We start from the raw sequence: 57671 nt of genomic DNA, 5'->3' as shown, positions 1-57671 counted from the left end.
ACGGCTCCGGCCCGCTGGACCGTGACGGCAACAGCCCGAAGCTCCCGATGAACCTGGGGCGGCCGGTGGCCGATGCCCTCGCCGCGCAGGGGATCGCCACCCTGCGCTACGACCGTCGCGGCAGCGGCGCCAACCCCGGCGACTGGCGGGCCGCCGGCTTCACCGACAACCGCGAGGACGCCGCCGCGGCCGTGCGCGCTTTGGCGGACAGGGCCGATATCCGCGCGGACGCGATCGGCGTGATCGGCCACAGCGAGGGCTCGCTGCATGCCATCGCCCTGGCTGCGCGCACGGACGTGCGTGCCGTGGTGCTGCTGGCCGGCTTCGCCAACCTGGGCGAGGAGGCCTTCCGCTGGCAGGGCCGCTCGATCGTCGCGAGCATGCCCGCTCCCGTCCGGCTGCTGCGCCGACCGCTGGCGGGACTGGGCAGCCGGGCCCTCGCCCGGGTGAAGAAGACCCGGACGGACGTGGCGCGCGTGGCAGGGGCCAAGGTCAACGCCCGCTGGATGCGCGAGATGCTCGTCCATGACACCCGGGACGACCTCGCCGTCAGCGGTGCCGCGGTCCTCGCCATCACCGGCGACAAGGATCTGCAAGTCAACCCGGACGACCTGAAGGAGATCGCCCAACTGGTGCCCGGCGGCGCGGAGACCCACCGCGTCGACGACCTCACCCACATCCTGCGGCGTGACTCCGGACGCCCCACCCTGAACTCCTACCGCCGCCTGCTGCGCGAGCCGGTCGACCCCGGCCTGCTCGACCTCGTCGCCCAGTGGCTCGCCCGCCACCTGGCCGCGGCCACTGGTGAGAGGTCCACCGGTGAGACGTCCACCGAGGGACAGTCCGCCGCTTCCTGACCTTCCGGTCCCCCGGCGGTCCGGGCGCACACCCCGCCCGGACCGTACGAATTCGAGACGGTGTTCGCCGCGCCGACGCGCCGCTTCGGGCTCGGCAGACATACGAGGGGATGGCTCTCCGGCGTGGAGACGGCTGCGCGGCTCCGGACAGTCCGGCGGACGATGGCGTCGTGCCACAACCCGGCACGCCACCGTGCCGAGCGACCCGAGTGATGAGTTATCGCGCCCGTACCCGTCACACCTATGACAGGACACCACCAGACGGAAGGACGACGTGATGAGTGCCAACACGCGGCCGGGGGAGCAAGGCGTGAGCGGGCTGGGCGAAACCGACGAGCCGGCGTTCTCCGGGCTGGCCGAGCGGCACCGGCGGGAGCTGCACGTGCACTGCTACCGGATGCTCGGCTCCTTCGAGGACGCCGAGAACACCGTGCAGGAAACATTCCTGCGGGCCTGGCGGCGGCGCGAGACCTTCGAAGGGCGCTCGACGTTCAGGGCCTGGCTGTACCGGATCGCCACCAACGCCTGTCTGGACCTGCTGGCCAAACACCGCCCGGAACCCGCGACCGGCGGCGAAGTGCTCTGGCTGCAGCCCTACCCCGACCGGCTCCTCGACGAACTGCCCGCCGACAACGCACACGAGCCGGAGACCCTCGCCCTCGCGCGCGAGACCATCGAACTGGCCTACATGGTCGCCCTCCAGCACCTCGCGCCGCGCCCTCGGGCCGTACTGATCCTGCGGGACGTACTCGGCTGGCCCGCCAAGGACGTCGCCGACCTCCTCGGCAACTCCGTCAACTCCGTGAACAGCGCCCTGCAGCGCGCCCGCGCCGGCATGCGCGAACACCTGCCCGCCGAACGGCAGGACTGGACCGGCAGCCAGGAGAACACTGGGACGCGCGAGATCGTACGCCGCTACACCGACGCCAGCCTGGCCACCGACATCGACACACTGGCCGCACTGCTGCACGACGACATCCGCTCCTCGATGCCGCCCACCCCAGGCCTGCAAGTGGGCCGCGACGCGGTCGTCGACTACTGGACCGAGAGCGGCTTCGACGGCATGAAAAACCTGCGCGCCGTCCAGACCTCCGTCAACCGGCAGCCCGCCCTCGCCTTCTACCACCGGCAAGAGCGGGAGGGCGCGTTCCTGCCGCTGACCATCGATGTTCTGCGCATCAGCGGCGGTTCGATCACCGAGATCGTCACCTTCCACAGCGACCGGTTCCCCCGGCTCGGACTGCCCGAACGCCTGCCTGCGGACGGCACCGAGTAGACCCGGCATGCCCTGGGCACGTCCGTCGCTGCCGCCGACGAGTGACGGGTGGCCAACTCCGCGAGATCTGCTGCGGACAGGCGTCCTGCGGCATCTGCCCGGGGCGCCCGTCCGCCTGGCGGAGGCTGCACCGCCATGTCCCGGATATCCGGAACTGGGCGTCTCGCCCCCGGTGTCGCAAGCAGTTCGATACGCGGCGTGACAAGAGTCGCACCTCTGTGTGCGATCAGTGACGGACCTATGGGCGTGCGGCCGGTGAACTCGGGCCTTACTGTTCGGTAACCCTCACAAGAAGGCGTTTTCGTGCCCCCTGGCGGGAGATCCACTGCGTGCTAGCGTCCCGGGTCGCCGGGGGGCCGACACATCAAGTGAGAGGAATCCCGTGGGTCACATGCACCACATGGCAGGAGGCTGGGCCACTCCGGTCCTGTCGTACGCCATGGCCGTCGTCGGCGCCGCGCTGGGACTGCGCTGCACCGTGCGCGCTCTGGCAGCCGGGGGGCGGTCCAAGAGGAACTGGCTGATCAGCGCCTCCGTCGCCATCGGCGCAGGCATCTGGACCATGCACTTCATCGCGATGCTCGGCTACACCGTCGACGGCACCGCGATCCGCTACGACATCCCGCTGACCCTGCTCAGCCTGGTCGTCGCCATCGCCGTCGTCGGCGCGGGCGTCTTCACCGCCGGTTACGGCCACTCCCGGGTGCGCTCCATCGTGCTCGGCGGCGTCGGCACCGGACTCGGTGTCGCCGCGATGCACTACATCGGCATGGCCGCCGTCCAGCTCAACGGCTCGATCTCGTACGACCCCGCGCTCGTCGCGCTCTCCGTCTTCATCGCGATCGCCGCCGCCTCCGCCGCCCTGTGGGCCGCGCTGTCCGTGCGGGGGCCGGCTGTCGCGGCCGTCGCCTCGCTCGTGATGGGCCTGGCGGTGAGCAGCATGCACTACACGGGCATGGCCGCCGTCACGGTGGACGTGCACGCCGGCACCGCACCTCTGCAGGGCGCGAGCGCCACCGCCTTCATCCTGCCGCTCGCCGTGGTGCTCGGCTCCTTCCTCTTCCTGACCTGCGCGTTCGTCGCGCTGTCCCCCACGGCGCGTGAGCGCGCCGAGAGCGAGGCCGCGGCCCGCCCGCTGCACGAGGTCGAACTCCCGCTCACCTGACCGCAGCCGGGCCGCTCCGGCCCGCGCCGTCACTCTCCCCACCGCGGCACGCGCTACGTCATCACGCGCGTCGGCGCCCCGCGTTCCCCGGGCCCGACGCACTGCGCGTGCCCCCACACTCCTGCACCGCCAAGGAGCCCCTTCGTCATGCCCGCACGCCCTCTGGTGCCCCAACGCTGGCGCCCCAAATCGATCCGCGCGAAGGTCGTCACCCTGCTGACCGTGCCGGTCCTCTCCCTGATGGCCTTGTGGGGACACGCGGCCGTCACCACCGCCTCCCAGGTCTCGGCCACCGAGCAGCTGCGCCAGATCGACTCGACCCTGGTGCGGCCCCTCGCACGGTTCACCTCCGCGGTGCAGGACGAGCGGGCCGTAGCCCTGAAGTACCGGGCCGCGCCCGGCGGCACCGCTCGCCGCGACTTCGACGCCGCGCAGGCCCGTACGGACAGATCCGTCACCGCGCTGCGCGCGGGCGTCCGTTCCAGCAGCACCGACCTCGCGGCCCTCGACGCCGCGCTGCCCGGCCGGGTCCGCTCCCTGCTCGCGAGCGCCGGGTCGCTCGGTGAGCGGCGCGAGAGCACCCGCGGCGCCTCCGCCGTGCTCTCCGACTACGGCACGGCCGTCGACCGGGCCTTCGCGGTCCGCTCCGGTCTCGCGGGCGCCGACAAGGCCGACCGCGCCTCCGACACCCGTACCGTGCTCGAACTCGCCCGCTCCCGCGACGCGTTGAGCCGCCAGGACGCCGTGCTCGGCGCCGCGCAGGCAAGCGGGACCATGTCCGCGGCCCAGCACCGTACGTTCGTCGGCAATGTCGCCGAGCAGCGTGCCTTCGCCGACGCGGCGGTGTCCGACCTGCGGGCCCAGGACGCCGCCGCCTACCGCGAGGTGCTCGGCTCCCGCGCCGCGGCCGGTCTCGCCACCGCCCAGGACGACGTCCTCGCCGCCGGTCCCTCCGGCGCCGACACCGCGGTGACCGCGGCGCGCTGGCACTCCGTCGCCGGTCCCACCCTGTCCGGGCTCGCCGCCGCCGAGCGGGGCGCGATCGACACGGGCGCCGACGCCGAGCCGTACTCCCTGTCGAACCTGGGCGGTTCCGGCCTCGCCGTACTCCTCGGCCTGCTCGGTGTGATCCTCGCGCTCCTGCTCTGCGTACGCATCGGTCGCGGCCTCGTCGACGATCTGACCGGACTGCGCAACTCCGCGTTGGAACTCGCCGCCCATCGGCTCCCGGCCGCCATCCGCCGCATCCACGGCGGCGACGGCCTCGACCTGGAGAAGGAAGCACCGCTCTCCCACGAACCGGTCCGGGACGAGATCGGCCAGGTCGGCGCGGCGCTGACCACGGTGCAGCGGGCCGCGCTGCGCGCCGTCGCGGGCCGCGCCGCCGTGCTCACGGGAGTCTCCGGCGTGTACGTCAGCCTCGCCCGCCGCAGCCAGCTGTTGCTGCACCGGCAGTTGGAACTCCTCGACACCATGGAGCGCCGTACCGAGAACCCCACGGACCTGGAGGACCTCTTCCGCCTGGACCATCTGACGACACGGATGCGCCGCCACGCCGAGTCCCTCCTTATCCTCTCCGGCTCCGCTCCCGGCCGCGCCTGGCGCAATCCGGTCCCGCTGATCGACGCCGTGCGCGCGGGCATCGCGGAGACGGCGGACATCGAGCGGGTGCAACTGCACGACATCCCCGACCTGCGGCTGGCAGGCACAGCGGTCGCCGACCTCATCCACCTCGTCGCCGAACTCACCGAGAACGCCGCCTCCTACTCGCCGCCGCATACCCCCGTGGTGGTGCGCGGCCAGGAAGTCGGGGCGGGCGCCGTCCTGGAGATCGAGGACCGCGGTCTCGGCATGGGCGACGAGGCGCTCGCCGCGGCCAACGAGAAGATCCAGGCCGCGGACGTCGACCTGCTCGACTCGCGCCAGCTCGGCCTGTTCGTGGTCAACCGCCTCGCCGAGCGCCAGCACCTCGACGTGACGCTGCGCCGCTCGGTCTACGGCGGCATCACCGCCCTCGTCTTCCTCCCGCAGCAGCTCTTGGAGGCCCCCCACCCGGGCCTGCGGCCCCTGCCCGAGCCGGAGCCGCTCCGGGCCGTGGAGCCCCGCCCCGCACCCGCCCTCGCACCGGCCCTCGAGCGCATCCCCGCCCAGCGGCACCACCGCCAGGAACCGAAGGCCGCGCCCCAGACGGAGCCCCACCTCCCGCACGGTGAGCCGGCGCCCCGCCAACTCCCGGGCCGCGCCCGGCACGCCGCACCCCAGCAGCCCCAGACGCCGCCCGCCCCCACCGAGTGGCCCGCTCGCGAACCGGACGGACCGGACGCGGAGGGGGGACTGCCGCGCCGGGTGCGCCAGGCCAGCATCGCCCCCGAACTGCGTAAGGACCTCGCGAAGGACGAGGACGCGAACGCGGGCCCGCACCCTGCCCAGAGCCCGGCCGTCCGCTCCCCGGAAGCCGCCCGCGCCACGATGGCGTCGCTCCGCTCCGGCCGGCGCCGCGCCTCCGCCACCCGCGACGAACCGGCGGGCCCCGGCACCCCGGGCCCCTCGCCCGACCACCACGCAGCGAACGACGAAGGGTTCACCGACCGATGACGCCGACCTACTCCGTCACCTCCGTGGACGACCAGGACGACCACGGCGCGGGCGGCATCGACTGGCTCCTCGACGACTTCGTCGACCGCGTCACGGAGGTGCGTTACGCGGTCATGCTGTCCACCGACGGCCTGTGTGTCGGCGCCTCCCACGGGATGGGCCGCGACGAGTCCGAGCGCTTCGCCGCCATCGCCTCCGGATTCCACTCCCTCGCCAAGGGAGCGGGCCGGCACTTCGACGCGGGCGGCGTCGTCCAGACGATGGTCGAACTGCAGGGCGGCTTCCTCTTCGTGATCGCCGCCGGGGACGGCTCCTGCATCGCCGTGTTCACCGACGGGCACGCCGACATCGGCCTGGTGGCGTACGAGATGGCCCTGCTGGTCGACCGGGTGCGCGAGCACCTCACCGTGCCCCTGCGGACGGATGACACGTCGGCGCCGGACGGCGAGGCCTCATGACGGACCAGCCACCCAACCGCCGCCGGGACGGCCCGGGCGACCGCTTCGGCGAAGCCTGGACCGACCGCTACGACGACGAGGCCGGGCCCCTGGTCAGGCTCTACGCCATGACAGCCGGCCGCGCCCGCACGGACAACGGCGCGGAGCGCGTCGACCTGATGGCGATCGTCCGGCCCACCGCCGCCACGCCGCGCGGTCCGCTCCCGCCCGAGCAGCGCGCGCTGTTGGCCGTGTGCGCCCGCGGTCCGCACCCTGTCGCGGACCTCGCGTCGGACTCCGGGCTGCCCCTCGGTGTCGTCCGGGTCCTCCTCGGCGACCTCACGGCGCAGGGCCTGATCCACATCACCCCGCCCGATGCCACCGCCACCGCTACCGGGAAAGAACGTCCCCACGCCCACCTCCTGCGAGAAGTGATCAATGGCCTCCGCGCACTCTGACCGCTCTGACCGCTCTGACCGCACGCGGCACTCGGCGCCCGCCGACTTCACCGCGCTCAAGCTCCTGATCGCCGGCGGCTTCGGCGTCGGGAAGACCACGCTGGTGGAATCGGTCAGCGAAATCCGTCCGCTGCGCACCGAGGAACCCCTCACCGAAGCGTCGCGCCCGGTGGACAGCCTCAAGGGGGTGGCCACAAAGACCACGACCACGGTCGCCATGGACTTCGGCCGCATCTCCCTGCGGGACAACCTCGCCCTGTACCTGTTCGGCACGCCCGGCCAGGACCGGTTCTGGTTCGTCTGGGACGAGCTGGCCACGGGCAGCCTCGGCGCGGTCGTCCTCGCCGACACCCGCCGGCTCGCGGACTGCTTCCCCGCCGTGGACTACTTCGAGAGCCGCGGCATCCCCTTCATCGTCGCGGTGAACTGCTTCGACGGGATCCGCAGCCACGCCCCGGACTCGGTGGCCCGCGCGCTGGACCTGAACCCGGACACCCCCGTCCTGCTCTGCGACGTTCGCGACCGGGAGTCCGGCAAGGAGGTCCTGATCTCCCTGGTCGAGCACGTCCTGAGCCGGGAGCTGGTCATCCGCTGAACGCCGGGCGCGGGTCCGCGCGCCGGAATTTCGCTGGGCGGTCTCGTCATCGGCCGGTACCGTTCGACGCGGGACCAAGGGGGACGAGCCGGTGCGCCCAATGCTGTTGGTGGTTGTGGACGGATCGCTGAACCCGTATGCGGCGAAGCGGCACCGGCGGCCCGAGGGCTATCGGACGCACCGTCTGCTGACACCTCGCTGGGAGGCGGCAGAGCGGCGCCGGCTGACCGAGTGGGGTCTGCCGAACAAGCCTGTGAAGCCTTTGCGGGTGTGGCTGAATCCGGATCACGGCCCGGCTCTTCATGCCCTTCCCTTCGACCTTGTGTGGGCGACCACGTGGGAGGAAGAAGCCAACGCGTTCATCGCGCCGGTCCTGGGATTACCTGAGCTGCCCTTCATTCCGTGGCCCTCGCCGCGGGCCCAGCCCGGCGGCGGTGTGTTCTGGAAGACGCCTGAGGTCGTCGCTTGGGCGAAAGGCCGTGCGTTCGCCTGGATCGACGACGAGATCACAGAGGCCGATCGCACCTGGGTGAAGGAACACCACGACGGTCCCGCACTACTGCACCGGATCGACGCCCGGTGCGGCCTCGCTGTCGACGACCTCGCAGCACTGACGGCATGGGCGACCGGCCTGGACTGAGGTCTGACTGTCCTGAGGCTTCAGTCCCGCGTCCTGACAACCTCGGCGCTCGGCGCGGCGGGGGCCGCTCACGCCTCCCGGTGGCTGTCCGTCGCCGACGCCGAGTCGTCGGTACGGAGACTGGCGGTGTCACTGTCAGCGCGCCTGTCGGACAGTTCGGGTGGGGTCTCCCCCGCGGCGAGGTGCTCCAGTACCTCCGCGAGTTCGCGGCAGGCATTCTGCACCGATCTTCGGGTGGCACGCTGTTCGGCGACCATGGCGGACAACAAGAGCGCCGTCAGCGCTGTGGCACCGTTGAACGCCTGAAGTTTGGTCATGACTTCGATGGCCGAAAGGTTGAGGAAAGCGCCTTGCTGCGTACTCGCCTCGAAGGTGGTCAGCACCGACGCGAACAGCGCGCACAACATGCTCCCTGCCAGCTGGAAGCGCAACGCCACCCACATGATCAGCGGGAAGACGAGGAAGAGCAGGCTCAATTCGCCGACCACGGCCAGAGGTACGACGATCAAGGCCGCGAGGCCCAGGAACAGCATCTCCTTCCAACGCCTCAGTCGCACCGGTCCTGCGGCTCCCACCAGCACGAGCAGGAGCGGCGTGACCAGCAGGACGCCCATCGCATCGCCCACCCACCAGGCCAGCCACACGGACCAGAACTCCCCCGTGTCCAGTCGCCCCGTCAGCACCTGCAGCCCGACCCCCGCCGTGGCACTGATCAGCATGGCTCCGAGCCCGCCGAGGAAGACCAGGGCCAGACCGTCCCTCAGACGTGAGATTCCGACCCGGAAACCGGCCCGCCGCAGCATCAGATAGGCGCAGAGCGGGGCGAGGGTGTTGCCCGCCACGGTGATCAGTGTGGTGAGCTGCGGAGTAGTGAGGGAGGCGATGGTGAGGAAGGAGCCAATGGCGATCCCGGGCCAGACCGCCACGCCGTAGACAAGCAGTGCGGCGACGGCGACCCCGGTGGGCGGCCAGATGGGTGTGACGACCACGCCTTCGACGGTGAGCCGGCCCAGCAGGCCCAGACGTCCGGCCACGTAGTAGCAGGCGGCCACGGCCAGTGTCTTGAGGACCACCTCCAAGGACAGCCGGAACCGCCGAGTCACCAACACAGAGCCATCAGACACCGAGCGGACCACTTCGGCCATGCGAAGGCCTCTCCTCCGCCCACGTCCGTAACCTTCGGGGCCTCGGCTCCCCCTCTCCCACGTCCGCGGTCATGCCGTGGACGCCACTAGAGGGCGCCTCCGTCGTGGCCGACGACGAGGACGGCGGCATCGTCCTCGTGCCCCACCGTGTCCGCCAGCCGCATCACACCGCCTGCAAGAGCGTCGATCCCAAGACCGGCGGCGGTAGTGATCTCGGCCAGGCGCATCACCCGCCGCAGGCCTTCGTCGAGACTCAGCGACGGCCCCTCCACCACCCCGTCGGTCAGCAGCACGACGACGCCGTCCGTCGTGAGCCGGTGGCACACCACGGGGTACTCGGCGCCTTCGAGCACCCCGAGCGGCGGGCCGCACTCACCTTCGTCGACACCGGACCGGCCGTCGGCCGTGGCCCAGATGTGGGGGATGTGACCGGCCCGAGCACACTCCAGGACGCCCGTAGCCGGATCAAGCCGAAGGAAAGTACACGTGGCGAAGAGGTCCGCGCCCAGGGAGACCAGGAGATCGTTGGTACGCGTGAGCAGTTCCCCCGGGTCGCCCGTGACGGACGCCAGCGCACGCAGTCCCACACGGACCTGCCCCATGAACGCGGCGGCCTTGATGTTGTGCCCCTGCACGTCACCGATGGACAGGCCGATACGGCCGTCGGGCATGGTGAAGGCGTCATACCAGTCTCCCCCGACGTTGAGCCCGTGATTGGCGGGCATGTAGCCCACGGCCAGCCGGACGCCCGGAGGCTGCGGAAGGTCATGGGGCAGCATGCCGCGCTGCAGCGCCACTGCCAGCTCCACCCGGGAGCGCTGCATCTCCGCGAGCTCCCGGGCCCGGGCAGTCAGCGCCCCGAGCCTGGCAAGCAGCTCGTCACCGTCGTCGGCCGCCTGCGTACGGAACATTGGTCGCCCCGGTTCCGCGAGAGCATCCCGCGTCAGTTCAGCTGTCTTCCGCCACATGCATCACATGGACCACTGGCACAACGTCCTGATCAAGTCTGCCCGCAGATGGCGGAGGCCGCACCCTGTCGCGTTCTCCTCTGCGGCCGGGCCCGGCCTATCGCCCTTCGGGGCACACCCGCGCCACCAGGGCGGGCAGCGCATCCCCGAGGGGCAGTTCGACGCGCTGGGTGGCCCAGCGGTCGCCTCGGGTCGGGCCTTGATTGACGATCAGGACCGGCGTGCCGGACTGCGCCGCCTGGCGCACGAAACGGAGCCCGGACATGACGGTGAGGGAGGAGCCGAGCACGAGCAGGACAGCAGCCTCCTCGACAAGGTGCCGACATGCCGCAACCCGCTCGAGGGGCACGTTCTCACCGAAGAAGACGACGTCCGGCTTGAGGACCCCGTCACCGCAGGCCGAACACGCCACCACCCGGAACTCGCGAACAGCCTCGTCGGGCAGTTCCACGTCACCGTCCGGATTGACCCGCACCGCACGATAGCGCTCTGCGGCGGCCTCGAACCCCGGATTGACTTCACGCAGCCGTCGGTCGAGTTCCGAACGGGCGCTGCCCCGCCCACAGGCCAGGCAGACCACCCGGCTCAGACTCCCGTGGAGTTCGATGACGTCCCGGGCCCCGGCGGACTGCTGCAGCCCGTCGACGTTCTGTGTGATCACACCGGTGACCAGGCCTGCGTCGGCCAAGGTGGTGACGGCCCGGTGACCGGCGTTCGGACGGGCCCGCGTCATGGCCCGCCACCCCAGCTGGCTGCGGGCCCAGTACCGCTGCCGGGCCTGCTCGGCGCCGACGAACTCCTGATACGTCATGGGAGTGTGCCGGCGCAGGGAGCCGTGTTCCCCGCGGTAGTCCGGGATGCCTGACTCGGTGGAAAGACCGGCCCCGCTCAGCACCGCGACCCCGCCCGCGCGCACCGCGTCGACGACAGTCGTGAGGTCGGTCGAGGCCGGGAGCAAGCCGCCAGTGGGCTCCCAGGTCAGCGTGGGTCGCGTCCGCATACCTGCCAGTTTACGTTTCGGGCGCGCCGAAGCGTGGCTCGGTACCCCGCAGCCGTAGTCACCGGGGAAACTTACTCAGATCCTGTACACCCCCGTCCCCGGTACGCCGTCATCGGCGGCGTACCCGGTGAGTGCGACGAATCCCCGGCCGCGGACCGTGGTGTTCGGGCCCAGGGCGAAGGGGCTCACCGCCCCCAGCCGGAGTGCCAACTCCGATGCCATGTAAGGGCTCGTGTTCTCCCACTCCTCGTCCGGGTCGTCCTCGGACTCCATCCATGCAGCGTGCAGCGCGAGTTCCTCCGGGAGCCGCTCGCCCAGTTCGGGGAGAGGATCGTCACCCCAGGTGGAGGCGTCGACACGGCGCACCACCGCCCCGTCCACGGCCAGGGCCCAGCCCGAACCGCCCCCGTGCTCCCCGAAGTAGTACGCCTGGGCCTGCCCATGACGGCGGCTCAGTTCGGTGATGGCGTCGAGCACTTCCTCGGCACGCTCCGGGTCGACGGGGTTGCACCAAGGCCCGAGGACCAGTGTCCAGCCGTCCACCTCGGGCGTTCAGTGCGCGACGGGCTTCCTGACGCTGCTCCGGGTCCTCGAGATCTCTGATCAGTTCCACTCCGCTGCCCCCACGGCTCGGGTCGGAGTGGAGCCGCACCCCCGGCAGTGACGTACGCCCGGGGAGCGGGCTCATTCCCCCGCGTCGCGCACCAGGAGTGCGATCTGTACCCGGTTCTCCACCGCCAGCTTGGCGAACAGGTTGCCTGTGTGTGCCTTGACGGTCGCGATGCTGATGCGCAGCCGCTGGGCGATCTCCGGGTTGCCGAGGCCGTCCGCGATGGCCTCGGCGGTTTCGCGTTCTCGTTCGGTGAGTGCGGACAGCTTTTTCCGTGCGGCAGCGCGGGACGACTCACGGACGTGAGCGGACTGCGGGCCGGTGGCCGCGGCGATCACCCGTGCGGCGGCCGCCGGGGACAGCACCGGCTCGCCTTCCGCGACGGTCCGCACCGCGTCGAGAATCTGCGCGGGCCGGGTGTCCTTGAGGACGAACCCGAGTGCTCCGGCACGCAGCGCTCCGAGCACCAGGTCGTCGGAGTCGAAGGTCGTCAGCATGAGCACCCGGGGTGGCTCCGCTCGGGTGAGGAGTTCCCTGGTCGCGCTGAGACCGTCACGTCCGGGCATCCGCACGTCCATCAGTACGACGTCCGGTTGCTGCTCGTCCACCACGGTGATCGCGGCGTTGCCGTCGGCCGCCTCCGCGACGACGGTCAGGTCCTGTTCGCCGTCGATGACCAGCCGCAGCGCCATGCGCACCAGCTCTTCGTCGTCGACGATGACGACACGCACCGGCTGCCGCTCGCTGTCCACTCAAGTTCTCTTTTCGTGGGTGGGGTTCGGCCAGGGTAGCCGTGCGGTGAGGAGGTAGCCGCGGTCGGGTGTGGGGTGATGGTCGAGTCTTCCGCCCGCGAGGCCCACTCGTTCGGTGAGGCCCAGGAGTCCGAACCCCGACGCCGGTCGTTGCGCGGCTTTTGCGGCGGCCGGGGAGTTGCGGACGCTGACGTCGAGTCGGTCGCCCGCCGCCCCTTCGAGGGTGACGTGCACGGGTGCGCCCGGGGCATGTTTGGCGGCGTTGGTCAGTCCTTCCTGGACGACCCGGTAGCAGGTGCGTCCGACGACGTCGGACGGTGTTCCCTCCACGGTGGTGGTGAGCGTGGCGTCCAGGCCGGACGAGCGGGCGTCGGCCACCAGGTCGGGGATCCGGTCGAGGGAGGGTTGTGGTGGTTCCGGGTGGCCCGGGTCCGCCCGGAGCACACCGAGGACGTCCCGTAGTTCTTCCAGGGCTTGGTGGGAGCCCTCGGCGATGCCGCGGACCAGCACGCGGTTCTCCTCGGCGCTGAGGCCACTTCGGTGATCGAGCACTCCGGCCTGCATGGCCACCAGGGAGATCCGGTGCGCGAGCACGTCGTGCATCTCGCGGGCGATCCGGTTGCGTTCCTGGGCCCGTGTCTGCGCCGCTCGTGCGGTCTGTTCCCGTTCGGCGCTCTCGGCCCGGTCCCGCAGGGACCGTACTTCGACACGGCGTGCGCCGATGGCCATGCCCACGGCCACCGCGATACCCGCCGTCAGTGCGGGCATCATGAGCTGGATCCACCACGTGCCGGGCGGGCTCTGGACCGGGTAGACCTCGACGGAGAACTGCGCCGAGGTCACGTAAGCCAGCACGACGACTGCGATCTCCACCGGCCGGCGGCGGGTGGAGATGGAGCCGAGGGCCACCAGCGCGGCGCCTGCGGCCAGCGCCGACGCGGTCGAGGCGATCGCGACCGCCATGGCGACGGCGAGCGGGAAACGCCGCCGCCACACGAGCGCCGCCAGGCAGCCGAGAGCGACGAGCGGATCGCCGATGCGGAACCAGAGGCCCGTTTCATCCCCCTGCCAGTGCAGCAGTACGCCGGTGTAGAGCCAGGCCGGGATGCCCACTGCTGCGGCTGCCGCCAGCCGCCAGGTCTGCTGCCACCACCCGAGCCGTGGCGCCGTGTCGTACGTGTTCACCCGGCCATTGTCGCCAACCCGTGCGGCCGGTGAGTCAGACCTAGGGCTGATCCGCCCTGGACCAGAGTCCAATGGCCGCCTCGCCCGGGGTCGAAGACGTTCTGGCCCAGGGTCGAAGGCGTTGCGGGCCGTCGGGTCGATGTGCCGTATGTGCCGCACGGACAGACTCGTTCACGTGCCGGGACAACGGAACGCGAAAACGGGATAAGAGACGGAGAGACACGATGCGCAAGGCCGGTCTCACGGCCCTTGAGGCGGTCGGGATGGCGATGACGGCCCTGGCCGCCCAAGCGGTGATCCGCGGTCTCCTTGACCAGGACACGGAAGTGCTGTGGGGCGGCTTCGGCTGGGTTCCCGGCGGGCGCACCGGCCAGCTGGTCCTCCTCGGATTCATCGCGCTGATCGCAGTGGTGTCCGGTGGCTGGGCACACACCCGCCGGGAGACGGCCTGACGAGATCCGGGACGACGCACTCGCTCCCGACACAAGCGTTCCGGGCCGTGTCCCGGCACCCCCCACACACGCTCTTTCAGGAGGACATCAGATGCGCAGATCCCTGTCCCTCGCGCTCGCCACCACCACGATGGCGGCAGTGACCGCTGTGCCGACCATGTCATCGGCGGCGACGCCGGACACCATACGCTGGGGCCCCTGCCCGCAGGGCGTCGCCGCGCCCCGTCTCGAGTGCTCGACGCTCCAAGTCCCCCTGGACTACCGGGATCCGGACGGCCGGCAGATAGAGATCGCGATCTCTCGGCTGGCCAGCGAGAAGCCCTCGCAGCGCCGCGGCGTACTGCTGACCGATCCGGGCGGCCCCGGCGGCGCGGGACTTGACTACCCGGCCGTTCTCGCCCGCTCCGGGCTGCCGCAGAAAGTCCTCGACTCCTACGACGTGGTCGGCTTCGACCCACGCGGGGTCGGCCGCAGCACACCGGTGACCTGCGATCTGACGTCCGAGCAGCAGGCGCGCGGCAACTTCGCTCCGTACGCGCACACCGATGCCGATGTCACCCGCGAGGCGGGGAACGCGCGGGCCATCGCCGAGCAGTGCGCCACCTCGCGGACGGCATGGATGCTGCCCCACACCACCACCGCGAACACCGCACGGGACATGGACCGGATCCGGGCGGCGCTGGGTGCGCCGAAGATGTCGTACCTCGGACATTCCTACGGCACCCAACTCGGAGCTGTGTACACGACGTTGTTCCCGAAGCGCAGCGACCGGATCGTGCTCGACAGCAATCTGGGCCCGGGTGGTTACGACGTCACGGCCATGCGGCGCTTCGCACGTGGAATGGACGACCGCTTCCCGGACTTCGCGGCATTCGCGGCCGCGCGTCCCGAGTACGGTCTGGGCACCACACCGCGGCAGGTGACCGCGAAGTTCTTCGATCTCGCACGGCGGTTGGACGCGAAGCCGGTCCAGGGAGTCGACGGGACGCTGTTCCGCGGGTTCACGTTCGACCGTCTCTACTCCGATGCGCTCATGCCTCAGACGGCCGAGTTCTGGCAGGCGCTCGACACGGGCAAGCCGCTGCCGCCCGTGCCGCCGCTGCCGAACATGGAGAACCTCATGGCCGCGCGTTTCCATGTGATCTGCGGTGATACGCGCTGGCCGAGCACGGTCAAGGAGTACCAGCGCAATGTCGCGGTCGACCGCGTGGCCCACCCGATGCTCGGCGGGTCCACGGCCAGCATCGGGCCGTGCGCGTTCTGGCCGGGCAAGCGGGTCGAGCCGCCGGTCCGCATCGGTGACCGGGGCCCGTCCAACGTGCTCATGGTGCAGAACGAACGTGACCCGGGAACGCCGCTTGCCGGGGCCAAGGAGTTGCGGCGCGCGTTCGGGAAGCGCGCCACGATGGTGACCGCCGACCAGGGCGGTCACGGTGTCTATCCCTTTGGCCCCAACACGTGCGCGAACGACGCGGTGACGGCGTTCCTGACCGGCGGGCCGCGTCCGGCGCGGGACCTCGCCTGCGCGGCCGAGCCGAACGAATAGCGGGAGGGTCAGGCATGTTGAAGGAGTTGCGGCGCCGTCGCGCCGCGCAGCGGGTCAAGCCCGGCGACGGGCGGCCACTGAAGCGTTTCCGCTGGTGGCAGATGACCTTCCGCGCACTGTTCTATCTCCGGCTGCCCGAGGACGGCGGTCGGCAGACGGTCTACGCCGTCGACGTCAAGCATTCGGGGAACAAGTCGACCGGCGTGGTCGAAGCCCACCTTTACCGCGACGGCAGGCAGCACGCGCTGTCCAGACTCCCTGCCTTCTTCCCCGTCCCGGGCGGCACCGTCGAAGTGCGAGGGAGCGGCTTCGGGCTCAAGCGCTGTCACTACGTCACCGCCAAGGGGACCGAGCACCAACTCACCCCGGATCGCGACTCCGCCGAAGGCCGCCGCGCGCACTTCGACGGCGCGCACCCCACGCTGAGCCGTGTGATCGGCCTCCTCTCGTCGATCATGCTCGTCGTCGCCCTTGCACTCCTCCTCTGCCAGCTCATCGAGCCGGTCACTGAGGTGGAGCCCATCGCCCGACGCTTCGGGACGTTCACCTCGCCCGTCAGTCTGCCGACCTGGGGCAACATTCTGGTCGGGGTCGGTGCGGCGGCGGCCAGCACGGAGCGGGCTCTGCGGCTGCGCTACCACTGGCTGCTCGACGGCGGGGTGGGCTGACGGGTGCTCGTCTCGCGCGCGGCCTCGGCTCGGGGTGGTCAGGGCTACATGGCCGCGGTGCTTATGGCGCTGCGGGTGCCCGGGCCGTAGACGCCGAGGGGTTCGTCGATGGCGCGGGCCTGTTGCATGCGCGCGACCGCGGCTGCGACGTCCTGGTTGTAGTAGCCGTCCACAGGGCCTGTGTAGAGACGTAGTTGTCCCAGCTGCTCCTGCAACTGCCGTACAGAGGCGCCCGTGCTGCCCACCCGCAGCACACTCGCTGCGTGCTCGGTGCGCGCCGGAGGGCTCGGGTGCGGTGTGGGCTTCCTGGGCGGGGCGAGCGTGGCGGGTCCCTTGTCGGGTACGGGCAAAGAGTCGTGACGGGGAGCGTCCGGCTTCTGCGCGGGCGGCGCGGCGTGCGGAGCGGTGGGGGCCGGGCGGCCGTGGGACTGGGCCAGGAGCCCGGCGGTGAGGACGAGCAGGGCTGCGGACGCGTAGCCGTACGAGAGCGGCGGGAAGGTCCGTCTGGGTCTGATCGCGCCGTGGCGGGCATGGCCGTGCAGGTGCCGCTGTCCGCGTAGGGAGGCGCGGTGACGGCCCTTTCCCTCTCTGCCGGAGGTGGGCGCCGCGCTCGCGGGTATCGCGTGCGTCGGCCCGTCCACCGGGCGCGACACCCCGAACGCCGTACGCAGGCGTCGATCTGGTGCCCGCGTCAGATAGGAGGAGAGCGCTGGGTACATGGACGGGTCTGGGACGGCTGCTTCGAAACTCACATGATCGAACGTAGACGTCCGTGCGCCACCGATCCCTCCCCGTCGGCCCCGAACCGCGATCCTTAAGGCTGCGTTGACGGTCGACTCAGGGCCAGCTAAGCCCCGCGATGCCGCGGGCGGTTCTGTATCGGGTGAGTATCAGGGAGCGCTTGGTCGGCCATCGGTTCGGGCGGTGCGGTTGTCGCGTCCGATGTCTGCCATATCGTTCCTTTCAGGTCGCCGTCGCTCCGTGCGCGGGCGTCGGCCCCGCCCGAACCGCCCGAACCGTCCGAACCGCCCGAACCGTCCGAACAGGAGTGATCCACCCGTGTCGTCGCCCAACCCGGCTCCTGCTTCCCCGCAGCCCGTTCGTGTGCTGCTGGTGGAGGACGACGACCTGATGCGCCGGTCTTTCGCCGTCGCCCTGGAGCGCTACGGCTATGAGGTCGAGGTCGCGGCCGACGGGCTCACGGGGCTCGAGCTCTTCCGTGAGGAGAGCTTCGACCTGCTGATTCTGGACGTGATGCTGCCAGGGCTCGACGGGATCGGACTGTGCCGCAGAGTCCGCGAGACCAGCTTGGTGCCGGTCCTGATGATGTCGGCGCGCGGCGACGGGCTCGATGTCGTCGCCGGTCTTGAGGGTGGCGCGGACGACTACGTGGTCAAGCCCGTGGACACCTACGTACTGGTGGCCCGTATCCGCTCGCTGTTGCGCCGGGCCACCTACGCGCCCGCCCAGGAGCCTGGCCGCGCCGCGGGCGACGGGGCTCCGTCGGCCGAGGAGCGGGTGCTGGTCTTCGGGGATCTGGCCATCGACACCGGTGGCCTGGAAGTGTCGGTGTCCGGGCGTCCGGTGGCGCTCACCCCCACCGAGCTGAAGCTCCTGCTCGAGTTCGCCGCTCACCCGGGGATCGTGCTGGAGCGCCACACGCTGCTGCGCAACGTCTGGGAGTACGGCTGGGACGGCGACAGCCGGGTCGTGGACCTGTGTGTGCAGCGGCTGCGCGGCAAGCTGGGACGGGACCGCATCGAGACGGTCCGCGGTTTCGGCTACAAGCTCAGGCGCTGAAGCCCATGCGATCGCCGTTGTTCCGTCGGCCGCGCCCGACCCGTGTGGCCCTGCGCTGGAAGATCACCGCACTGGCCGCGGCCACGGCCTGCCTGGTCGCGGCCGTGGTGGGCGTCCTTGTCCATCTGTGGACCGCGCAGGACATCCGTGGCCGGGCCGAGGCGAACGCCCTCAACAGCGCCTACTCCGCGATGGACATCTACCGGCGCACCCGAACACTGTCGGACGGCGCCGAGCTGGATCCGGACGGCCTGCCCGCCGCGCTGCGCCACCCGGCCGACGGCGAACGGCACACTGCCTACGACAAACGCGTCGAGAACAACTTGGGCCCCAGCGTCTGGGGCGCTCAGCGGGTCGGCGGTCCGGGCAGCCGGGTCCTTGCCGTCCGGATCAACATGAGCACCGACCTGCACGAGCTACGACGGCTCGACGTGGTCATGGCGGTGGCCTCGCTCCTCGCGCTCGCCGCGGCCATCCCGCTTGCCGTCTACGGAGCCGGACTGCTCGGCCGCCGGCTGCGGCGCGTCTCGGAGACGGCCGGCCGGATCTCCGCCGGGGATCTTGACGCCAGGACCGGTCCCGGCGAGGGCCGTGACGAGGTGGACGACATCGCCGCCACCGTCGACCTCATGGCCGACAGCCTGGCCCGCCAGCTTCGCTCCGAGCGCCGTTTCACCGCGGACGTGGCCCACGAACTGCGCACCCCTGTCGGCGGTCTGCTGGCCGCCGCCGATCTGCTGCCCGCGGGTGAGACGGAGGACCTGCTGCGGGCCAGGGTGCGCGATCTGCGCGGTCTGGTCGAGGATCTCCTGGAGATCTCGCGTCTCGACGCGGGGGCCGAGCAGCCGGTACGGGCCCATGTCCCGCTCGGCGCGGTCGTCTCCGAAGCGGTGGTGCGCACCGGCCTCGACACCGAGGTCATCGTCGCCGACGGTCCGGATGCCGACTTCCGGCAAGGGCGAGACGCGCAGACGGTGGAAACCGACCCACGTCGTCTCGAACGCATCGTCAGCAACCTCGTCGTCAACGCCCACCGGCACGGCGAGCCTCCGGTGCGGGTCACCGTCGAGGGGCACACCGTCGTCGTACGCGACCACGGGCCCGGCTTTCCCCCTGACGTCCTGCGCGACGGGCCGCGGCGCTTCCACACGGGCGCGGCGGAGCGCGGCTCGGGGCACGGCCTCGGCCTCACCATCGCGCTGGGGCAGGCCCGGCTGCTCGGCGCCGTACTGCACCTGGACAACGCCCCGGACGGCGGCGCCGTCGCCACCCTGCGCCTGCCGGTCTGAGCCGCCCGCTACACGATCGCGGCACTGCCAAGCGCCTACCGATACATCACGGCCCAGGCGCCGATACATTCCCCGGGCACCCTTCGACGTGCACCTTCCGCACCGAAGAGGAGTCCCCCCTGTGACAGTCGGCCACTTTGCCCCGCACGCGACCACCGGGATCGCGGCCGCCACCACCGACCTGTCGAAGGTCTACGGCAGCGGCGACACCCGCGTCCTGGCCCTGGACCGGGTCAGCGTCTCCTTCCGGGATGCCGAGTTCACCGCGATCATGGGGCCGTCGGGCTCCGGCAAGTCCACCCTGATGCACTGCGCCGCCGGGCTCGATTCCGTCAGTTCCGGCTCCGTACGCATCGGCACGACCGAGCTGAGCACGCTGAACGACCGGCAGCTGACGGAGCTGCGCCGTGACCGGATCGGCTTCATCTTCCAGGCGTTCAATCTGCTGCCGACCCTGACCGCCATCGAGAACATCACGCTGCCGCTGAGCATCGCGGGCCGACGCCCCGACGAGCAGTGGCTGCGGCGCGTGGTGTCCATGGTCGGTCTCTCGGACCGACTCGATCACCGCCCCGGGCAGTTGTCCGGCGGGCAGCAGCAGCGCGTGGCGGTGGCCCGCGCCCTGGTGTCCCGGCCGGGGATCGTCTTCGGCGACGAGCCCACCGGCAACCTCGACTCGCGGGCCGGGGCCGAGGTGCTCGGCTTCCTGCGGGATTCGGTGCGCGAGCTGGGCCAGAGCGTGGTCGTGGTCACCCATGACCCGGTCGCCGCCGGCTACGCGGACCGCGTTCTCTTCCTGGCCGACGGCCGCCTCGTCGACGAGATGACCGACCCCACACCGGAGCGCGTCCTGGACCTGATGAAGACGCTCGACACCGGCCCGCGCACCAGCTGACGCGCCCTCACTCCGGCTGCCGCACCGCGTCGGTCGAGTGTTCCCGACCAGCCATCCGCTCGCACCCGTCGAGCCTGCCTCCCAGGATTCGCCCCGCATGTTCCGTACCTCTTTGCGCAACGTCTTCGCACACAAGGCCCGCCTGGCCATGACCGTCCTGGCCGTCTGCCTGGGTGTCGCGTTCGTCAGCGGCACCCTCGTCTTCGCCGACTCCTCAGCCGCGGCCTACCGCGCCGCCGCCTCGCAGAACTTCGCCGGTATCGCCGTCAGCGTTACCCCGAAGGACCCTCCTCCGGGAACGTCCGTCGACCAGCACTCCCCCGCACTGGACGATGCCCTGGTCGGGAAACTGGCGGGCGTACCCGGTGTCGCCGCCGTGCGCCCCACGGCCGACGGCTCGGCCGTCCTGAACGCGGCCGACGGCACCCCGCTGCGGACCGGCAAGGCGTGGGCCAACCTGGGCTCCGCCTACGTACCGGGCAAGGACGGCAAGGACAGCCGCTATCCCCTGGTCGGCGGCCGAGCCCCGCGCGACGGCGACGAGTTGGCCCTGGACAGCGGTACGGCGTCCGCCGGACACCTCGGCATCGGTGACATCGTCACGGTGGCCACAGACGGCCCGGTCATGAAGAAGCGACTTGTCGGCATCGTGAGGACCAAGGACACGCGGGTGACAGCCGGCGGCACCCTCGCCCTGTTCGACAAGGCGAGCGCCCAGCGGCTGTTCGCATCCGAGGGCCACTACACCGGCATCGATCTGTCCGCCGCTGCCGGCACCGACCAGTTCGAACTCTCCCGCCGGATCGAGGACGTACTGCCGACCGACCGGGCCGAGGCCGTCACCGGCAGCGCGCAGGCCGACCAGCAGGCGATGAACATCGACACCATGACCCGGGGCTACCGGAAGATGCCCATGATCTTCGCCGGGGTCTCGCTGTTCATCGGCTCGTTCCTCGTCGTCAACACCTTCACGATGCTGGTGTCCCGGCGCATCCGGGAGATCGCGCTGCTGCGGGCGATCGGAGCCGGGCGCCGCCAGGTGGTGCGCTCCCTTCTCCTGGAGGCCCTGTTGATCGGCCTTGCCGCGTCGGCGGCCGGTTTCCTGCTGGGTCTTGGCATCGCCGCCGTACTCCCCGATGTCTTGGGCACCTCCGGGGATCCTCTGCCCGACGGACCCCTGGTGGTCGGGGCGCGTCCCGTCCTCGCGGCGCTCGGCGTGGGGGTGGGCGTGACCGTGCTCGCCGCCTGGCTGCCCTCGCGCAAGGCGGCCAAGGTCGCTCCCGTCGAGGCGATGCGGGTGGCCGAGCAGCCGCCTACCGCCGCCCGATCCCGGTGGCGCGGTGGGGTGGGGCTCGCCCTTCTCGTCCCCGGCGCCGGTCTCCTCGTGTCGCTCACCGGGGCCGAGGACGCCTCGGAAGAGAACCTGCGGAGCGCGATGCTCGGCTGCGCCATCCTCGTCATCGCCATGATCGTCCTCGCGCCGCTGCTCGCCGCTCCCGTGATCCGGCTCGCCGGACGCCTCACCGAGCGCTTCGGCGTGATCGGCCTGCTCGCACGGGAGAACGCGCTGCGCGACCCGCGGCGTACCGCCGCCACCGCCGCCACTTTGATGATCAGTACGGCGTTGGTCGCCGGGCTCGCGATCATCGGGAACTCCACCGGGCAGGCGCTTGACCGTCAGACCGCGGCCGGTCTCGGGGCCGACTACGTGATCGGCACCCGCACGCCCACGACCGGCATCGACAAGGCCGCTGTGCGGCGGGTAGCCGACACCTCCGGGGTGAGGTCCGCGGCCCCCGTGTCGGACTCCACCCTGTTCGTCGGCGGCCACGTCCAGGAGATCTCCGGCGTCGACCCGCAGGTCGTCGGCGCCACCATGAAGCTGGACTTCGTCAGCGGCTCGCTCGACCGCCTCGGGCCGGGCCGGATCGCCCTCTCCAGCACTCTTGCCCGGGAACAGGGCGTGGGGGTGGGCGGCAAGCTCACCGCGTCCATGGGCCGCGACCAGAAGGTCGGTCAGTACACCGTCGTGGGCGTCTACCGGGACAACCCCACCGCGCATGACGCGCTGGGCGCCCGCAGCGAGGTGCAGCGCAACAGCTTCAAGCCGGGCTCCGTGCAGCGGATCCTCGTCCGCACCGACGGCGGCGCGTCCGCACGGACCCAGGAGCAACTGCGTACCGCCGTGGGCGACAGCCCGCTGGTGAAGGTGCAGGACCGCGAGGAACTCGTGCGCGAGGCGGCCGGTGCCATGGGCAACCTGCTGACGCTGATGTACGGGCTCCTTGCGATCGGTGTTGTAATCTCCGCGCTCGGCATCGTGAACACCCTGGCCATGTCGGTGGCGGAGCGCACCCGCGAGATCGGTGTACTGCGCGCCATCGGCATGGGCCGCTCCGGGATCCGGCGGATGATCCGCCTGGAGGCGGTGACCGTGGCCGCGTTCGGCACCCTTCTCGGCCTGGCGGGCGGGGTGTTCGGGGCCTGGGCGGTCGGCGCGCTGGCAGGCGGTGCGATGGAGCAGTACACACTGTCGATGCCGTGGGGGACGCTGGTGCTGGTGTGCCTGGTGTCCCTGGCGATCGGCGCGCTCGCGGCCGCGCTTCCGGCACGCCGTGCGGCAGCGTTGAGCCCGCTGGAGGCCGTCTCGGAGGTCTGAGGCGACGCGCCTCCTCAAGAGGGCTTACGACACGTCTTCCGCTCCTGCCGAGCCCCGGCAGGAGCGGAAGACGTGTCGGCTGCTCAGTCCAGGGACGGTTGCTCAGCCCACGGTCGGCTGCTCGGTCCACGGGCTTGAGGGTCAGTGTCTGCTCGGCGGCGGTCCTGGCGCCGCCGACGCTGCCGCCTGTGGTGTCGGTCCAGGCGCGGGTCGGTGTGGTCTCGGCCCTACCTGGCACTTGACCGGGTCTATCAGGATCCGAGCGGGACGGCTGCGTCCGTGGGGTGATCCGTGGGGTGAGGGGCGCGTGGGCGGCCCTGTCCGTCGTAGGCCAGTGCTGGATTCCTCCACGGCCTCGGAGCCTTGCCCCGTACCGGCCCCGAGTTGGCCGACGAGCGCCGGACGGGCCGGGAGTGGCCCGCCCGGCTACGCGTCACTTGGTCGCCGCGAACTTCCAGATGAACGGCTCGCCGTCCTCCTCGGACCAGTGGACCTCCAGGTCCTTCGCGTCCTTGGGGACCAGGTAGGTCTCGCACAGGACGTGGGACTCGCCCTGCTTCCAGCCCTCGATGGACGAGGAGTCGTCGCAGCCCGGCGCGTCTTCGGCGGCGCCGATGATCAGGGTTCCGCGCTGACCGTCCGCCCAGACGGTGGTGGAGTCGTTCGCGTCCGGGCTCTGTGTGAGTGCCGCGCCGGACTTGTGCGTGTACTTCACATAGGCGATGGCCGGGACCAGGCCCTTGGCATCCTTGGGGTCCGACACCATCTTCTTGGTGTCGGCCTCCGTACCCAGCTCGACCTTCTGCGCGGTGAGCTCGTAGGTGACGGAGGCGTCGCCCTCCTTCACCTTGCCGGTGGCGCTCTCGCCGGTGCCACGCGCGCCGCCGGACTTCGGCGACGATTCCGCGCTCGCCTTCGCCTTCGGCTTCTCGTCCGCGGAACCCGACGCCTTGTCGTCGTCGCCCCCGCATCCCGTCAGCGCGAGGGCGAGCACGGCCACGGGCGCGGCAACGCGCAAAGCGTTCTTCCTGTACAGCAAAGTGAACTCCTGGCAGAAAAAGGTCAGCCGCGCACCACGAAGTCACCCCGCGTCGCGGCCGGTTGAGCGGTCAGCATACGAGTCGATCACCCAAGGGGGCGAGGCGGTTCCGCACCGTACATGCGAGGTGTGTTCACACTTGCGATGGATACGGGATAAAGCGCACGCCCCGGAACTCGCCCAGGCCTGACCCGATGGCTCATCAGGGAGCGCGCAGGGGGTCAATGACCGCGCCGGGGTTGAGGATCCCTGCCGGGTCGAGGACCTTCTTGCCGGCCCGCAGGGCGGCGGCGAAGAGGTCGGGGCGCTGCTGGTCGTACCAGGGCCGGTGGTCGCGGCCCACCGCGTGGTGGTGGGTGATGGTGGCGCCCGCCGTGATGAGCGCCTGGGAGACGGCTTGCTTGATCTCGTCCCACTGCTCCACGGTCCTGCCCCACCGTCCTGCGGCGTAGACGCCGAAGTACGGCGCGGGGCCGTCCGGGTAGACGTGGGTGAACCGGCCAGCGCCGCCCTCCAGCCATGGCAACAGATCAATTGACGCACAGATAGGGCGCGACTCAGCCAGAGTGGCCCATATTGGCGGCCGAGTACGGCTCATCCAGGCGCTGGGCCACACGTCTCAGGCGGAGACCAAGGGGCTTGTTAGTAGGAATGATGACAGCGTGAAGCCCCGCGAAGGGGGTTGCGCTCTACCCGTGGAGACAACCTCAGGGGCCCGGATAGCCCCGGCTGGGGCAGGGTTCCGCGGGCTCCCTGGATGCTGAGGCGCAGCCAGTCGGCGGGCCGCACCTGACAGCCTGAGGGACGTTGCCATGCCTGCCACATCTTGCGCCGCGGCGCTCTCTTCAGGCGGTCGATACCTCCGTGATGCTGGCTCCGGCAGTGTCGACCATCTGCCGACGCTGACAGCACGGGCGAACTTGACACGGAATCTCGCTGGTTGGGGAGCTAGCGGTGGGTGAACCAGAAGATGATGAGGGTGATCAGGCCGCTGCCGCAGCAGATGCCGCGCAGTACCTGTCCGAAAGCGGTGCGGCGACGATCGAGGGCCCAGTCGCGGATGCGGCGCACGTGTTGAGTAAGAGCTCGGAAGGTGCCGACCACACTGTTGGGGAGGTGGTGTGCACGATGGCGCCGTAGGCGGCGATTTCTACCCACCGTTGACTCGCGTCTCCCTCCACGACCAGCCGAGGAGCGACAGGTACAGCCCGGACCAGGCAGCGCGTGCGTGGCGCTTCACGTGCGACGTCCAGTTGCTGACCCGGGACTGGCCCCGGAGAGAGGGCACCCTCCACAGCATGCCCATCAGTCGGTGCACGTCTCTGCTGAGCGTGCGTCAGCTACTGATCATCACAAGCTCTTACTGACCTTGACAGCGTGATGTCGTCATGATGCTGCGGGGACGAGGCCGGTGCCGGTGAGACAGCCGTCCAGGATGTCGCCGCGGTACTGAAGCTGTCGCAGGCCCCGCCGGACGGCGGCGATGAGGTCGACGGGATCGGCAAAGGCACGGTTGGCCAGGGTGGTGCGGCGCAGGATGGACCAGATGCCTTCGACCGGATTGAGGTCGGGTGCGTAAGAGGGCAGGGGTAGACGGTGAGCCAGTCGCGGTCGGCGATGTAGCGGCGCATTCCGGCTGCCAGGTGAGTGTTGAGGTTGTCCCACACCAGCACGATCGGGCCGCCGAGCTGCTGGTGAGCGGCCTGGAGCAGGTCTCGGTAGTCGGTCCATGCGAAGCTCTTGCGTTCGCCGCTGCGGCGGTCGGGTCGAGGCCGGTAGATCAGCCGGGACGGCTGTCCGGGCTTGTAGCAGGCCAGGGCGGCAATGGACAGGCGCCGGCGGGAGCGGCCACGGACCCGCACGATAGGCGTGTGGCCGCGCCGGGACCAGGTGCGGGTCGTGGGGCGGAGTCATCGAGAACCCGGCCTCGTCCTCGAACACGAGCCAGGCACCGAGCACCGCCGCGATCATTCCACGTGGGGCCAGGTTTCCTTTACCCAGCCGGCCACCGCGGCCTCGTCCCGCTCGACGGCCTGTCGGGCAAGGACCTGGCAGGACCAGCCGTGCCGCTTCAGCAAGGCCGCGACGCCCTGGACGGTGTAACTCTTGTGGAACCGGCGCCCGATCAACATCCTGATCCGCGACAGCGTCCAGGCCTGGTCCGGCCAGCCATGCGCGAGCGGGCCCTGGTCCAACTCCCGCTCCAGCAACGCGAACAGCTCATCGCTCAGCACCGGCAGCGAGGCCGGGCCCTTCGACGCCAGCGCCTGCACACCGCCCTCAGCCCACGCTCTGTGCCAGCGCTGTACCGAACGGACCCGTGACCCGCAGATCGTGAGCGATGACGGCAACATCGTCGCCCCAGGCGAACCGCTCGGCCGCCTCCTGCCGCAACCGCTCACGAAACGCCCGCCGTTCAGCGGTCAGCCCACCACCCTGCGCGTACCTCACAAAGACGGCATACCGCCAAGACCATCAACTGTCAGCCCCCGAGACACCACGCTTTGAAGGTCAGCAGGAGCACCCAGCCTCGAATCATCAGGCCCCCGTCGCCACAAGTTAGAGAGAATAGTTCCAGTCGGTTAACCCATGCGGCACAACTGCTGCGACTGCCCGGATGAGCGACAAGGATGCCCTCCGGGTGGCCGGAAAAGTGCCCCATAACCGCGAGATTTCCGTTCTCAGATCTTCGGGATCCTGCGTCCCGTGTGTTCAAGATCAAGAGCCAAGGTCCGTCTATCCGGCACCGCTCGCGCTAGGCGAACGGATAGAGGGCATACGCGAGCTCAGTCTCGTTATTCCCGTGGTCGATGTCGCCAGGTGGCCTACCGCCAAAGGGCGGCAGGGGCATGCGCATAAAGTGCGACTCTCTGCTGATCAGGGGTGCAGCAATACTCGTACGGCGCCCGGGCTCCGCGGTGTCGGGTGATGCGGTCGTGACAGGGGGCGATGGCGCTGTGGCTGTGTCCGCGAGCGCCGAAAGGCCCGGCGCAAGGACCGGACGGGACTTCGCGCATTCGGCTAATTTGGCGTGAGGCGTCCTCGATGCCTGTCTTTAGCTAGCCGCAGTCATACAGGGGGAACTGATGGGGAATCTTGCACGTCTTCCGGTGGAGGGTGGGGGTTCGATTCTCTTCGAGGCATCCACGATGACAGAAGGTCCGGTGAAGGCCGGACGCATTGGTGACACAATCCACGAGTTGCCACGCACTGTGCAGGAGGCCCTGCATCCAGTGACCGCCATGGCACGGGCGGCTCTGCAGCAAGTGCAGCAGGCCGCCCCGCACGAAGTCGTCATCGAGTTCGGCGTCGACATGACGGCAGAAGCCGGTGCCGTCATCGCGAAGAGCCAGGCAGGCTGCCATCTGAACGTGATCGTGACCTGGCGGGCCGAGCACGACGACAGCGTCACGTGACGTCGAGGGATCTCCATGGCGACGCGTGGAACCACTTCTATTCATTGGGCTGACGAACCAGGCGACGCGTTACCGAGCACTGTCGTCCAGGTGCTGTCCTCTCAGGGTGGTGTGGCCGGTGCGGGCTTCCTGGCCAGCCAGGATGTAGTCATCACCTGTGCCCATGTCGTGGCCCTTGCGGGCCACGGGCCCGAGGCCGTCGTGAGTCTGAGGTTCTCCTCCGCTCCCGGCACACCAGAGATTCGTGGTTGGATCGATCCCAATGCCTGGAGAAGCTCCGAAGCCGAAGACGTGGCTGTGATCCGCCTCGACGCGACACCGGCAGGAGCGGAGCCACTGCCCCTCGGCTCGGCCGTCGGCTGCCGTGGGCACGGGGTGCGTTCCTTCGGCTTCCCACAACAGGCACGTTTCGGCGGCCACTTCGGATACGGCGTAGTCGGTGGTCTGCTGCCGGCCTCGGAGAGCGCGGGGGCACTACTGCAACTCACGGCCGCCAACGATCTCACTCAGGGCTTCAGCGGGGGTCCTGTGCTGGACGAGGTCACCGGACTGGTGATCGGGATGGTCTCTGCCATCACTTCCCCGGACCCTCACCTACGAGGCCAGCACATCGCATACGCGACGCCCACGCAGGTGCTGCGCGAGATTTGTCACGGACTGACAGAAGAACAGGTATGTCCGTACCGAGGCTTGGAACCCTTCACGACGGAACACGCCGGATGGTTCCACGGCCGCGACGCGGCGCAGCGAGCGGTACTCGACATGCTCAAGGGGCAACGCAGAGTCTCGATGCTGCTGGGCCCGTCCGGATCCGGCAAGTCTTCGCTGATACAGGCAGGTGTCCTACCTGCTCTCACTAAAGGAGGAGTGCCCGGCGGCGACCGCTGGCTGAACCTGTTCGTTGCTCGGCCCGGTCCGGATCTACTGGCCGCACTCGAACGTCAAGGGCTGCCCGGCGCTGTCACCGGACTTGACGCCGCGGTGCGCCGACGCCTTGCGGACGAGCCACGCTGCGAGCGACTGCTGCTGGTCGTTGACCAGTTCGAGGAGCTTCTCCCGCATATGACCGGTCCTCAGCCCACCTTGCGGCGCACCGAGGAGAACACCGAACGAGCCTGGGCCTCGATCAAACAACTGACGCTGCTGACGAGATCACAAGCACCTGTTTCGGTGATTTTGGTCATGCGTAACGACTTCTACGCTCAGCTGGCCGATCAGGCGCCAGCGCTCCTCGACGCTGTCACACCGTTGCTCAACATTCGCGCTTCACTCACCCGCGAGGACCTGGAGAGCATCATCATCAGCCCTGCCGCAACCGTGGGGCTGCGCTTCGAAACCGGTCTGTCGAAGCGCATCATGTCCGACGTCGTCGCAGCGACCGGGCCCGCCATCCTGGAGCCCAGAACTGGAGCGATCCCTCAGGAGCGTGACAGCGAACCGGGTACTGCTCCCGCAACGCTACTCACCGCCCTGGAATTGACTTTGCTTCAGCTGTGGGAGCGCCGTAATGACGGCTGCCTCACTCACAACGCCTACGAGTCCATCGGGACGGTGACCGGAGCCCTGACCACATGGTGCAGGGCCGCCTTCGACCGCTTGCCCGAGGACCAACACGCCACCGCGCGCCGGATCCTCACTGCCCTGGTAGACCCGGGCGATCCCATCCAGGGCGCGCCGTCCGTCCGTCGGCAAATGAACTTCAGCACTCTCTATTCGCTTGTAGCCGATCCGCAATTTCCCTTATCGGACGCATCCGCACGCGATTCCATCGACACAGCGCTGTCCGCTCTCGTGCGGCACCGCATCGTCACAACCCGCGCCCGGGAAAATGGCTCCGATCACCCTATGCCGGTCGTCGAGCTTATCCACGATTCACTCATCCGTGACTGGCACGAACTGCAGGAATGGGTCGCCCAGGACAACGACTTCTATACCTGGCTGCACCGCACAGAAGGCCAGCAAGCCCGCTGGGCGAACAAGAAGCGGCCCGGCGACCTCCTCCATGGGACAGACCTTGCCGCCGGCATCGAATGGTCGCGTCGCCGTGGGTTACCCCGGCACATCGCTCAGTTCCTGCACATGAGTCATCGCCGAGCCAAACGCCGCATCCAGATACTCGCCGCGACTCTCGCTCTGGCTCTTGTCGCCGCCGGCTTGGCATTCTGGCAACGGCAAAGCGCTGTAGAGTCTGAGCACCGGGCTATCACCACTCAAAGGCAGGCCCTTTCCCGGCAACTTGCCACCCAGTCGGAAGCCATCATCGGCACAGACCCGGACCTGGCCTCGCTCCTTGCCGTTCACGCGTACCAGACCAGCCACACCGCCGAGGCCACGGCCAGTCTCTACAACGCAGCAGAGTTGCCGCTACGCGCCCGGCTCACTGGCCACACCGACGAAGTATCCGCAGTGGCGTTCAGTCTCGACGGCACAATGCTCGCCACTGGCAGCAAAGACGGCACCGTACGTTTGTGGGACACGGTTACTCGGCGCCCACGCTTAGTGGTCAAAGCAAAAGCAGACGTCCAGACGGTCGCATTCAGCCCGGACGGCAAAACCATTGCCACCGGTGGCTGGGACGGCAGAATACGCACGTGGAGCACCACCACAGGCCATCTCCAGACCACCATGACCAGCAACACCGATCTTGTGTTGTCAGTTGCATTCAGCCCCGACGGGAAGACACTCGCGGCCACCGACACCGACGCAACCACCAGAGAGGACATCGTGGCCCTCTGGGATCCGGTCACAGGCCGCCGTAACAGCCTGTCCGGTCAAGGCGACCAGGTTGAGTCGGTAGCGTTCAGCCCCGACGGCACGACACTCGCCGTCGGCCAAGACGAGACCGTACGACTGTGGGACACGGGCACAGGTCGCGTCCGCACCACGTTGACGAGTTTGGGAAGTAGCACACTGGCCTTCAGTCCGAGTGGGAAATCCCTTGCCGCGGCTGGCGACTTCGACGGGAAAGTGCAGGTCTGGGACGCCGCCGACGGCCGCCTCCAGAAAACCTTGTCCTCCGGCAGCCTCACAGTCGAGGCGATCGCCTTCAGCCCCGATGGCGCCACTCTGGCCGCCGGTGGGGGGGACATGTCCGTACGTCTGTGGGACATCAAGACCGGACGCACCCGCACCACACTCATTGGCCACACGGATACCGTGAACGGAATCGCCTTCAGCCCCGACGGCAAGACAGTTGCCACAGGGAGCTCGGACAGGACCATACGAATTTGGCGCACTCCGAGAGAACCGGTAAAGACGGTCGTCGGCCAGGCTGCCCACGCCTCCGCGGCAGCCTTCAGTCCTGATGGGAGGACGCTCGCCATAGGCCAGGAAGACGGATCCACGTGGTTGTGGGACGTCAAGAGCGGTCGCGTATCCAAGATGCTCACCGGTCACACCGCGGACGTGACATCAGTTGCTTTCAGCCCAGACGGCAAGACCGTCGCCACTGGAAGCAACGACATGACGGTACGGCTCTGGGATGCTGGCACAGGCCGTGCACTCAGCGTCCTCAGCCCCCAAAACGACCCCGTCAAGGGCGGCTTCTTCGCCGTCGCCTTCAGCCCTGACGGCAAGAGGCTCGCCGTGGGGGACGGATACCGAGTGTGGCTGTGGGAATTGGCTACACAGCATGTTCGCAAGAAGGTCTTGATTGGCCCCACCGACCTGATGTTCGTGACGTTCAGCCCGGACGGCACGACCCTTGCTATCGGCGGTTCGAAAACAGTGCGGCTTTGGGATACGACGGATGGACGCATACGGAGCACCATCTCCGTTCACCCGGAGTTAGTGTCGTCGACGGCGTTCAGCCCCAGCGGCAGAACTCTCGCCATTGCCAGTTCTGAGGCGCTGAGGCTCAGGGACTTGGCCACAGGCCACACGCGGACAATCAGAGGCGGGGTGAGTACTGTCGCCTATAGCCCTGACGGACGTACTCTCGCGACCGGATCCGAGGCGGTGCAACTGAGGGATGCTGCCACAGGCCGCATTCTGACGACTGTCATGAGCCGTGCCGAGTATCCTCTGGAGATCACGTTCCAACGCGACGGCAGAGCCCTCCATATTGTCAGTGAACGCGCCATGTACCGCTGGAACATGGATCTGCCCCGCCCCGGTGGGTCGATCGAGAGGATCTGCGCGGCAGTCGGGCGAGGCTTCACCGCCAACGAAAAGGGGGGCTACGCTGCGGACAAAGGCGCCTCACAGGTCTGCCCACAGGGAGCCCCTTCAAGGAAGTAAGTGCGCCTCTCCACGCCGACTGAGCCACACGTGTTGAGAGAGCCGCTTACCCCGTACGCCGCAAAACGCGCATTTAAGCATGCATCCAGCGTAACCGCCCGTGGGTGTCCTCGGCCGTTGGTTTGCCCAAGCCTGCGGGTGCCCGAAACTCGGCCCTCCCTGCTGACCTGGCCTTGCGGTCAAGGCCACGCGTGGCGAGATCCTGAGTCGTGGCTCAGCGGGCCGGGGTCGATCCGACCCCGCGGCACTCGGGCCCGACCTGGGCAAGGTCCCTGCGCAGCCAGGCTTCCGGGATCCTCGCGGTGGACTTCTTCCACATGGACACCGTGTTGCTGCGGCGCCTGTACTGCATGGTGGTCTTGGAGATCTCCACCCGGCAAGTGCACCTGCTTGGCGTCACCGCCCATCCGACCGGCAGTTGGGTAGTCCAGCAGGCCCGTGGTCCCCTCGTAGCACTGGACGACCCCGTCGACCGAGTGAAGTTCCTGATCCGGGACAGAGATGCGAAGTTCCCCGACGCCTTCGACGCCGTCTTCGCATCCGACACCATCCAGGTACTACTCACTCCGGTCCGAGCCCCGCGGGCAAACGCGTACATCGAGCGCTGGATCGGCGGATGCCGCCAGGAAATCCTCGACCGCATCCTGATCGTCAACGAACGGCACCTGCGCAACGTGCTGCCACATACGAATCACGCTTCAACACCCACCACCCACATCGCGCCCTCCACCAAGCAGCACCGCTGCGACCACTTCCCGAACCAGTAGCACCACACACCAAGGTCATCCGTCGTGAGCTACTCGGCGGGATAATTCACGAATACACGCAGGTCGCATAGGGCGGCGGTGTTTCGGGCACCTCCACGGTCAGATCGGCTTTCGGGAGCATTTCGGCGGTGCGGCGGGTGAGCTCCTCGCGCTCGGATCCGGATACCGCGTCCTCCACGTTTCCCCAACCCCACCACGAACGCGTCTTGCCCGTCATCGCCCGCACCGCCTCCCTGAACGCTGGGTAAGTTACTTGGCGGTCACCTTGGCACACGGTCGACGGGAAGGGCTATGCGCGCGGGCCGACCGCTCGGAGGCTGAAGCTGAACCTGACGGTGACACTGAAGCTAAGGTTGAGGTTGAGGGATTGGTGGCGATCACTCGATGTGACCATCGCTCTCAGCGGCGCCGCCGGTGCGTGGGGCCGAGGGCCTTGAGGCCGTTCAGGAGGGTGAGCAGGACCGCGAGGCGGTGGGCGCGCAGCCGCTCCGCCGCTTCCGACTCGCCCTGGGGCACGTCCGACTGGCTGAGGGCCTTGCGGGTGGCGTGCGCGGCAAGCAGCCCGAGCAGGAGCCGGACCAGGGCACGGCTCGTGGCGGCGCAGGCCAGGAGCCACAGGGCGAGTCCGGTACTGGAAGTGAGCATCGTCGACCGTCCTTCTACGAGGGAGGGGAACTGCCTGGTGTACCGGCATGGGCCCGCGCTTCGATGCCCCGCAGAAGCGTGGAGTTGTCCGGCGTGCCTCGCGCCCCGGTCACCTCCACGCGCCTGAGGGGTTGTTGGCCGTGAGCACGGCGGACAGCATGCGCGCATGAAGAACAGGGACGACAGCGATGACCTGGACGACAAGCTCGAGCCGCGCACGCACCGCAGGAAGCGGGACCTGCCCTTCCCCTACGACCAGGACCTGTCAGGGATCCTGCCGCGTCTCAACCGTCGTACCGCCTGGGGCCGCGCCCGCCTCGCGAACCACCGTGTGACGGCGTCGCTCCTGGCCGCCGGAATGCGGCTGCTCGAGCAGCACTTCGGGCCGTGCGTCGAGCGGCCGGTCACCAGCAAGAGCCTGCTTCTCGGCCCGTTGTCGCAGCGCTGCGTGGGCGAGGCGTTCGGCCGCAACCCCGAGCCCTTCGCACGCCACGGCGACGGCGCGGGGCTGCTGCGGGACCGCTGGACGCCGTACTCGAACTTCGTCGTCGATCTGATCAACTTCGCAGTGTGGAAGGAGAACTACCGCCCGGAGTTCCGCACACAGCGTGCCGCGAACACCAGGCGTCTCGTGCACGGGCGCGACGGCCGCGACTTCGTGCGAGCCGTCCATGACATCGCCCATCGGCACACCACGGAGGGCATGGACATGCCTTCTGTTCGGCTCGGTCTCGCCCTCATGACGGTGGCCGACGCCAACGAGGAGATCGCGCGGATCACCTCCGGCATCTACGCCTCCTACCTGGGCTCGTGGAAGGAGTTGTACGCCGCCGTCCTGCGTGAGCGCGGTCTGCGCCTGCGCCAGGGGCTCACGCTCGACGACCTGGCCGACGCGCTCTCGGCCGCCAACGACGGCGTGACACTGCGCGCCCTCGGCGACCCGGACTCCGGAGTCGTCGACGACGCCCGCCGGCGCTCGTTGACCGGCACCATCTCCCTCGCCGTGATCCACGCCTTCCTCGAACCGGAGGACGACGCGAGCGGCCTGTCCCTGGAGCAGGCTGTCGCGGCGCGCTTCGGCGGGCGGGGCTAGGACGTACGCGGCGGACCTGGAGGCGGGTTGTACGCGCCCAGTGACCTGACCGCTCCCCCTCCTCCCCTGATGGACGACGGCGTGCCGGTGCCCATCCGGCCGCCGCGCATGGTGGGCACCTGCACATGGCCGGGGCGCTCGGCCGTCCCCGAAGCTGAACGTCCACGAGCGACGCACCCCCGCAACCGCTGAGCGGCGAGGTGCGCACCGCTCCCCCTCCATCACGGCCTGCTGCGCTCACCTGCGCCCGCGGGAAGGACTCCCATGCCCACTCCCTCCGAAGCGCTCCACGCGATCGCGACCCGCAGGGCGATGCGTCGGCTGCTGCCCCTGCTCGGTCTGGCGTACTTCATGTCGTACGTGGACCGGACGAACGTCGCGCTGGCCAAGACGCAGCTCGAGGCCGACATCGGCGTCAGCGCCGCAGCGTACGGGCTCGGCGCGGGCGTCTTCTTCGTCAGTTACGCGCTCCTGGAGGTCCCGAGCAACCTGGTGCTCTACCGGGTGGGGGCCCGTGCCTGGATCGCGCGCATCGCGGTCACCTGGGGGCTGGTGTCGGCCGCCATGATGTTCGTCGAGGGCGAGACCTCCTTCTACGCCCTGCGCTTCGCGCTCGGCGCCGCCGAGGCCGGCCTGTACCCGGCGCTGATGTACACGGTCACCCTCTGGTTCTCCCAGCAGCACCGCGTCACCGTCGTCGGCCTGATCTACACGGCGCCCGCGGCGGCGACCATCCTGGGCGCCCCGGCCGGCGGCGGACTCATGACCCTCGACGGCGTCGCCGGACTGCAGGGGTGGCAGTGGATGTTCCTGGTCGAGGGCTTGGTGACGGTCGCCGTCGGCGTCGTGGTCTGGATCGCCCTGCCAAGCCGCCCGCAGGACGCCCGCTGGCTCTCGCGGGAGGAGGCCACCGCCCTCTCGGAGCGCGCCGCGAGCAGCGAGCCGTCGCCGCAACGGCTGCGCGGCAACCTCAAGCTGGCCTTCGGACGCCCGGTGGTGCTGCTGCTCGCCGGCACGTACTTCGTGAATCAGCTCGTCACCTCCGCCGTCGGTTTCAACCTGCCGTCCATCGTGGAAGGGCTCGGCGTCAAGGGCTCCCTCAACATCGGGCTCGTCACCGGCAGCATGGGCGTGGCCATCCTCGCCGGGGTCCTGTTCTTCCCCTGGCTGCACGGCCGCGTCGGCAACGACACCGGCCTCATCGTGCTCTGCGCCTTCGCCGGGACCGCCGCCATGGGCATCTACCTGACCGCCGACTCCGTGGGAGTGCGCTACACGCTGCTCTTCGCCGCCAACTTCTTCCTGACCGGCACGCTGCCCCTGTTCTGGTCCGTCGCGATGTCGCGGATGTCCGGCCTGATGGCCGCCGTGGGACTGGCCTTCATCAACACCGTCGGCCTGCTCGGCGGCTTCTTCGGCCCGATGGTCTTCGGCCTGATCGAGGGCCGCACCGGCAGCGACCGCAGCCCGTTCGTCTTCGTCGTCATCGCGGGCCTGGCCGGAATCGCCCTGGCCGCCCTCCTCAAGCGGACCGTCGGCCGCGAGGACGGGGCCCTGCCGGGCCGGGTCCCGGCGGTCGCCGACTGACCACCCGGCGTCAACCGGCCCGTACGCCCCTCGGCGCGCCGAGGGGCGCTCCCTGTGCGGCTGCCCAACCCCCTGATCGGGCGGCATGAGCGGTCGCATGATTCCGGCCATCGCGGCGCGTGCTTATCCTTCGCCCATGAACGCCGCCATGAACGCCGCCACGGATGAGGAACTGGCGCTGCGCCGCGAGCTGGCCGTGAGACTGGTCGACGACATCGACCGGCTCGTCGACAGCTTGGCTGCCGACATCTGCGCCCACAGCACGACCTACGCCAGCGGCAGCCCGGTCTCGCGCGAGGATCTGCGCCTTGTCCTGCGCGGCAATATGGAGCTGGCCCTGCACGAGTTCGGCGGGATGGCATCCGATCACCGCTTCGAGGCGGTCGCTGCCGAGAACGGGCGGCTGCGCGCCGAGCAGGGCATGCCGCTTGACACGGTCCTGCGTGCCTACCGGCGTGGCGGGCGCGTCCTGTGGCAGGCGATGGCCGACTGGATGCGCGACCGCTCGCCCGCCCAGCAGCGCCTGGTGGGCGACATGGCCGGCGCGGTGTGGGAGACCATCGACCGTTTCTCCTCGGCGATGGCGGACGCGTACCGGCTGCGCACCCTGGAGCTCCTGCACCGCGAGGCGTCCCGGCGCGGCGCCCTCTTCGAGGCCCTCCTCGACGGCCGTGGCGGCGATCCCGCCGTGGCTTCCGCGGCGGCCACGGCCCTGGGGGTGCCCCGGCACGGCCGGTACGTGGTCGTCGTCATCGCCCAGGACTCCCTCGACCCCGCATCGCCGCCGGACCCCGGCCCCGCCCTCGAGCCCTTGGGCATGTGGTCGTTCTGGCGGCCCCGCGCGGAGACGGTCGCGGGCCTGGTCCGGGTCAAGGCAGCCGATTCCGCCCTGCTCCCCGATGTCCTGCGCGAGCAAGGCGTCTGCCGGGCCGGGATTTCGCCGCCCTTCGAGGAGCTGGCCGCCGCCGCCCAGGCACTGCGGCTCGCCCGGCGGGCCCTCGACACCCTCCCGCCCGGCAGCGGCGAGGTCGCCTCCCTCGACGAGCGCCTGGTGCACGCCGCTCTCGGCGCGGAGCCGGAGATCGCGGAGCGTCTGACGATCCGCTACCTCGACGGAGTCCTGAGCAGCGGCGCCGAGTGCCCGGTGCTTCTGGAGACGTTGGGCGTATGGCTCGACTCGGGCTGCTCCGCGTCCGCCGCCGCCACGCGCCTGTTCTGCCACCGCAACACGATCCTCAACCGCATCAGCCGCGTCGCCGAACTCACCGGCTGGCCCGCCGACTCGGGTGAGGCCCGGCTCGGCTGGGCGCTCGCCCTGCGGGCCCTGGAGCTCGAGCACTGAACCGGCAACGGGCGTGGCCGCCCCCAGCGGGGCACGGTGCCTCTGCCCACCGCACGCACGGTGACATTGGGCCCTTGCACATGGCCCCGCGACAGCGGGGTGCCAGAAGCTGAGGCCGTCGGACACCACCGTTCGTACGCGCAAGGGAGCAACCGTGCAGTTGAGCGTCGCCAGCATCCTCAAGGAATCCGCCGTCCGCCATCCCGACCGGACCGCGATTGTCGACGGCGACGTCCGCGTCTCCTACCGCTCGCTGTGGCTCGACGTCCTGCGCTTCGCGGCCCGGCTGCGCGCCCACGGTGTCGGGCCGGGGGTCCGGGTCGCCCTGCTGCTGCCCAACACCACCGACTTCCCGCGCGCCTACTACGCGGCCCTCGCGGCCGGTGGCACGGTCGTCCCCGTGCACGCCCTGCTGGTCGCCGACGAAGTGGCCTATGTGCTGCGGCACAGCGACTGCCACGTGATCGTCACCGCCGATCCCCTCGAGGCCGTCGCGAAGGCGGCGGCGACCGAGGTCGGCATCGACGTGCTGCACGTGACCACCGCCGACGAGCCCCTGGAGAGTGTGGAGCCGCGCGATGCGGAGGACACCGCCGTGATCCTCTACACCAGCGGCACCACCGGCAGACCCAAGGGCGCCCTGCTCACCCACGGCAACCTGGTGATGAACGCCTCCGTCTGCGCCCAGGACCTGTTCGCCCTCACCCCCGACGACGTGGTCCTCGGCTGCCTGCCGCTCTTCCACAGTTTCGGCCAGTCCTGCGCCATGAACGCCGCCCTGCGCGCCGGCTCCGCACTCGTCCTGTGCGCGCGGTTCACCGGCCCCGGCGCACTCGACCTGATGGCGGCCGAAGGCGTGAGCGTCTTCATGGGCGTGCCCACCATGTACCACGCCCTGACCGAGACGGTGGAGCACGGCGGGCGGCGCCCCGGCGGCCTGCGCATGGCCGTCTCGGGCGGCGCGGCCCTGCCCACCGCACTGCTCGAACGCTTCGAGACCGCCTTCGGCACCGTCGTCCTGGAGGGCTACGGACTCACCGAGACCTCACCGGCCGCCCTGTTCAACCAGCTCGCCACCGGCCGCCGCCCCGGAACCGTCGGTCACCCCATCTGGGGCGTCGAAGCGGCCGTCGCCGATCCGGAGGCCGACGACCGGATCGTGTTCCTTGCCCCCGGCGATGTGGGCGAGGTCGTGCTGCGCGGCCACAACATCTTCGCCGGGTACCTCGACGACCCAGCGGCGACCGCGGCGGCCGTCGTCGACGGCTGGTTCCGCACCGGCGACCTCGGCGTACACGACACCGACGGCTATCTGAGCATCGTCGACCGCAAGAAGGACCTCATCATCCGCGGCGGCTTCAACGTCTACCCGCGCGAGGTCGAGGAGACCCTGGCCCGCCACCCCTCCGTCGCCCAGGTCAGCGTCCTCGGCCTGCCCGACGAGGCCAGAGGTGAGGAGATCTGCGCGGCCGTCGTCCTGCGCCCCGGCGCCACCGACGCACCCGATGACATCGTCGCGTGGGCGCGCGAGCATCTCGGCAGGCACAAGTACCCGCGTGTCGTACGCCTGTTGCGCGAGCTGCCGCTCGGGCCCAGTGGCAAGATCCTCAAGCGCGAGCTGAAGGAGGCGTGCGCATGAGCGTCGTCGACACGGCTTGCGGCCCGGTGCGCGGCACCGCCGAGGACGGCATCGCCGTCTTCCGCGGCATCCCGTACGCCGAGGCGCCCGTCGGCCCCCTGCGGTTCGCGCCCCCGGCGCCCGTACCTCCCTGGGACGGCGTCCTGGAGGCCACTGCCTTCGGACCCACCGCCCCCAAGAATCCGTACGCGCCGCCCCTCGACGCGCTCCTGCCCGATCCGGACATCCCCGGCGACGCCTGCCTCAACCTCAACGTCTGGACGGCCGAGCCCGGCGACGGCGGCCGCCCTGTCATGGTGTGGATCCACGGCGGCGCCCTGCGCAACGGCTCGTCCTCCGTGTCCAGTTACGACGGCCGGGCCTTCGCCCGCGACGGCGTCGTCCTGGTCTCGCTCAACTACCGCCTGGGCATCGAGGGGTTCGGCGTCTTCCCCGACGCCCCGGCCAACCTAGGGCTGCGCGACCAGATCGCCGCGCTCACCTGGGTACGCGACAACATCCGTGCCTTCGGCGGAGACCCGGACAACGTCACCGTCTTCGGCGAGTCGGCCGGCGCCATCAGCATCGCGGCCCTGCTCGCGAGCCCGCACGCCAAGGGCCTCTTCCGACGGGCTGTCCTGCAGAGCGGGGCCCCTACGGCCGTTGACCGGGCCGAGGCGGCACGCACCACGACCGCCATCGCCGAGCACCTCGAAGTCCCGCCCACCGCAGCGGACTTCGCCCGCGTCGACCGCGCCCGGCTGCTCGCCGCCCAGCGGGCCGCCACCACGGGCGGCACCCCGCTGACCGGTGGCCGGGGCTTCCACCTCGTCGTCGACGGCGACGTCGTACCCGAGGACCCCGCCGCCGCGCTCGCCCGGGGCGCATCCGACGGCATCGACGTCCTGTTGGGCGGCAACACCGACGAGTACCGGCTCTGGTTCGTCCCCAGCGGCCTCGTCGACCGTATCGGCAACGCCACGCTGTGGGCCGCCGTCCTCAAGGACCGTGCGCCGTGGAGGGCCCCGGGCGTCTACCGCGCCACGAGACCCGGCGCGTCTCCCGGCGAGATCCTCGGCGCCATGGTCACCGACAAGGTCCTTCGCGTGCCGCTCAACCGCCTCGCAGACGCCCGCGCGGGCCGCCAGGGCCTCCTGAGCCGTCGGGGCCGGACCTTCGTCTACGAGTTCGCCTGGCCGTCCCCGCAGCACGACCTCGGCGCCTGCCACGCCCTGGAGATCGGCTTCGTCTTCGACACCCTCGACACACCCGACAGCCTGCTCCTCACGGGCGATACGGCACCGCGCCATCTGGCCGAGGCGATGCACCGCGCGTGGGTCGCCTTCGCGTGCGGCGGCGACCCCGGCTGGCAGGAGTGGGACACCGAGCGGCCCGTCATGACGTACGGAGCCGACGGCGCCCGGGTCGTGCTCGCGCCCCGGGAGCGCGAACGCCGCCTGTGGTCCTAGCGGCGCGGACGCGGCCCCCGTACCACTGCCGTCACCCCACGACCTGAATGCGCACCGGCACGACCATCCCCCGGCACAGCCCTACCCCCTGACGCCCCGTCACTCGCACAGCCACCCACACAGCCACCCGCACAGCCACGAAAGGGACACCCCCATGAGAACGCCTCTGCGCGCGCTGCTGGTCACCACCTTGCTCTGCGGAACCGCCCTCGCGGCACCGGCCGCCACCGCGGCGGAGAAGGACCGTCTCCAGTACGTGGCACTCGGCGACTCCTTCGCCGCCGCCCCGCTGGTCCGTCCGGCCGACCCCGCCAACCCCAAGTGCGTACGCTCGCTCGCCGATTACCCGCACATCGCCGCAGGGGAGCTCGGCGCCGACCTGACCGACGTGAGTTGCTCCGGCGCCACCGCCGACGACTTCACCGGCCCTCAGTACCCCGGCACCGCGCCCCAGTACGACGCGCTCTCCGCCGAAACCGACCTCGTCAGCATCACCATCGGCGCCAACGACAACGCCCTGTCCAACCTCCCCACCGGCTGCGTCAACCTGCTGCCGAAGCCGCTCGGCAAGAGCTGCGCGGCCGCCAACACCCAGGGCGCCACAGACCGGTACGGCACGGCCATCGACGCCTGGGCCCCCAAGTTCGACGTCGTCCTCGACACCATCCACCAACGCGCGCCGAACGCGAAGGTGTTCGTCGTCGGCTACGGCAAGTACTTCCGTACTGGAGGCTGCTTCCCCCGCCAGCCCTACTGGGGCCAGGACGCCGACTACATCCAGGCGAAGATCGACCAGCTCGGCGGGGCGCTGCGCACCGCGGCCGCACGGCACGGGGCCACGTTCGTGGACACCAAGGACCTGGGCACCGGCCACGACTCCTGCGCCCCCGCGGCCGACCGCTACATCGAGGGCGCCGTCTCCACCACCGACGCGGTCCCACTGCACCCCAACGCCGCGGGCTCCCGCGCCTACGGCCGGGCCCTGGCGGAGGTCGTACGGGCGGACTGAGTGGTGGCGGTGGCGAGATGGCGATGCGGGCGGTTTCTCACGTCGACGGCCCGGACGGCCCGGTCGGCCCTGGTGGTGGTAGACCGCCTGTGTCAGAGCACGGACCCGCATGTCCCGTTCCCCGGGGATCAGGCTCGCGGTCTCGGCGATGGACTGGGCGCCAGCCATAACCGTGCTCGAGCTAAGCCTTGCCCCTGCCCCACGGGTCAAGGCTTAGCGTCCGGACATGAAGGAAACCCATCGCCTCGTACGTCGGGTCCGTCGCCCCGTTGGATTGCCGACCCCTGACGACTTCGCCCTGGTGAGGGCCCCCATCCCCAAGCCCGAGGCCGGCCAAGTGCTCGTCCGCAACACCCATTTCCTGGTCTTCCCCGGCCTGCGAACCCTCATCGGAGGCGAGACCCACGATGTCCCGCTGCCGCCGCTGCGCCCGGGTGACACCCTGATCGGACCCGCGATCGGCGAGGTGCTCGACGGGCCTTTGGAGAAGGGGCAGTTGGTGCTGCACCTTCAGGGATGGCGGGAGTACGCGACGCCCGCTCATGCCGAGTGCAGGTTGCTGGACGGCGCCCTGCCCGACGCGGTGGCCCACTTCGCCCAGGGCTCCGCAGCGTACGGAGCCCTGACCCGGCTGGCCGGGGTCCGAGAGGGAGACACCGTGTTCGTGACCGGCGCCGCCGGCGCTGTGGGCACTCTGGCAGGCCAGATCGCCCGCCTGCTGGGTGCCGCCCGGGTGCTCGGCAGCACCGGCTCACCGGACAAGGCCCGACGGCTGGAGCGGGAACTCGGATACGACGCCACCGTATTGCGCGGAACCGGCCCGATCGGCCCGCAGCTCGCGCAGGCGGCGCCGGACGGCATCGACGTCGTCCTGGACACCGTGGGCGGCGAACAGCTGACCGCCGCTGTCCACGCGGCGAATCGGGGAGCGCGGTTCGCCCTGGTGGGCGCACTGGACGGTCAGCTTTCCCCGGACCGCGCGGGCGGGAGCGCACCCGCTGTGCTCGACACGTACCGGATGCTGAACCGGGGCATCACCATCGCCGGCTACAGGGGCGCGGACCACCCCGATGTCGAGGCCGAGTGGGAGGCTCGCTTCGGGAACTGGCTGCGGGCGGGCGACATCCAGTTCCCCTACACCGCCGTCCCAGGAATCGAGCGCGCTCCGCAGGCGTTGCCCGAACTGATTGCGGGCCGCTCCTTCGGTGCGTCCGTCGTGGAACTGTAGGGCGGGAGAGCGCATGCGGATCGGCGAGGCGGCGGCAGCAGCCGGCACCACACCTCGGGCTCTGCGCCTGTACGAGGCCCGCGGCCTGCTCGAACCCCCGCCTCGCACTCCGTCCGGTCAACGCGAGTACGGCACCGCCGAGGTGGCCCGCGTCCGCGTCATCCGTAGCCTGCTGGCTCTGGGACTCACCCTGGAGGACGTCCGCCGCCGCGCACACCGTGTGGACCTCCTCGTCCAGGACACGCCGACATCCTGTGGCAGCCGTCCAGGCGAGTTCAGCGACGTCGTGGCCGATCGCCTGGCCGTCCTGGACGCGGAGATCGCACGCCTCACTCGCTTACGGCAGAGCCTTGCCTCAACCGCAGGGGAGCCGCCGGGTGACCCAGCCTTGCCGCCCCTTCCCGGCCGCAGCGGTTGCGGAAGCTCTTCGAGGCCGACGCCGCGTGGCTGACCGACGGTGGACTCCTGGGTCGGGCAGCCAGACGAAGCGGGTTCAGCAAGGCGCGGATCCCGTCGGATCGCCGGGTGGCACAACGCACCGGCCCGCCGCCCGGGTCATCTGTCTGGACGCTGCCCATCGCCTGCTTCTTCTGCACTGGCGTGACCCGTTCGACGGGACATGGCTCTGGGAGCCGCCCGGTGGCGGCATCGAACCGGGCGAGACGCCCTTGGTGGCCGCGAGACGCGAACTGGCAGAGGAAACCGGCCTCGACGCGGCTGCGGTGCTTGATCGGTCTGTGCCGGTCGACCGTGATGTGCACTGGAACGGCAAGCGGTACATCGGGACGGAGCACTTCTTCGTCGCGCAGTTCGCCGACGAGCAGCCGTCACTCGTGCGGACCGGCCTCCTCCCCGATGAGCAGGTCAACCTGGACACGCACGTCTGGATCGCATGGTCGGATCTGAGCTCGCTGCCGGATCCGATCGAGCCGCCACAGTTGCAGGCCGTGCTTTGCGCACTGGTGCCGGACGGCCCGTGGCGTGATCGTGCATGACGAGTGGTCACAACACCTAGGGTCTGTCAGCCGGCACGGCGGATACGGATAGGACCAGGGGCCTTCGTCGGCTCGACGGGACGGCCTGACTGGGTGATTTCCACCTCGCCGGCCGTAACCAGGCGCCGGGCCGCGCGGCGGGCCGGTTCCATGAGCGCGCGCCAGCCGTCGTCGTCCCCTTCGTACACCGCTCGCGCGGCGTCGGACGGGCAGATCGTCGAGGTCGGACCACGCCGCTCAAGCAGGTCCAGAATGGCTCGCTCCAAGCGCCGGTCCGTCTGCTGTTCGATGTCCGTCACCGCGTCAGTGTCACACCGGCGATGACGGATACCAGGACATCAGCCACCGCGTCGGCCCCCGATCCACCAGACTCGCCTCACAGTTCTGGCCCTGGCTTCTCCGAGCAAAGCCGTCCCGTCACCCGATGTCTTGGGTAGCCTGCGGTCGATGGGACCGGGACTGAACGCAGATGACTGGCTGGCGGACACGCGGACGTCGTACGACACTGTCGCCGCCGCCTACGCGGAGCTCACACGCCACCTCTTGGACGAAACGCCCGAGGAGCGCGCGGTGTTGGCTCTGTTCGCCGACCAGGTACGTGCCCACGGCGGGGGCCTGGTTGCGGACGTGGGATGCGGGACGGGGCGGATCACAGATCACCTGAGGCAACTGGGCCTAGACGCATTCGGTATCGATCTGTCGCCCGGAATGCTCGATGTGGCCCGTCGCGATCATCCAGAGACTCGGTTCGAGCTCGGTTCCATGACGGACCTCGCCCTGGCCGACGCCTCGGTGACCGGCCTGATTGCCTGGTACTCACTGATCCACGTCCCGGACGACGAGATCAGGTCGGTCCTTGCACAATTCCATCGAGTGCTTCGGCCCGGTGGGCCCCTGCTGCTCAGCTTTCATGTCGGTGATGAGACGCAGTTGAAGACCGAGGGGTACGGCGGGCACCCGATGAAGGTCTACGTCCATCGGCGACAGCACGCCCAGACGATTGAGTGGCTCGACGAAGCGGGCTTTGCCGTCGAGACCCACAAAACTCTCACCTCAGCCGAGAGCAAGTTGGGTGGAATCATTCTCGCGCGTCGTCAGCCCTCGCCTGAAGAGTCCTCAGCTCTGAAGCTCTGAAGCTTTGAAGCTTTGAAGCTTTGAAGCTTTGATCTGAAGATGGCATCGCCCCCCCCGATGGACCAAGCGACCGATTTGATCGTCCTACCGCCGGGTAACAGGGCGACATGGTCACCGACAGCGCCACCTCCCCGAGCGGCTACACGCAGCCCGCCATCGACGTCCAGGCTCTCGCCGATCTGCTCGACGGCGAGTACGCCGAGGTCCGCAGCCTGGTCCGCGCCAATCTGAAGACGTACGCAGGCGTACTGGACGAAGCGGAAGAGCTCGGCTTCGACGAGTTCCGCGAGCGCGTGCGTGAGCTCGTCGTCGAGATGGCGGCAACCGGTCAGACCGGCATGGGCTTCCCGAAGGAGTACGGCGGGGGCGGAGACATCGGCGCATCGATCGCCGCGTTCGAGACGCTCGCCTTCGGCGATCTGTCGGTACTGGTGAAGGTCGGCGTGCAGTTCGGGCTCTTCGGCGGCGCCATCCTGCACCTGGGCACGGAGCGCCACCACGAGGCCTACCTGCCGCGCCTGATCACCGGAGAGCTGATGGGCTGCTTCGCGATGACCGAGACCGGACACGGCTCCAACGTCCAGGCGCTGGGCACCGAGGCCCGGTACGACGCCGACAGCCAGGAGTTCGTCATCACCACCGGCGGAGACCAGGCTCGCAAGGACTACATCGGCAACGCGGCCCGGCATGCCGAGCTCGCGGTCGTCTTCGCCCAGCTGGAGGTGGGCGAGGAGCACCAAGGGGTGCACGCGTTCGTCGTACCGATCCGCGTCGACGGTGAGGTGGCCCCCGGCGTCCGGATCGAGGACGACGGGCGCAAGATGGGCCTCAACGGCGTGGACAACGGGCGGATCTGGTTCGACGGCGTACGCGTGCCGCGCGAGGCGCTGCTCAACCAGTTCGCCGACGTCACGCCCGAGGGAGCCTACGAGAGCCCGATCGACAACCCCGACCGCCGCTTCTTCACCATGCTCGGCACCCTGGTGCAGGGGCGGGTCAGCGTCGGCGGAGGTGCCATCAACGCCAGCAAGGTCGCGCTGGCCATCGCCACCAAGTACGCCGATCGCCGAAGGCAGTTCAAGGCCGCCTCGGACACCGATGAGCAGGTACTCCTCGACTACGGCATGCACCAGCGCCGACTGCTCCCGCTCGTCGCGCGCACGTACGCGCTGCACTTCGCCCAGGACGTCGTACGCACGCAACTGCACGAGGTCTTCTCGGGGGCCACGGACGACGAGCACGCACGGCGTGAGCTGGAGGCACGGGCCGCAGGCACGAAGGCGCTCGGCACCTGGCACGCCACGCGCACGATTCAGGAGTGCCGCGAGGCGTGCGGGGGCGCCGGTTATCTGGCCGTCAACCGGTTCGCCGCCCTGAAGGCCGACAGCGACGTCTTCGCGACGTTCGAGGGCGACAACCACGTGCTGCTCCAGCTGGTGGCGAAGGGCTTGCTCACTCACCACGCAAGCGAGTTCGAGAGCATGGACCAGCTCGGCATGGTCCGGTACGTCACGAACCTCGCCGTCGAGACGGTCATCGAGAAGACCTCGGCCCACAAACTGCTCGAGCGGGTACGTGACTTGCTGCCCGGCGGCGACGAGTGGGATCAGGAGGCAGGCCTCCTCGATTCGGAGTATCAGCTGGCCATGCTCCGATTCCGCGAGGAGCACATGCTCGCCGGTGTGGCACGCCGGCTCAAGCGTGGGATGGACCAGAAGACCCATCCCGGCGTCGTCTTCTCACAGGTGCAGGACCATGTCATCGCGGTGGCCCACGCACATGTCGAGCGGCTGGTTCTCGAGGCGTTCGTCGACAAGGTGCGACGGCTCCCCGATGGTGACAACAAGGTCGCACTGGGGCTCCTGTGCGACCTCTTCGCCCTTTCCACGATCGAGGCCGACCGCGCCTGGTTCATGGAGCACGGCCGACTGACGGTGCAGCGCTCCAAGGCGATCCGCCGTGAGGTGAACGACCTGTGCCGCAAGATCCGGCCGCTCGCCACCGACCTCGTCGACGCCTGGAACATCCCGCCGCAGATGCTGCGCTCACCCGACCTGGTGGGGTGAGCGTCCACCTCGGTGCCGCCCGTCCTCGGTCGTAGGTCCCAGGTCCCAGGTCCCGGACGTAGGACTACCCATGGTCATGCTTGCGCCCGATGCCGGTGCCGGTGGGCGAAGGCCAGGATGCAGGTGAACCTCAACGACAAGGAGCGCACGATGTCGTATCCGGAGCACCTGGAGTATCCCGAGCCCCGCTACCACGGAGACAGAGGCGAGGTGAACGCGTCCTTCCGTACCGCCGGCGCCCCGCCGGAACTCACCTCTCCCGGCGGCGGCGCAACGCACTACCTCGCCACGCACGAGTCGACCGGCGGCGAGTTCGGCCTGTACAAGGTCGACCTGGCGGCACGGTCCTCGGGCGCCAAGACTCACTTCCACAAGGCCATGTCGGAGTCCTTCTACATCCTCTCCGGCGAACTGGAACTCTTCACCGGCGAGAAGTGGGTGACCGGCCGCACCGGTGACTTCCTGTACGTGCCTGTCGGTGGCCTGCACGCCTTCAAGAACGTGACGGCCGAGCCCATGTCGATGCTCATGCTCTTCTCCCCCGGCGCCCCGCGCGAGGAGTACTTCGAAAGGGTCGCCGAGATGTCCCGGCGCGGCAGCGAGGAACTCAAGGAGTTCCGCGTGCGGCACGACAGCTACTTCGAGGAGGATTTCGGGCCGGAACCGGTGTAGTGGACTGCCGTCCGGTCTTCAGCCGCGATGTGCTCGGTGGACGCTGACGGCATAGCCGCCGCCCTCGTAGGGGTGGGCGTCCCACGTCGCGAAGCGGTCGACGAAGGTGAGGCCCGCCGCGGCGCAGTAGGCGTCGTACTCCGGCAGGGTGATGGCGGGCGACACCGGCAGGTGGGCTTCGTCCAGGCCGAATCCGGCGACCATGAGGCCGCCAGGACGCAGGGCCGCGGCCAAGCGGCTGATCACCGCGGCCTCAGTCCCCGCGGCAAGGAGCGGGAAGATGTTGCCCGCGGCGACCACGAGGTCGAAGTCCGCGGCAACATGATGCGCGGCCGGGTCGAACGTGGCCAGGTCGGCCTGGATCCAGGGCAGTTCCGGGGCCTGCCTGCGCGCCACGGCCAACATGGAAGCATCCAGGTCGACCCCCACGCAGTCGTACCCCAGCTCCGCCAACCGGATCATGACCCGGCCGGTGCCGCACCCGGCATCCAGCACCCGCGCTCCGGCGGGCACCAGCGCGGCGCACAACTGTGCCTCACCGTGCATGTCCTTGCCGCTGCCGGCCAGGGCCGCGAACCGGGCGGCGTAGCCCTCTCCGGACGTCCCACCAGTCAACTCTTCCCAACGGTTCATGACGGACAGGGTAGGTGAACAACCTGGCCCTGCTGCGGGCGGCCGATGGCCACGGCACCGCGGAAGTTGTCTGCCGAGATGGTCGACATGGTGTCGAGCGACGGGTCGGGAACGGGCAGCAGATGGGCGTCGACCCAGGTGTCCCCCGCTGCCGCGTTGGCCCACGGGTCCTCGATCACGATGGCGCCGGGTACGGCACCGTGGCAGAGCACCCAGTGCGGTACGTCGAAGCCTTGCATTCCGGCGAGCGAGAGCAGGAGCAGCACCTGTTCGCGTCGGCCGATCGCGCTCCGGATCGCCGTCATGGGGAGGTGGCCTGGGTCGATCGGGACGCCGATCCGTCCGGCGTCCGTACGCGATGTGCGCTGGAGCAGGGCACGCCACTCCTGCTCGTTGTCCGGGAGGTGGTCGAGCAGGACGGGCCGGTCCGTATCGAGGTGGACGGTGACGGGGAACGACGGCCAGGCCCGGCGCACGGCGACGCCAAGGCCGACGGGCTCGCACGCGGGGAAGTTGGTCGCGTCGCGCCACAGTGTCAGCTCAGCCTGGCGGTCGAGTGCCTTGTCCGGCATCGCCCCCGACAGGGTCTGCGCGACCAAGGCGGTGACGGCGCCGCACGTGAAGTGTGTGGTCTGCCCGTAGTACGGGGGCTCGGTCACCACGCCGTCGCACAGCCAGCGAACGTAACCGGCCTCGGGCCCCTCCGCGTGCCCCGCCGGTGTGAGCGGAGGACGCAGCGGAGTGAAGCCGGCGGCAGCGGCGGCCTCCGGGCTCGCCGTCCAGCCTTCCCACTTGACCTGCGCGAGGCCCCGGCCGCGTGCGTGGGCGACGACGGCCTGGACAGCTGCAGGTACGTCGCCGACGGCGTCGACGATCTTCAGGTAGGCCGTGTCGGGGCGTGCCGTCACGAGCGCGGCGGCGACCCAGTCCACACCGTCGTCACCTGGAACGGCCACGATGTGCGGGGCGTGAGCGGAGCGGTCGACCGTGTGCCAGCGCTCCGGCACCTCGTGGTGTGCGAGCCGCCTCAGCTGGGTCGGCGACGCTTCGTCGGGCTCGAACGGGACAACGACGATCTTCACGGGTGCTTCCTGCTGTTCCTGCTGTTCCTGCTGTTCCTGCTGAGACGGCATACCGGCGCTCCTGGCGGATCGGTGGGTGCGAGGGACGGGACTTCACCGGCGGGCGGGCTCATGCGCGGGAGCGCCGTAGCACCCAGACGAAGTACGGGCCGCCGACCAGGGCGATCATGAGGCCCGCCGGCACCTGGGCGGGTGCGACGACCGTGCGGCCGAGAGCGTCGGCGACGCAGACCAGCAGCGCGCCGAGCAGCATCGCGACCGGGATCGCGCGGCCGTGCCGGGCGCCCACCAGGGATCTGGCGAGGTGGGGGGCGACGAGCCCCACGAAGCCGACGACACCGACGGCGATCACGCTGAGCGCCGCGAGCACCGCGGCGATCGTGAGGGCGGCGATGCGTACGCGTACCGGCCTCACCCCGACGATGCGCGGGGTGTCCTCGTCGACGGCGAGCAGGTCGAGCCGGCCGCGCATGGCGAACAGCACGGGGAGCGCGAGCGCCAGGGCCACCGCGACCGGTACGACGTCGGGCAGCGTGCGCCCGTAGGTCGTGCCGGAGAGCCAGGTGAAGATCCGGGGCGTGTTGTACGGGTCGGCACGCAGCAGGAGGAAGGTGGTGATGGAGCTGAGGCCGTACCCGCAGCCGATGCCGATCAGTACGAACCGGTCGGGCAGGAATCCGCCGCGCCAGGACAGCACGGCGATCAGCGCGAACGTGGCGAGCCCCGTGGCGACCGCCGCCACGATGAGCAGCGGTCGTCCGCCGGACAGGCCCGATGTGGCGACGGCCGCCGCACCCAGTCCCGCGCCCGCCGTGATGCCGAGCACACCCGGCTCCGCCAGCGGATTGCGCACCGTGCCCTGTACGACGCATCCGGCAAGACCGAGTGCCGCACCGGCGAGGATCGCGGCGATCACGCGTGGGATCCGGTCGTCGAGCGCCTGGCCGATCAGGTCGGGGGCGGTGCCCTGAACCCAGAGCGCGATGTCGCCCGTCCGCAGCCAGAGGCTTCCCGCAAGGACCGCTGTGAGCGCCGCCACCACCAGGAGTGTCACCGCGCCGAGCACGACGAGGAGGAACGCGCGGCGCGAGCGTGTGGCGACCCGCGCGCTCGGTGGTTGCCGGAGCCCGCCCGTGTCGCGAAGGCGCAGCGCGAGGACCACTATGACGACGGCGCCGAGCAGTGCGGTCGGTACGCCGGTGGGAATGGAGGCGGCCCCATCCGCGCCCTGGATCGCACGCAGCGACGCGTCCGCGAGCAGGATGAGCAGCGCGCCGAGCAGTCCGGCCGCGGGCACCAGGAGGAGGTGTTGGCGCAGTGCCCGGACCCGGCCCGCGATCAGGCGGGCCAGGACGGGGGCGCCGAGGCCGACGAAGGCGATCGGGCCCGCGAGTGTCACCGCCGTGCTGGTCAGGATCACCGCGCAGATCACGGCAGTCACGCGGGTGGTTCTGATCGGCACGCCGAGAGTGGACGCGGCGTCGTCGCCGAGGTTCATCACGTCGAGGCGCCGGGACAGCGCCAGGGCGACGCACAGCACCACGGCCATGACGGGGAAGGCGCGTATCGACGCGTCGATGTTCAGTTGAGCGAGCGAGCCGCTCCCCCAGGCGAAGAGACCGGTGGTGTTCTGGTTGAACAGGATGAGGAGCATCGCGGTCGCCGCGTCCAGGGCCATCGCCATGGCCGATCCGGCGAGGATGAGGCGGGTTCCCGCGGTGCCCGCCGCCCGGCCCGCGAGGAGCAGCACCAGCGTCGCCGCGATCAAGCCGCCCGCGAAGGCGACGGCGCCCGACGCCCAGAGCGGGACGGCGAGGCCGAAGGCCGCGACGAGCGAGAGCATGAAGTAGGACCCGGCCGTGACCGCGAGGGTGTCGGGAGAGGCGAGCGCGTTGTTCGTGACGGACTGCAGCAGCGCGCCTGCGCAGCCGAGCGCGAAGCCCACTGCCACGCCCGCGAACAGGCGCGGCAGGCGCGAGCCGGTGAGGATCTCACCGACCGGCGCCCCGCCGGTGGTGTCCCGCTCCCCGCCGATGTACCGCACCAGGTCGCCGACGCCGACGCCCGATGTTCCCTGCGTCAGGTGCCACATGCCCACCAGGGCGGTCGCTGCGAGGAGGAGTGCCAGGACGGCCACCCCGGTGGGGGCGCCGCCGCGCTCGGCACGCGGCAGCGCTTCCCCTCCGGGTGCCGTCATCTGAGATGTGTTCACTTCTTGTCGAGCACGTCGACGTACGCGTCGATGGCCTGCGCGCAGGAGCGCGGACCGCCTGCGCCCCACACCCGCGCGGGGAACGAGTGCGCGCGGCCTTCCTTCACGGCCGGGATCGTCTTCCAGATCGGGTTCTTCTTCAGCGCGGCGACGTACCCTCCGGCCCCTTCGTCGTTGGCGTAGAACAGGTTGGCCTTGCCCACCGAGGTGAGGCCCTCGACGTCGGTCTGCGCGAGGCCGTAGGACTTGTCGACGCCCCCGTCTCCGTGGGCCTTGTTGATGTCCTTGGTCCACGCGGGCTTCATACCGAGCTCCTTGCCTATCTCGGTGAACAGGGCGCCGTCGCTGTAGGGGCGGACGGTGAGGTTTCCTCCCTGCAGCCATCCGTCGAAGAACAGGAAGTCCTTCGTCGGCAGATCGGCGTCGGTGACCTGCTTCTTCGCCGTCGCGAGGTGGTCGTCGAACTCCTTGAGCACCTGGTCGGCGCGCTCGGTGCGACCCGTCGCCTCGCCGATCATGCTGAACACCTCGCGCATGTTCCCGATCGGGTCCTTCGGGTTCGCTCCCCGGGTGGCCATCACGGGGACGCCTCGCTTCTCCAGCTTCTTGAGGGTCTCGTCGTCGGCGTCGAACGCCTCCACCACGATGAGGTCGGGCTTCGCCGCGTAGAGAGTGTCGAGGTCGGGCTCCTCACGGGTGCCGATGTCGGTCACCTTGCCGGGCAGCTTCTCGGCGCTGACCCAGGTGCTGTATCCCTTCCCGTCGGAGACCGCGGTGGGGGTGACGCACAGGGTCAGTGCGTCCTCGATCTGCTGCCATTCCAGGACCGCGATCCGCTTGGCGGGCTTGTCGAGCTTCACCTGCCGGCCGACGCCGTCCTTGAAGGAGACCGGCTTCGTCGAGGTGGTCGTGGTGTCCTTGGCGCAGTCCTTCGACGCGGGCTTCGCGCTGGCACTGCTGCCGGCGTCGGCCTTGTCGACGGTGGTCGTGCCGCAAGCCGTTGCGGCGAGGACGATGAGCCCTGTGGAGGCTGACGCCGCCAGGCGATGGGCACGGTTCATGAACGTTCCTCTTTCTTGTTTTTGCGACCTTGTTTTGCGATGCGTCGTTCTCGCGACGCGTCGCTCTCGTCACACACCGGTCTTGTGACATACCGGTCTTGTGACTCGTTGCGGCGGCGGATGTGCCGCTTCAGGCGCGGTGCCGCTTCAGGCGGGATGCCGCCCGATGGGGTCGATGCGGAGACGGCCCGTGCGCGGATCGACGCCGACCTCGACACGGATGTCGTAGACCTCGCCGATGTTCTCCTCGGTGAGGACGTCGGCGGGTGCGCCGGCCGCGTGCACGCGGCCGGCGCGCATCAGGACCAGCGTGTCCGCGACGCGGGACGCCTGGTCGAGGTCGTGCAGGACGATCCCGACCGCGATGCCGTGCTCCTCGACGAGATCGCGCACCAGGTCGAGCGTCTCGATCTGGTAGCGCAGGTCCAGGTGGTTGGTCGGTTCGTCGAGGAGTACGACGCCGGTGTCCTGGGCCAGGCAGGCCGCGAGCCAGACGCGCTGTATCTCCCCGCCGGAGAGCTCTCCGACCGGGCGGCCCGCCATGTCGCGTACGCCGGTGACGCCCATGGCGTGCTCGATGGCGCTGCGGTCCTCGGCGGTCAGGCCTGCGAAGCCACGCCGGTACGGGTGGCGTCCGAACGCCACGACCTCCTTGACCGTGAGGCCTTGGGGCGCGGGCCTCGACTGGGAGAACAGCGTGATCTCGCGGGCGAACTCGCGGGCGCTGAGCAGAGCCGCGTCGCGCTCGGTCCCTCCGTCAGGGGAACCGAGCGTCACCCGGCCGCCGTCCACCCGGTGCAGTCGGGAGAGCGCGCGCAGCAGCGTGGACTTTCCGCTGCCGTTCGGCCCCACCAGAGCGGTCGCGCGGCCGGGTTCCAGAGTCAGCGAGACGCCGTGGACGACCGGTGTGCCGCCGTACCGCAGCACCAAGTCATGCCCATTGAGGGCAACCGCTGGTGTGGCGGGGTCGGTCACAGGGTGACCGGCCTGCCGGGAGGGGCTTGTGAGCATCAGGAGGTCCGGGTGATCGGAGGGGCGAGGATTGCGGCACCCTCCGTCCGGCCTTACCGGCCGGGCAGCGGACTCTCCACGCACGGAAGGGACCGTTCGCGGCGAGCAACAACTAAGGGTTACCTAACTCCGAGGAGCTTATATATCGCTCGCCATGTCGACAATCAGGAGTTCTGGACACCCGATACGGGATTCCGGACACCTTCGGGGGCGGCGTCGGCGGCGGCGAAGAACGCGCCCGGTGTGGTTCCGGTGATACGCCGGAAGGCGGCGATGAAGGTACTGGGCTGCGCGTAGCCGAGGACCTCGGAGACGGTCGTTACGTCGAACCCCTCAGAGAGGAGCGTCAGCGCCCGGTGCACGCGCAGCGCCTGCCGCCACTGTGCGAAGGACAGGCCCGTGGCGTGGCGGAACGCGCGAGTGATCGTGCGGTCGCTGATACCCAGCCACCGCGCCCACTCCTCCAGCGAGCGGGAGTCGGCGGGGTCGTCGAGGAGGGCTTCGGCGATCGCGTCGACCCGGGAGTCACCGGGCAGCTGCAGGGCGAACTGGCGTTCCGACGGCTGGAGCACGTCGAACACGACCGACTCCGCCCGCGCTCTGGCCGCCGCGTCGAGATCCGTGTCGGAGAGATGAGTCAGGAGTGACTCCAGCAAGGGCGTCATCGCGATCGCTCGGGGCCCTTCGAACGCGAACGCGGACGGTGTGCGGTCGGGGGCGAAGAAGGCCTCGTGGAACTGCGCACCCGCCGTCGCCCGGCCTCCGTGCACCACTCCGGCGGGCATCCACAGCCCGTACCCCTCGGACACGGTGAAGACGCGGTCCGCCACCCGGGACGTCAGTGTGCCGCCGCGGACCCAGACGAGTTCGTGCCGGGGATGCGAGTGCGGCGCCCACTCCGTGGGGACACGGGGTATCTGCAGCCCGGCGAAAATGGCGAAGGGGGCTATTGCCTGCTCCGGGAACGGCGCGACCCGGCGCACCACGGCGCCCGCCTCTTGCCGCCACATCCCGGGGCTCGCGTCACCACGGGACGATCGGACCATGGGAACGAGTCTAGCGGGGGCCCACGGCGGCGCCGGGAGCCCCCTGGCCTGCGACGACGAACCGGTGGGCCTTCGGCCGCGCGGGCGTCCGCCACCGCTCCCCGCCCGGTCCTGGCAGAAGCGATGACGGACGCCCCCCCCGACGCCGATCTTGGTCAGCCGAACGGAATCGTCAGTGTCGAATCGGCCGTCCCGGTCCGGAGCTTTGCCGGGGCGTTGCCGATCGCCGACCACACCTCCAGGCGTACCGTCCCAGCCTTCAGGTTCCCGAGCGTGCCGGTCGCCGATGTGAGGCCGCTGCCCTCGCTGTAGGCCTCCCAGCCGGTCACCGGGTCAGTCGCGAAGTACCGGTAGGTCTCCGTCCGTTCGAAGGTGCCGTCGCCCGTGAGGTCGTAGCTGATCCTGGCCTGTTGACCGAGGCCGACCGCGGTGCCCGCGTCCAACTGGAGGCGGAAAGCAGTGGACTTGCCCGCCGTGAGGGTGCCGTTGACCTTCTTCGCCTCGTAGACCAACGGCTGATACGGCGTGCCGTCGCGGTTCACGCCGTCCGCCGACGCGACGGTGTCGCTGCCGGCCGTGGCCCCCGTCGCCGTGGTGAGTGTGCCTCCCGTACGGAGCTGGAAGACGTTCCCCGTGGGCGGGTCCGGGTCGCCGCCACCCGTGCCGGTGCCCGTTGCCGTGGAGCGGGCCGGAACCGTGAGGGTCGCGCCGTCGGAGAAGGTGACCTTGCGGGACGAGGCGCCGTAGTTGTGCGCCGCGTAGGTGCGCACCGTCCCCTTGGTGAAGACCGCCGATGTCGGGATGTCGCCCGTGATCGTCGTGTCGGGGGCGCCGAGCGTGTCCAGGGTGCCGATCCAGTGGTAGGTGTGCGCCTTGGACTCTCCCTGCTCGGGCGTGTAACCGGCGTTGCCCGCGTCCCACTTGGCCTTGGCCGCGGCAGGGTCGGCGAGTGACTCGAATTCCCAGAGGATGTCGCGCCACTCGACGGCCGGGCCGCCGTTCTCCCGCACCATTTCGGCGAGGTTGCGCCGGATCGCGGACTTGTGTCCGGCCAGGTGGAGTGAACCCCCGGTGATCGGGAGGGCGTTGATGCCGTGGATCTCCTCGGGGTTCGCCGTCCACCACGTCGCGTACGCCGCTCCGCTCCCCCACACCATCCCGGCCGTGTCATGGCCGAAGCCGGAGGGGAACACCTGCTCGTCGGCGTCGAACCAGTACTGGGCGATCGCCTCCGACTCGGTGGTCAGCAAGTAGGCACCCAGGTCGCGGAGTTCGGCGTTGTCGGTGGCCGACCCCCAGAGCACGAGGGCCGCGCTGAGGTTCGTCGACTCGGACGACGACTCCTGGTTGTTGCCCGCGGCGAAACCCTGGTGCCCGGAGGCCCAGCTGTGGCCCGCGTACACGTCGAAACCGCGCAGGAAGGGGAAGGCCGTGTCGCCGCGGGCGGGGTTGGCCGCGTCCTTGATGAGGGTCTTCACCATGCCGCCCCACGCCGAGTCGGCGGCCCAGGCCTGGTCGTACTGGGCGACGATCGCCGCCGCGTAGACGTAGTAGCTGTAGTGGAAGTGGTGGTCGTTGAGTTCCGTGTCGCTGCCGTACGACGCCGGGTAGCCGGTCAGGGTCTTCCAGTCCTTGTCGTACGAGAACTCACTCGCACCGCCCGCGGTGAACCACTCCTGGAGCCGGCCCTTGAGCAGGCCGAGGAGTTTGTCGCGGGTGGCGGTCTCACCGATCTGGTCGGCGACCGGTACGAGTTGGGCGAGTCTGCCGAGCGCCTTGCCCGTCCAGTAGGTGTCGGTGGCGCCCGAGAACGGGTCCGCCGCGTTCGCCACGTCGTCGAGATACGTCTTCAGACGCGCCCGGTCCACGCCCGAGGACTTCGGGAGGGCGGGCAGGACGGACGAAGACTTCTGGGTGGTGCTGAACGACGTGCCCTCGCGGACTTTCATCGTGCCGCGCGGCGACACGTAGGTGTACGAGGTCAGCGCATCGGCCGTGTGCAGCCACTGGTGGCGGTAGAGCGCCTGGAGCGTTCCGGTCTCGCTGCCTTCCTGCGCCTGCGTGGTGAGGGTGTAGCCCGCCTTCACCGAGCCTGACGTGGAGGACCAGGTCGCCTTGGAGCCGGTGACGAAGCTGTAGGCGTACTTCTTGTACGTGGCGAGCGCGTCGGTCGACGGCAGGACGGCCAGCGAGAAGTAGTCCTTGGCGCCCAGACCGGCGGTGATCGTGGAACCGGAGACGTTCCAGTCGCTGCCGCTGGGGGCGAAGAGTGCGTAGTGGTGGCCCGCGACCGTGATCCCGAGGACGTTTCCTTGGTCCGCGAAGACGTTGGGCGCGGCGGCGGTGGTGATCTGGGCGTTGCCGCCCGAGCCCTTGGCGTACACGAAGGGCAGGCCGTGGCCGATGGTGGTGCGCAGGGTGCGGGTGCCGTCCGACCAGTAGGGGGTGACGGTCCAGTCGGACCAGGCGTCGGCCTTGGTGTCAGGGGAGTTGAGGCCGCTCAGGCCGAGGGTGAGGTCGCGCTTGTGCGCGTACTCGTACTGGCGGCCCTCGCCGACGACCGCGGGGGTGGTGGGGTAGCCGACCTCCAGACCGCCGGCGGTGGCCTGGTAGGTGAGCGGATGCCCGTACATCGGAGTGGAGTACGGGTTGTCGCCGTACCGCTGGAAGGCCAGGGAGGACCACCAGTCGTTGGTGGGGACCGGCTTGCCCTTGGCGCCCGGGGTGACCTTGGGGGTCACCGGGGTGCCGGTGTTGGTGGTGGGTCCTGAGGTTCCCGCGGGGCGGGTGTCGGAGTAACTGCCGGAGCCTACCGGGACGTTGGCTGCCGCCGCGGGAGTGGCGGCGGGGCCGAGACCGATGGCGGCCAGCGCGGCGACCAGCACCAGGGCGGCGGCCGGTCTGCGGCGAGGGACGAGTCGTAAGCGGGGGTCTGGCATGGACGGCACCTCGAAGTCATGACAGTGAGGACGTCTTGAGAGCGCTCTCAGATGTCGAGGAACGTAAAGCCAGTGCAAACAAGCGTCAATAGCTGGTGCAGACGTGAGTTGAGCGCCCGACGCCAGGCCGCCGCGCCTTCGACTCTTGACGAGGCCCTCCTCTGGCGCGGCACGCGTCAGACGCACCACTCCCCCGCCGCCACCCGGCGCGAACGCCGGGGACGACATCGTCGAAGCCGGGCCTCCTGTTGCCGACTGCCGTCTCTGCGCGGCAACTTGGGCGGGCCCCGAAGACACCTCCAGGATCCCGAGGCATCTCCAGGACGGCGACTCACTCCATGTTCGGGCTCCGGCTGCCTCTTGCGTGGCTACGTGT

The 57671-nt window shown here is 69.9% G+C and carries 50 protein-coding genes and 2 pseudogenes (2 of these 52 cut by a window edge); 30 read left to right on the top strand and 22 right to left on the bottom strand.

Annotated features, from left to right (window positions below; genetic code table 11):
* The 8 genes from ACWFRJ_RS05875 to ACWFRJ_RS05840 all read left to right on the top strand — a co-directional run.
* On the top strand, window positions 1-857 hold the 3' portion of the coding sequence (locus tag ACWFRJ_RS05875; RefSeq protein WP_453524943.1) for an alpha/beta hydrolase family protein. It extends 106 nt beyond the left edge of the window; the window shows 857 of its 963 coding nt (coding positions 107-963); its start codon lies beyond the left edge, outside the window; it ends in the stop codon at window positions 855-857.
* 277 nt (window positions 858-1134) lie between these two features.
* Window positions 1135-2133, top strand: coding sequence for an RNA polymerase subunit sigma-70 (locus tag ACWFRJ_RS05870; RefSeq protein WP_453524942.1), 999 nt, complete (start codon window positions 1135-1137; stop codon window positions 2131-2133).
* A 382-nt stretch (window positions 2134-2515) separates the two neighbouring features.
* Complete coding sequence (locus ACWFRJ_RS05865) at window positions 2516-3298, top strand: MHYT domain-containing protein (protein ID WP_453524941.1); 783 nt, start codon at window positions 2516-2518, stop codon at window positions 3296-3298.
* A gap of 147 nt (window positions 3299-3445) precedes the next feature.
* Window positions 3446-5893 carry a sensor histidine kinase gene (locus ACWFRJ_RS05860; protein WP_453524940.1) on the top strand — a complete coding sequence of 816 codons (2448 nt, stop codon included), beginning with the start codon at window positions 3446-3448 and terminating at the stop codon, window positions 5891-5893.
* On the top strand, window positions 5890-6351 hold the full coding sequence (locus ACWFRJ_RS05855) for a roadblock/LC7 domain-containing protein (protein WP_453524939.1): 462 nt from the start codon (window positions 5890-5892) through the stop codon (window positions 6349-6351). Before ACWFRJ_RS05860 ends, ACWFRJ_RS05855 begins: the two co-directional genes overlap by 4 nt.
* Entirely contained in the window at window positions 6348-6788 is a 441-nt protein-coding gene (locus ACWFRJ_RS05850; protein WP_453524938.1) for a DUF742 domain-containing protein, read from the top strand. The genes ACWFRJ_RS05855 and ACWFRJ_RS05850 overlap by 4 nt, the downstream gene beginning before the upstream one ends.
* Window positions 6769-7383 (top strand): GTP-binding protein, encoded by a 615-nt coding sequence (locus ACWFRJ_RS05845; protein WP_453524937.1) that lies wholly within the window; start codon window positions 6769-6771, stop codon window positions 7381-7383. Before ACWFRJ_RS05850 ends, ACWFRJ_RS05845 begins: the two co-directional genes overlap by 20 nt.
* A 100-nt stretch (window positions 7384-7483) precedes the next feature.
* A complete protein-coding gene (locus tag ACWFRJ_RS05840; protein WP_453524936.1) occupies window positions 7484-8023 on the top strand; it encodes a hypothetical protein in 540 nt (179 codons plus the stop codon).
* 68 nt (window positions 8024-8091) lie between these two features.
* Here ACWFRJ_RS05840 and ACWFRJ_RS05835 read toward each other — a convergent pair whose 3' ends face one another.
* The 6 genes from ACWFRJ_RS05835 to ACWFRJ_RS05810 all read right to left on the bottom strand — a co-directional run bounded on the left by ACWFRJ_RS05835 (window position 8092) and on the right by ACWFRJ_RS05810 (window position 13683).
* Window positions 8092-9168 (bottom strand): MASE1 domain-containing protein, encoded by a 1077-nt coding sequence (locus ACWFRJ_RS05835; RefSeq protein ID WP_453524935.1) that lies wholly within the window; start codon window positions 9166-9168, stop codon window positions 8092-8094.
* Window positions 9169-9254: 86 nt separating this feature from the next.
* The gene (locus ACWFRJ_RS05830) at window positions 9255-10079 is read right to left on the bottom strand and encodes a PP2C family protein-serine/threonine phosphatase (RefSeq protein ID WP_453524934.1); all 825 of its coding nucleotides are present in this window, start codon (window positions 10077-10079) and stop codon (window positions 9255-9257) included.
* Between the two features lie 154 nt (window positions 10080-10233).
* The gene (locus ACWFRJ_RS05825) at window positions 10234-11136 is read right to left on the bottom strand and encodes an NAD-dependent protein deacetylase (protein WP_453524933.1); all 903 of its coding nucleotides are present in this window, start codon (window positions 11134-11136) and stop codon (window positions 10234-10236) included.
* A gap of 75 nt (window positions 11137-11211) precedes the next feature.
* Complete coding sequence (locus ACWFRJ_RS05820; protein WP_453524932.1) at window positions 11212-11679, bottom strand: hypothetical protein; 468 nt, start codon at window positions 11677-11679, stop codon at window positions 11212-11214.
* 141 nt (window positions 11680-11820) lie between these two features.
* The gene (locus ACWFRJ_RS05815) at window positions 11821-12498 is read right to left on the bottom strand and encodes a response regulator transcription factor (RefSeq protein ID WP_453524931.1); all 678 of its coding nucleotides are present in this window, start codon (window positions 12496-12498) and stop codon (window positions 11821-11823) included.
* Complete coding sequence (locus ACWFRJ_RS05810) at window positions 12499-13683, bottom strand: sensor histidine kinase (RefSeq protein WP_453524930.1); 1185 nt, start codon at window positions 13681-13683, stop codon at window positions 12499-12501.
* 224 nt (window positions 13684-13907) lie between these two features.
* Between ACWFRJ_RS05810 and ACWFRJ_RS05805 the strand changes: the two genes are divergently transcribed.
* The 3 genes from ACWFRJ_RS05805 to ACWFRJ_RS05795 all read left to right on the top strand — a co-directional run bounded on the left by ACWFRJ_RS05805 (window position 13908) and on the right by ACWFRJ_RS05795 (window position 16349).
* Window positions 13908-14135 (top strand): hypothetical protein, encoded by a 228-nt coding sequence (locus tag ACWFRJ_RS05805; protein ID WP_453524929.1) that lies wholly within the window; start codon window positions 13908-13910, stop codon window positions 14133-14135.
* Window positions 14136-14226: 91 nt separating this feature from the next.
* Window positions 14227-15681 (top strand): alpha/beta hydrolase, encoded by a 1455-nt coding sequence (locus ACWFRJ_RS05800; protein WP_453524928.1) that lies wholly within the window; start codon window positions 14227-14229, stop codon window positions 15679-15681.
* Window positions 15682-15695: 14 nt separating this feature from the next.
* Window positions 15696-16349 carry a hypothetical protein gene (locus tag ACWFRJ_RS05795; RefSeq protein WP_453524927.1) on the top strand — a complete coding sequence of 218 codons (654 nt, stop codon included), beginning with the start codon at window positions 15696-15698 and terminating at the stop codon, window positions 16347-16349.
* 44 nt (window positions 16350-16393) lie between these two features.
* Here ACWFRJ_RS05795 and ACWFRJ_RS05790 read toward each other — a convergent pair whose 3' ends face one another.
* On the bottom strand, window positions 16394-17101 hold the full coding sequence (locus ACWFRJ_RS05790; protein ID WP_453524926.1) for a peptidoglycan-binding domain-containing protein: 708 nt from the start codon (window positions 17099-17101) through the stop codon (window positions 16394-16396).
* Window positions 17102-17408: 307 nt separating this feature from the next.
* Here ACWFRJ_RS05790 and cseB point away from each other — a divergent pair, with 307 nt between their 5' ends.
* From cseB to ACWFRJ_RS05770, 4 genes are all read left to right on the top strand, one after another.
* Window positions 17409-18149: a two-component system response regulator CseB gene (cseB, locus tag ACWFRJ_RS05785; RefSeq protein WP_453524925.1), complete on the top strand. Its 741-nt coding sequence runs from the start codon at window positions 17409-17411 to the stop codon at window positions 18147-18149.
* A 5-nt stretch (window positions 18150-18154) separates the two neighbouring features.
* Entirely contained in the window at window positions 18155-19438 is a 1284-nt protein-coding gene (locus ACWFRJ_RS05780) for a sensor histidine kinase (RefSeq protein WP_453524924.1), read from the top strand.
* Window positions 19439-19559: 121 nt separating this feature from the next.
* The gene (locus ACWFRJ_RS05775; RefSeq protein ID WP_453524923.1) at window positions 19560-20333 is read left to right on the top strand and encodes an ABC transporter ATP-binding protein; all 774 of its coding nucleotides are present in this window, start codon (window positions 19560-19562) and stop codon (window positions 20331-20333) included.
* A 97-nt stretch (window positions 20334-20430) separates the two neighbouring features.
* Window positions 20431-22992, top strand: a complete 2562-nt coding sequence (locus tag ACWFRJ_RS05770) for an ABC transporter permease (protein WP_453524922.1) — start codon at window positions 20431-20433, stop codon at window positions 22990-22992.
* Between the two features lie 433 nt (window positions 22993-23425).
* Here ACWFRJ_RS05770 and ACWFRJ_RS05765 read toward each other — a convergent pair whose 3' ends face one another.
* The 4 genes and pseudogenes from ACWFRJ_RS05765 to ACWFRJ_RS05750 form a co-directional block, all read right to left on the bottom strand.
* Window positions 23426-24010 carry a hypothetical protein gene (locus ACWFRJ_RS05765; protein WP_453524921.1) on the bottom strand — a complete coding sequence of 195 codons (585 nt, stop codon included), beginning with the start codon at window positions 24008-24010 and terminating at the stop codon, window positions 23426-23428.
* A 223-nt stretch (window positions 24011-24233) separates the two neighbouring features.
* Window positions 24234-24530, bottom strand: a pseudogene (locus tag ACWFRJ_RS05760) (FAD-linked oxidase C-terminal domain-containing protein); the annotation flags it as partial.
* Between the two features lie 449 nt (window positions 24531-24979).
* Window positions 24980-25102, bottom strand: a complete 123-nt coding sequence (locus ACWFRJ_RS05755; RefSeq protein ID WP_453524920.1) for a hypothetical protein — start codon at window positions 25100-25102, stop codon at window positions 24980-24982.
* Between the two features lie 315 nt (window positions 25103-25417).
* Window positions 25418-26482 (bottom strand): annotated as a pseudogene (locus tag ACWFRJ_RS05750) (IS630 family transposase).
* Between the two features lie 635 nt (window positions 26483-27117).
* On the opposite strand from ACWFRJ_RS05750, the gene ACWFRJ_RS05745 reads away from it, so the two are divergent.
* From ACWFRJ_RS05745 to ACWFRJ_RS05735, 3 genes are all read left to right on the top strand, one after another.
* A complete protein-coding gene (locus ACWFRJ_RS05745; RefSeq protein ID WP_453524919.1) occupies window positions 27118-27447 on the top strand; it encodes a CU044_2847 family protein in 330 nt (109 codons plus the stop codon).
* A gap of 15 nt (window positions 27448-27462) precedes the next feature.
* Window positions 27463-31686 (top strand): nSTAND1 domain-containing NTPase, encoded by a 4224-nt coding sequence (locus ACWFRJ_RS05740; RefSeq protein ID WP_453524918.1) that lies wholly within the window; start codon window positions 27463-27465, stop codon window positions 31684-31686.
* 209 nt (window positions 31687-31895) lie between these two features.
* Window positions 31896-32453 carry a hypothetical protein gene (locus ACWFRJ_RS05735; protein ID WP_453524917.1) on the top strand — a complete coding sequence of 186 codons (558 nt, stop codon included), beginning with the start codon at window positions 31896-31898 and terminating at the stop codon, window positions 32451-32453.
* Between the two features lie 46 nt (window positions 32454-32499).
* Here ACWFRJ_RS05735 and ACWFRJ_RS05730 read toward each other — a convergent pair whose 3' ends face one another.
* Window positions 32500-32670: a hypothetical protein gene (locus tag ACWFRJ_RS05730; protein WP_453524916.1), complete on the bottom strand. Its 171-nt coding sequence runs from the start codon at window positions 32668-32670 to the stop codon at window positions 32500-32502.
* Between the two features lie 182 nt (window positions 32671-32852).
* Window positions 32853-33098, bottom strand: coding sequence for a hypothetical protein (locus tag ACWFRJ_RS05725; protein WP_453524915.1), 246 nt, complete (start codon window positions 33096-33098; stop codon window positions 32853-32855).
* A 166-nt stretch (window positions 33099-33264) separates the two neighbouring features.
* On the opposite strand from ACWFRJ_RS05725, the gene ACWFRJ_RS05720 reads away from it, so the two are divergent.
* From ACWFRJ_RS05720 to ACWFRJ_RS05680, 9 genes are all read left to right on the top strand, one after another.
* Window positions 33265-34191: a hypothetical protein gene (locus ACWFRJ_RS05720; RefSeq protein ID WP_453524914.1), complete on the top strand. Its 927-nt coding sequence runs from the start codon at window positions 33265-33267 to the stop codon at window positions 34189-34191.
* 264 nt (window positions 34192-34455) lie between these two features.
* Complete coding sequence (locus ACWFRJ_RS05715; protein WP_453524913.1) at window positions 34456-35778, top strand: MFS transporter; 1323 nt, start codon at window positions 34456-34458, stop codon at window positions 35776-35778.
* A 136-nt stretch (window positions 35779-35914) separates the two neighbouring features.
* Window positions 35915-37120, top strand: coding sequence for a PucR family transcriptional regulator (locus tag ACWFRJ_RS05710; RefSeq protein ID WP_453524912.1), 1206 nt, complete (start codon window positions 35915-35917; stop codon window positions 37118-37120).
* Window positions 37121-37274: 154 nt separating this feature from the next.
* Window positions 37275-38759, top strand: coding sequence for a long-chain-fatty-acid--CoA ligase (locus ACWFRJ_RS05705; protein WP_453524911.1), 1485 nt, complete (start codon window positions 37275-37277; stop codon window positions 38757-38759).
* Window positions 38756-40207 (top strand): carboxylesterase/lipase family protein, encoded by a 1452-nt coding sequence (locus ACWFRJ_RS05700; protein ID WP_453524910.1) that lies wholly within the window; start codon window positions 38756-38758, stop codon window positions 40205-40207. The genes ACWFRJ_RS05705 and ACWFRJ_RS05700 overlap by 4 nt, the downstream gene beginning before the upstream one ends.
* A gap of 154 nt (window positions 40208-40361) precedes the next feature.
* Window positions 40362-41216: an SGNH/GDSL hydrolase family protein gene (locus tag ACWFRJ_RS05695; protein ID WP_453524909.1), complete on the top strand. Its 855-nt coding sequence runs from the start codon at window positions 40362-40364 to the stop codon at window positions 41214-41216.
* 226 nt (window positions 41217-41442) lie between these two features.
* Window positions 41443-42444: an MDR family NADP-dependent oxidoreductase gene (locus ACWFRJ_RS05690; protein ID WP_453524908.1), complete on the top strand. Its 1002-nt coding sequence runs from the start codon at window positions 41443-41445 to the stop codon at window positions 42442-42444.
* Window positions 42445-42457: 13 nt separating this feature from the next.
* The gene (locus tag ACWFRJ_RS05685) at window positions 42458-42895 is read left to right on the top strand and encodes a MerR family transcriptional regulator (protein ID WP_453524907.1); all 438 of its coding nucleotides are present in this window, start codon (window positions 42458-42460) and stop codon (window positions 42893-42895) included.
* Window positions 42822-43439, top strand: a complete 618-nt coding sequence (locus tag ACWFRJ_RS05680; RefSeq protein WP_453524906.1) for an NUDIX hydrolase — start codon at window positions 42822-42824, stop codon at window positions 43437-43439. Before ACWFRJ_RS05685 ends, ACWFRJ_RS05680 begins: the two co-directional genes overlap by 74 nt.
* Before the next feature lie 26 nt (window positions 43440-43465).
* On the opposite strand, the gene ACWFRJ_RS05675 is transcribed toward ACWFRJ_RS05680, so the two are convergent.
* A complete protein-coding gene (locus tag ACWFRJ_RS05675) occupies window positions 43466-43738 on the bottom strand; it encodes a DUF3253 domain-containing protein (protein ID WP_453524905.1) in 273 nt (90 codons plus the stop codon).
* A gap of 160 nt (window positions 43739-43898) precedes the next feature.
* On the opposite strand from ACWFRJ_RS05675, the gene ACWFRJ_RS05670 reads away from it, so the two are divergent.
* The 3 genes from ACWFRJ_RS05670 to ACWFRJ_RS05660 all read left to right on the top strand — a co-directional run bounded on the left by ACWFRJ_RS05670 (window position 43899) and on the right by ACWFRJ_RS05660 (window position 47311).
* Window positions 43899-44573: a class I SAM-dependent DNA methyltransferase gene (locus ACWFRJ_RS05670; RefSeq protein WP_453525076.1), complete on the top strand. Its 675-nt coding sequence runs from the start codon at window positions 43899-43901 to the stop codon at window positions 44571-44573.
* 107 nt (window positions 44574-44680) lie between these two features.
* A complete protein-coding gene (locus ACWFRJ_RS05665) occupies window positions 44681-46639 on the top strand; it encodes an acyl-CoA dehydrogenase family protein (protein ID WP_453524904.1) in 1959 nt (652 codons plus the stop codon).
* 150 nt (window positions 46640-46789) lie between these two features.
* Window positions 46790-47311 (top strand): cupin domain-containing protein, encoded by a 522-nt coding sequence (locus tag ACWFRJ_RS05660; protein WP_453525075.1) that lies wholly within the window; start codon window positions 46790-46792, stop codon window positions 47309-47311.
* 18 nt (window positions 47312-47329) lie between these two features.
* Here the strand turns inward: ACWFRJ_RS05660 and ACWFRJ_RS05655 are convergent, their stop codons facing one another.
* The 8 genes from ACWFRJ_RS05655 to ACWFRJ_RS05620 form a co-directional block, all read right to left on the bottom strand.
* Window positions 47330-47944: a class I SAM-dependent methyltransferase gene (locus ACWFRJ_RS05655; protein WP_453524903.1), complete on the bottom strand. Its 615-nt coding sequence runs from the start codon at window positions 47942-47944 to the stop codon at window positions 47330-47332.
* Window positions 47941-49077 (bottom strand): peptidase C39 family protein, encoded by a 1137-nt coding sequence (locus ACWFRJ_RS05650; RefSeq protein WP_453524902.1) that lies wholly within the window; start codon window positions 49075-49077, stop codon window positions 47941-47943. The genes ACWFRJ_RS05655 and ACWFRJ_RS05650 overlap by 4 nt, the downstream gene beginning before the upstream one ends.
* A 58-nt stretch (window positions 49078-49135) precedes the next feature.
* Complete coding sequence (locus ACWFRJ_RS05645) at window positions 49136-51223, bottom strand: iron ABC transporter permease (RefSeq protein WP_453524901.1); 2088 nt, start codon at window positions 51221-51223, stop codon at window positions 49136-49138.
* 11 nt (window positions 51224-51234) lie between these two features.
* On the bottom strand, window positions 51235-52299 hold the full coding sequence (locus ACWFRJ_RS05640) for an iron-siderophore ABC transporter substrate-binding protein (protein WP_453524900.1): 1065 nt from the start codon (window positions 52297-52299) through the stop codon (window positions 51235-51237).
* A 147-nt stretch (window positions 52300-52446) separates the two neighbouring features.
* A complete protein-coding gene (locus ACWFRJ_RS05635; protein WP_453524899.1) occupies window positions 52447-53310 on the bottom strand; it encodes an ABC transporter ATP-binding protein in 864 nt (287 codons plus the stop codon).
* A 164-nt stretch (window positions 53311-53474) separates the two neighbouring features.
* Entirely contained in the window at window positions 53475-54320 is an 846-nt protein-coding gene (locus ACWFRJ_RS05630) for a helix-turn-helix domain-containing protein (RefSeq protein WP_453525074.1), read from the bottom strand.
* Window positions 54321-54511: 191 nt separating this feature from the next.
* Window positions 54512-57295, bottom strand: coding sequence for a glycosyl hydrolase (locus ACWFRJ_RS05625; RefSeq protein ID WP_453524898.1), 2784 nt, complete (start codon window positions 57293-57295; stop codon window positions 54512-54514).
* Window positions 57296-57663: 368 nt separating this feature from the next.
* A protein-coding gene (locus tag ACWFRJ_RS05620) for a M20 family metallopeptidase (protein WP_453524897.1) crosses the window boundary here: on the bottom strand, window positions 57664-57671 show its 3' end. The gene runs 1144 nt beyond the window's last position; 8 of the gene's 1152 nt are visible here — the last part of the coding sequence; its start codon lies beyond the right edge, outside the window — the gene reads right to left on this strand; its stop codon occupies window positions 57664-57666.

The sequence above is a fragment of the Streptomyces sp. NPDC055239 genome, from assembly GCF_053606205.1.
Note: the sequence above shows the minus strand (reverse complement) of the source record. Positions and strands in the feature narration are given on the sequence as shown.

Bases quoted from the DNA above. Each gene is read 5' to 3' on its own strand.
- ACWFRJ_RS05655 (WP_453524903.1), bottom strand. From the start codon at position 47,944: ATGAACCGTTGGGAAGAGTTGACTGGTGGGACGTCCGGAGAGGGCTAC.
- ACWFRJ_RS05745 (WP_453524919.1), top strand. From the start codon at position 27,118: ATGGGGAATCTTGCACGTCTTCCGGTGGAGGGTGGGGGTTCGATTCTC.
- ACWFRJ_RS05660 (WP_453525075.1), top strand. From the start codon at position 46,790: ATGTCGTATCCGGAGCACCTGGAGTATCCCGAGCCCCGCTACCACGGA.
- ACWFRJ_RS05860 (WP_453524940.1), top strand. From the start codon at position 3,446: ATGCCCGCACGCCCTCTGGTGCCCCAACGCTGGCGCCCCAAATCGATC.
- ACWFRJ_RS05870 (WP_453524942.1), top strand. From the start codon at position 1,135: ATGAGTGCCAACACGCGGCCGGGGGAGCAAGGCGTGAGCGGGCTGGGC.
- ACWFRJ_RS05710 (WP_453524912.1), top strand. From the start codon at position 35,915: ATGAACGCCGCCATGAACGCCGCCACGGATGAGGAACTGGCGCTGCGC.
- ACWFRJ_RS05650 (WP_453524902.1), bottom strand. From the start codon at position 49,077: ATGCCGTCTCAGCAGGAACAGCAGGAACAGCAGGAACAGCAGGAAGCA.
- ACWFRJ_RS05690 (WP_453524908.1), top strand. From the start codon at position 41,443: ATGAAGGAAACCCATCGCCTCGTACGTCGGGTCCGTCGCCCCGTTGGA.
- ACWFRJ_RS05780 (WP_453524924.1), top strand. From the start codon at position 18,155: ATGCGATCGCCGTTGTTCCGTCGGCCGCGCCCGACCCGTGTGGCCCTG.
- ACWFRJ_RS05625 (WP_453524898.1), bottom strand. From the start codon at position 57,295: ATGCCAGACCCCCGCTTACGACTCGTCCCTCGCCGCAGACCGGCCGCC.
- ACWFRJ_RS05645 (WP_453524901.1), bottom strand. From the start codon at position 51,223: ATGACGGCACCCGGAGGGGAAGCGCTGCCGCGTGCCGAGCGCGGCGGC.
- ACWFRJ_RS05840 (WP_453524936.1), top strand. From the start codon at position 7,484: ATGCTGTTGGTGGTTGTGGACGGATCGCTGAACCCGTATGCGGCGAAG.
- ACWFRJ_RS05665 (WP_453524904.1), top strand. From the start codon at position 44,681: ATGGTCACCGACAGCGCCACCTCCCCGAGCGGCTACACGCAGCCCGCC.
- ACWFRJ_RS05855 (WP_453524939.1), top strand. From the start codon at position 5,890: ATGACGCCGACCTACTCCGTCACCTCCGTGGACGACCAGGACGACCAC.
- ACWFRJ_RS05730 (WP_453524916.1), bottom strand. From the start codon at position 32,670: ATGACGGGCAAGACGCGTTCGTGGTGGGGTTGGGGAAACGTGGAGGAC.
- ACWFRJ_RS05825 (WP_453524933.1), bottom strand. From the start codon at position 11,136: ATGCGGACGCGACCCACGCTGACCTGGGAGCCCACTGGCGGCTTGCTC.
- ACWFRJ_RS05640 (WP_453524900.1), bottom strand. From the start codon at position 52,299: ATGAACCGTGCCCATCGCCTGGCGGCGTCAGCCTCCACAGGGCTCATC.
- ACWFRJ_RS05725 (WP_453524915.1), bottom strand. From the start codon at position 33,098: ATGCTCACTTCCAGTACCGGACTCGCCCTGTGGCTCCTGGCCTGCGCC.
- ACWFRJ_RS05770 (WP_453524922.1), top strand. From the start codon at position 20,431: ATGTTCCGTACCTCTTTGCGCAACGTCTTCGCACACAAGGCCCGCCTG.
- ACWFRJ_RS05695 (WP_453524909.1), top strand. From the start codon at position 40,362: ATGAGAACGCCTCTGCGCGCGCTGCTGGTCACCACCTTGCTCTGCGGA.
- ACWFRJ_RS05720 (WP_453524914.1), top strand. From the start codon at position 33,265: ATGAAGAACAGGGACGACAGCGATGACCTGGACGACAAGCTCGAGCCG.
- ACWFRJ_RS05845 (WP_453524937.1), top strand. From the start codon at position 6,769: ATGGCCTCCGCGCACTCTGACCGCTCTGACCGCTCTGACCGCACGCGG.
- ACWFRJ_RS05630 (WP_453525074.1), bottom strand. From the start codon at position 54,320: ATGTGGCGGCAAGAGGCGGGCGCCGTGGTGCGCCGGGTCGCGCCGTTC.
- ACWFRJ_RS05685 (WP_453524907.1), top strand. From the start codon at position 42,458: ATGCGGATCGGCGAGGCGGCGGCAGCAGCCGGCACCACACCTCGGGCT.
- ACWFRJ_RS05850 (WP_453524938.1), top strand. From the start codon at position 6,348: ATGACGGACCAGCCACCCAACCGCCGCCGGGACGGCCCGGGCGACCGC.
- ACWFRJ_RS05830 (WP_453524934.1), bottom strand. From the start codon at position 10,079: ATGTTCCGTACGCAGGCGGCCGACGACGGTGACGAGCTGCTTGCCAGG.
- ACWFRJ_RS05805 (WP_453524929.1), top strand. From the start codon at position 13,908: ATGCGCAAGGCCGGTCTCACGGCCCTTGAGGCGGTCGGGATGGCGATG.
- ACWFRJ_RS05835 (WP_453524935.1), bottom strand. From the start codon at position 9,168: ATGGCCGAAGTGGTCCGCTCGGTGTCTGATGGCTCTGTGTTGGTGACT.
- ACWFRJ_RS05700 (WP_453524910.1), top strand. From the start codon at position 38,756: ATGAGCGTCGTCGACACGGCTTGCGGCCCGGTGCGCGGCACCGCCGAG.
- ACWFRJ_RS05715 (WP_453524913.1), top strand. From the start codon at position 34,456: ATGCCCACTCCCTCCGAAGCGCTCCACGCGATCGCGACCCGCAGGGCG.
- ACWFRJ_RS05795 (WP_453524927.1), top strand. From the start codon at position 15,696: ATGTTGAAGGAGTTGCGGCGCCGTCGCGCCGCGCAGCGGGTCAAGCCC.
- ACWFRJ_RS05800 (WP_453524928.1), top strand. From the start codon at position 14,227: ATGCGCAGATCCCTGTCCCTCGCGCTCGCCACCACCACGATGGCGGCA.
- ACWFRJ_RS05635 (WP_453524899.1), bottom strand. From the start codon at position 53,310: ATGCTCACAAGCCCCTCCCGGCAGGCCGGTCACCCTGTGACCGACCCC.
- ACWFRJ_RS05740 (WP_453524918.1), top strand. From the start codon at position 27,463: ATGGCGACGCGTGGAACCACTTCTATTCATTGGGCTGACGAACCAGGC.